General features: G+C 45.3%; 56 protein-coding genes, 1 pseudogene and 1 riboswitch (1 of these 58 running past the window's edge). Of the genes and pseudogenes, 14 read left to right on the forward strand and 43 right to left on the reverse strand.

Annotated features, from left to right (window positions below):
- Positions 1-26 precede the first annotated feature (26 nt).
- From ACEN8J_RS16370 to ACEN8J_RS16490, 25 genes are all read right to left on the reverse strand, one after another.
- Positions 27-416 carry a hypothetical protein gene (locus ACEN8J_RS16370; RefSeq protein WP_185156333.1) on the reverse strand — a complete coding sequence of 130 codons (390 nt, stop codon included), beginning with the start codon at positions 414-416 and terminating at the stop codon, positions 27-29.
- A 13-nt stretch (positions 417-429) separates the two neighbouring features.
- Positions 430-1,572 (reverse strand): hypothetical protein, encoded by a 1,143-nt coding sequence (locus ACEN8J_RS16375; RefSeq protein ID WP_165144627.1) that lies wholly within the window; start codon positions 1,570-1,572, stop codon positions 430-432.
- A 233-nt stretch (positions 1,573-1,805) separates the two neighbouring features.
- Positions 1,806-2,717, reverse strand: a complete 912-nt coding sequence (gene nikC / locus ACEN8J_RS16380) for a nickel transporter permease (protein ID WP_209949669.1) — start codon at positions 2,715-2,717, stop codon at positions 1,806-1,808.
- A 35-nt stretch (positions 2,718-2,752) separates the two neighbouring features.
- Entirely contained in the window at positions 2,753-3,757 is a 1,005-nt protein-coding gene (locus ACEN8J_RS16385; RefSeq protein WP_318626986.1) for an ABC transporter permease, read from the reverse strand.
- Positions 3,758-3,786: 29 nt separating this feature from the next.
- Positions 3,787-5,442, reverse strand: a complete 1,656-nt coding sequence (locus tag ACEN8J_RS16390; protein WP_165144621.1) for an ABC transporter substrate-binding protein — start codon at positions 5,440-5,442, stop codon at positions 3,787-3,789.
- Between the two features lie 754 nt (positions 5,443-6,196).
- Complete coding sequence (locus ACEN8J_RS16395; RefSeq protein WP_069011560.1) at positions 6,197-7,162, reverse strand: glycoside hydrolase family 25 protein; 966 nt, start codon at positions 7,160-7,162, stop codon at positions 6,197-6,199.
- Between the two features lie 153 nt (positions 7,163-7,315).
- Positions 7,316-7,762, reverse strand: a complete 447-nt coding sequence (locus tag ACEN8J_RS16400; RefSeq protein ID WP_039269501.1) for a phage holin family protein — start codon at positions 7,760-7,762, stop codon at positions 7,316-7,318.
- Between the two features lie 86 nt (positions 7,763-7,848).
- Complete coding sequence (locus ACEN8J_RS16405) at positions 7,849-8,115, reverse strand: hypothetical protein (protein WP_449291547.1); 267 nt, start codon at positions 8,113-8,115, stop codon at positions 7,849-7,851.
- 57 nt (positions 8,116-8,172) lie between these two features.
- A complete protein-coding gene (locus ACEN8J_RS16410) occupies positions 8,173-8,784 on the reverse strand; it encodes a hypothetical protein (RefSeq protein ID WP_318626989.1) in 612 nt (203 codons plus the stop codon).
- Positions 8,785-8,794: 10 nt separating this feature from the next.
- Positions 8,795-11,326: a hypothetical protein gene (locus ACEN8J_RS16415; RefSeq protein WP_495593726.1), complete on the reverse strand. Its 2,532-nt coding sequence runs from the start codon at positions 11,324-11,326 to the stop codon at positions 8,795-8,797.
- A gap of 1 nt (position 11,327) precedes the next feature.
- Positions 11,328-12,002, reverse strand: a complete 675-nt coding sequence (locus ACEN8J_RS16420) for a YmfQ family protein (RefSeq protein ID WP_029516167.1) — start codon at positions 12,000-12,002, stop codon at positions 11,328-11,330.
- Positions 11,995-13,146, reverse strand: coding sequence for a baseplate J/gp47 family protein (locus ACEN8J_RS16425; protein ID WP_495593727.1), 1,152 nt, complete (start codon positions 13,144-13,146; stop codon positions 11,995-11,997). The genes ACEN8J_RS16420 and ACEN8J_RS16425 overlap by 8 nt, the downstream gene beginning before the upstream one ends.
- Positions 13,146-13,610: a DUF2634 domain-containing protein gene (locus tag ACEN8J_RS16430; RefSeq protein WP_029516165.1), complete on the reverse strand. Its 465-nt coding sequence runs from the start codon at positions 13,608-13,610 to the stop codon at positions 13,146-13,148. Before ACEN8J_RS16430 ends, ACEN8J_RS16425 begins: the two co-directional genes overlap by 1 nt.
- A complete protein-coding gene (locus ACEN8J_RS16435) occupies positions 13,603-14,010 on the reverse strand; it encodes a hypothetical protein (RefSeq protein WP_318626992.1) in 408 nt (135 codons plus the stop codon). Before ACEN8J_RS16435 ends, ACEN8J_RS16430 begins: the two co-directional genes overlap by 8 nt.
- Positions 14,003-14,980, reverse strand: a complete 978-nt coding sequence (locus tag ACEN8J_RS16440) for an XkdQ/YqbQ family protein (RefSeq protein WP_029516164.1) — start codon at positions 14,978-14,980, stop codon at positions 14,003-14,005. The genes ACEN8J_RS16435 and ACEN8J_RS16440 overlap by 8 nt, the downstream gene beginning before the upstream one ends.
- Positions 14,977-15,621 carry a LysM peptidoglycan-binding domain-containing protein gene (locus ACEN8J_RS16445; protein ID WP_029516163.1) on the reverse strand — a complete coding sequence of 215 codons (645 nt, stop codon included), beginning with the start codon at positions 15,619-15,621 and terminating at the stop codon, positions 14,977-14,979. The genes ACEN8J_RS16440 and ACEN8J_RS16445 overlap by 4 nt, the downstream gene beginning before the upstream one ends.
- A 36-nt stretch (positions 15,622-15,657) precedes the next feature.
- Positions 15,658-17,676, reverse strand: a complete 2,019-nt coding sequence (locus ACEN8J_RS16450) for a glycine zipper domain-containing protein (protein WP_495593728.1) — start codon at positions 17,674-17,676, stop codon at positions 15,658-15,660.
- A gap of 21 nt (positions 17,677-17,697) precedes the next feature.
- Positions 17,698-17,829 (reverse strand): hypothetical protein, encoded by a 132-nt coding sequence (locus ACEN8J_RS16455; RefSeq protein ID WP_019686368.1) that lies wholly within the window; start codon positions 17,827-17,829, stop codon positions 17,698-17,700.
- Between the two features lie 23 nt (positions 17,830-17,852).
- Positions 17,853-18,287 (reverse strand): phage tail assembly chaperone, encoded by a 435-nt coding sequence (locus ACEN8J_RS16460; protein WP_007429164.1) that lies wholly within the window; start codon positions 18,285-18,287, stop codon positions 17,853-17,855.
- A gap of 76 nt (positions 18,288-18,363) precedes the next feature.
- Complete coding sequence (locus ACEN8J_RS16465) at positions 18,364-18,771, reverse strand: phage tail tube protein (protein WP_069011551.1); 408 nt, start codon at positions 18,769-18,771, stop codon at positions 18,364-18,366.
- A 122-nt stretch (positions 18,772-18,893) separates the two neighbouring features.
- Entirely contained in the window at positions 18,894-20,360 is a 1,467-nt protein-coding gene (locus ACEN8J_RS16470; protein ID WP_029516160.1) for a phage tail sheath family protein, read from the reverse strand.
- Between the two features lie 2 nt (positions 20,361-20,362).
- Complete coding sequence (locus tag ACEN8J_RS16475; RefSeq protein ID WP_029516159.1) at positions 20,363-20,581, reverse strand: YqzN/YkzM domain-containing protein; 219 nt, start codon at positions 20,579-20,581, stop codon at positions 20,363-20,365.
- Positions 20,582-20,591: 10 nt separating this feature from the next.
- Positions 20,592-21,452, reverse strand: a complete 861-nt coding sequence (locus tag ACEN8J_RS16480) for a hypothetical protein (protein ID WP_029516158.1) — start codon at positions 21,450-21,452, stop codon at positions 20,592-20,594.
- Positions 21,449-21,583 (reverse strand): hypothetical protein, encoded by a 135-nt coding sequence (locus ACEN8J_RS16485; RefSeq protein ID WP_256026078.1) that lies wholly within the window; start codon positions 21,581-21,583, stop codon positions 21,449-21,451. The genes ACEN8J_RS16480 and ACEN8J_RS16485 overlap by 4 nt, the downstream gene beginning before the upstream one ends.
- A 337-nt stretch (positions 21,584-21,920) precedes the next feature.
- Complete coding sequence (locus ACEN8J_RS16490; RefSeq protein ID WP_165144578.1) at positions 21,921-22,397, reverse strand: ArpU family phage packaging/lysis transcriptional regulator; 477 nt, start codon at positions 22,395-22,397, stop codon at positions 21,921-21,923.
- 302 nt (positions 22,398-22,699) lie between these two features.
- On the opposite strand from ACEN8J_RS16490, the gene ACEN8J_RS16495 reads away from it, so the two are divergent.
- From ACEN8J_RS16495 to ACEN8J_RS16510, 4 genes are all read left to right on the forward strand, one after another.
- Entirely contained in the window at positions 22,700-23,173 is a 474-nt protein-coding gene (locus ACEN8J_RS16495) for a helix-turn-helix domain-containing protein (protein ID WP_039269479.1), read from the forward strand.
- Positions 23,174-23,184: 11 nt separating this feature from the next.
- The gene (locus tag ACEN8J_RS16500; protein WP_029516155.1) at positions 23,185-23,610 is read left to right on the forward strand and encodes an ImmA/IrrE family metallo-endopeptidase; all 426 of its coding nucleotides are present in this window, start codon (positions 23,185-23,187) and stop codon (positions 23,608-23,610) included.
- A gap of 194 nt (positions 23,611-23,804) precedes the next feature.
- Complete coding sequence (locus ACEN8J_RS16505) at positions 23,805-25,706, forward strand: 5'-nucleotidase C-terminal domain-containing protein (RefSeq protein WP_495593730.1); 1,902 nt, start codon at positions 23,805-23,807, stop codon at positions 25,704-25,706.
- A 235-nt stretch (positions 25,707-25,941) separates the two neighbouring features.
- Entirely contained in the window at positions 25,942-26,613 is a 672-nt protein-coding gene (locus tag ACEN8J_RS16510) for a 3'-5' exonuclease (protein ID WP_029516153.1), read from the forward strand.
- Positions 26,614-26,659: 46 nt separating this feature from the next.
- Here the strand turns inward: ACEN8J_RS16510 and ACEN8J_RS16515 are convergent, their stop codons facing one another.
- From ACEN8J_RS16515 to ACEN8J_RS16525, 3 genes are all read right to left on the reverse strand, one after another.
- The gene (locus tag ACEN8J_RS16515) at positions 26,660-27,637 is read right to left on the reverse strand and encodes a helix-turn-helix transcriptional regulator (protein WP_029516152.1); all 978 of its coding nucleotides are present in this window, start codon (positions 27,635-27,637) and stop codon (positions 26,660-26,662) included.
- Between the two features lie 71 nt (positions 27,638-27,708).
- The gene (locus ACEN8J_RS16520) at positions 27,709-28,476 is read right to left on the reverse strand and encodes a hypothetical protein (protein WP_029516151.1); all 768 of its coding nucleotides are present in this window, start codon (positions 28,474-28,476) and stop codon (positions 27,709-27,711) included.
- Positions 28,477-28,699: 223 nt separating this feature from the next.
- On the reverse strand, positions 28,700-28,855 hold the full coding sequence (locus tag ACEN8J_RS16525) for a hypothetical protein (protein WP_165144572.1): 156 nt from the start codon (positions 28,853-28,855) through the stop codon (positions 28,700-28,702).
- 314 nt (positions 28,856-29,169) lie between these two features.
- Between ACEN8J_RS16525 and ACEN8J_RS16530 the strand changes: the two genes are divergently transcribed.
- The 6 genes from ACEN8J_RS16530 (at position 29,170) to queF (ending at position 33,337) form a co-directional block, all read left to right on the forward strand.
- On the forward strand, positions 29,170-29,610 hold the full coding sequence (locus tag ACEN8J_RS16530; protein WP_069011543.1) for a hypothetical protein: 441 nt from the start codon (positions 29,170-29,172) through the stop codon (positions 29,608-29,610).
- 25 nt (positions 29,611-29,635) lie between these two features.
- Positions 29,636-30,340 (forward strand): AIM24 family protein, encoded by a 705-nt coding sequence (locus ACEN8J_RS16535; RefSeq protein WP_069011542.1) that lies wholly within the window; start codon positions 29,636-29,638, stop codon positions 30,338-30,340.
- A gap of 79 nt (positions 30,341-30,419) precedes the next feature.
- A riboswitch (PreQ1 riboswitch) is annotated at positions 30,420-30,463 on the forward strand.
- A 133-nt stretch (positions 30,464-30,596) separates the two neighbouring features.
- A complete protein-coding gene (queC, locus tag ACEN8J_RS16540; RefSeq protein ID WP_025720578.1) occupies positions 30,597-31,280 on the forward strand; it encodes a 7-cyano-7-deazaguanine synthase QueC in 684 nt (227 codons plus the stop codon).
- Complete coding sequence (gene queD / locus ACEN8J_RS16545) at positions 31,273-31,764, forward strand: 6-carboxytetrahydropterin synthase QueD (RefSeq protein WP_318627003.1); 492 nt, start codon at positions 31,273-31,275, stop codon at positions 31,762-31,764. Before queC ends, queD begins: the two co-directional genes overlap by 8 nt.
- Complete coding sequence (gene queE / locus ACEN8J_RS16550; protein ID WP_459760065.1) at positions 31,757-32,620, forward strand: 7-carboxy-7-deazaguanine synthase QueE; 864 nt, start codon at positions 31,757-31,759, stop codon at positions 32,618-32,620. The genes queD and queE overlap by 8 nt, the downstream gene beginning before the upstream one ends.
- A 219-nt stretch (positions 32,621-32,839) precedes the next feature.
- Entirely contained in the window at positions 32,840-33,337 is a 498-nt protein-coding gene (gene queF, locus ACEN8J_RS16555) for a preQ(1) synthase (protein WP_029516147.1), read from the forward strand.
- A 113-nt stretch (positions 33,338-33,450) separates the two neighbouring features.
- Here queF and ACEN8J_RS16560 read toward each other — a convergent pair whose 3' ends face one another.
- The 6 genes from ACEN8J_RS16560 to ACEN8J_RS16585 all read right to left on the reverse strand — a co-directional run bounded on the left by ACEN8J_RS16560 (position 33,451) and on the right by ACEN8J_RS16585 (position 43,815).
- The gene (locus ACEN8J_RS16560) at positions 33,451-34,284 is read right to left on the reverse strand and encodes an AraC family transcriptional regulator (RefSeq protein WP_029516146.1); all 834 of its coding nucleotides are present in this window, start codon (positions 34,282-34,284) and stop codon (positions 33,451-33,453) included.
- Positions 34,285-34,500: 216 nt separating this feature from the next.
- A complete protein-coding gene (locus tag ACEN8J_RS16565; RefSeq protein WP_495593731.1) occupies positions 34,501-35,880 on the reverse strand; it encodes a glycoside hydrolase family 32 protein in 1,380 nt (459 codons plus the stop codon).
- Positions 35,873-38,128 (reverse strand): beta-glucosidase BglX, encoded by a 2,256-nt coding sequence (gene bglX, locus ACEN8J_RS16570; RefSeq protein WP_495593732.1) that lies wholly within the window; start codon positions 38,126-38,128, stop codon positions 35,873-35,875. The genes ACEN8J_RS16565 and bglX overlap by 8 nt, the downstream gene beginning before the upstream one ends.
- Before the next feature lie 18 nt (positions 38,129-38,146).
- Positions 38,147-39,553, reverse strand: a complete 1,407-nt coding sequence (locus ACEN8J_RS16575) for a sucrose-specific PTS transporter subunit IIBC (protein WP_322251256.1) — start codon at positions 39,551-39,553, stop codon at positions 38,147-38,149.
- 291 nt (positions 39,554-39,844) lie between these two features.
- Positions 39,845-41,614 (reverse strand): acid phosphatase, encoded by a 1,770-nt coding sequence (locus ACEN8J_RS16580; RefSeq protein WP_495594553.1) that lies wholly within the window; start codon positions 41,612-41,614, stop codon positions 39,845-39,847.
- A 209-nt stretch (positions 41,615-41,823) separates the two neighbouring features.
- Entirely contained in the window at positions 41,824-43,815 is a 1,992-nt protein-coding gene (locus ACEN8J_RS16585; RefSeq protein WP_341038948.1) for a stalk domain-containing protein, read from the reverse strand.
- A 356-nt stretch (positions 43,816-44,171) separates the two neighbouring features.
- On the opposite strand from ACEN8J_RS16585, the gene ACEN8J_RS16590 reads away from it, so the two are divergent.
- Complete coding sequence (locus tag ACEN8J_RS16590) at positions 44,172-45,440, forward strand: MFS transporter (protein WP_029516140.1); 1,269 nt, start codon at positions 44,172-44,174, stop codon at positions 45,438-45,440.
- Between the two features lie 50 nt (positions 45,441-45,490).
- Here ACEN8J_RS16590 and ACEN8J_RS16595 read toward each other — a convergent pair whose 3' ends face one another.
- A complete protein-coding gene (locus ACEN8J_RS16595) occupies positions 45,491-46,417 on the reverse strand; it encodes an EcsC family protein (RefSeq protein ID WP_495593734.1) in 927 nt (308 codons plus the stop codon).
- Between the two features lie 133 nt (positions 46,418-46,550).
- On the opposite strand from ACEN8J_RS16595, the gene ACEN8J_RS16600 reads away from it, so the two are divergent.
- Complete coding sequence (locus tag ACEN8J_RS16600) at positions 46,551-47,027, forward strand: GNAT family N-acetyltransferase (protein WP_340887069.1); 477 nt, start codon at positions 46,551-46,553, stop codon at positions 47,025-47,027.
- Between the two features lie 249 nt (positions 47,028-47,276).
- On the opposite strand, the gene ACEN8J_RS16605 is transcribed toward ACEN8J_RS16600, so the two are convergent.
- A complete protein-coding gene (locus tag ACEN8J_RS16605) occupies positions 47,277-47,702 on the reverse strand; it encodes an Lrp/AsnC family transcriptional regulator (protein WP_039269466.1) in 426 nt (141 codons plus the stop codon).
- A gap of 162 nt (positions 47,703-47,864) precedes the next feature.
- Here ACEN8J_RS16605 and ACEN8J_RS16610 point away from each other — a divergent pair, with 162 nt between their 5' ends.
- Both ACEN8J_RS16610 and ACEN8J_RS16615 read left to right on the forward strand, forming a co-directional pair.
- Complete coding sequence (locus tag ACEN8J_RS16610) at positions 47,865-48,617, forward strand: MBL fold metallo-hydrolase (protein WP_495593735.1); 753 nt, start codon at positions 47,865-47,867, stop codon at positions 48,615-48,617.
- A 76-nt stretch (positions 48,618-48,693) separates the two neighbouring features.
- Positions 48,694-49,593, forward strand: coding sequence for an SDR family oxidoreductase (locus ACEN8J_RS16615; RefSeq protein ID WP_069011529.1), 900 nt, complete (start codon positions 48,694-48,696; stop codon positions 49,591-49,593).
- Positions 49,594-49,698: 105 nt separating this feature from the next.
- Here the strand turns inward: ACEN8J_RS16615 and mmsB are convergent, their stop codons facing one another.
- The 7 genes and pseudogenes from mmsB to ACEN8J_RS16650 form a co-directional block, all read right to left on the reverse strand.
- A complete protein-coding gene (mmsB, locus tag ACEN8J_RS16620) occupies positions 49,699-50,862 on the reverse strand; it encodes a multiple monosaccharide ABC transporter permease (RefSeq protein ID WP_039269462.1) in 1,164 nt (387 codons plus the stop codon).
- A complete protein-coding gene (gene mmsA, locus ACEN8J_RS16625; RefSeq protein ID WP_495593736.1) occupies positions 50,846-52,396 on the reverse strand; it encodes a multiple monosaccharide ABC transporter ATP-binding protein in 1,551 nt (516 codons plus the stop codon). The genes mmsB and mmsA overlap by 17 nt, the downstream gene beginning before the upstream one ends.
- Positions 52,397-52,428: 32 nt before the next feature.
- The gene (gene chvE, locus ACEN8J_RS16630; RefSeq protein WP_495593737.1) at positions 52,429-53,514 is read right to left on the reverse strand and encodes a multiple monosaccharide ABC transporter substrate-binding protein; all 1,086 of its coding nucleotides are present in this window, start codon (positions 53,512-53,514) and stop codon (positions 52,429-52,431) included.
- A 358-nt stretch (positions 53,515-53,872) separates the two neighbouring features.
- A pseudogene (locus ACEN8J_RS16635) lies at positions 53,873-53,979 on the reverse strand (DUF255 domain-containing protein); the annotation flags it as partial.
- A gap of 166 nt (positions 53,980-54,145) precedes the next feature.
- A complete protein-coding gene (locus tag ACEN8J_RS16640; RefSeq protein WP_495593738.1) occupies positions 54,146-55,768 on the reverse strand; it encodes a GTPase in 1,623 nt (540 codons plus the stop codon).
- Positions 55,769-55,821: 53 nt separating this feature from the next.
- Positions 55,822-56,646: a hypothetical protein gene (locus ACEN8J_RS16645; protein ID WP_495593739.1), complete on the reverse strand. Its 825-nt coding sequence runs from the start codon at positions 56,644-56,646 to the stop codon at positions 55,822-55,824.
- A protein-coding gene (locus tag ACEN8J_RS16650) for a DUF2326 domain-containing protein (RefSeq protein ID WP_495593740.1) crosses the window boundary here: on the reverse strand, positions 56,630-57,671 show its 3' portion. 851 nt of this gene lie beyond the right edge of the window; only the last 1,042 of its 1,893 coding nucleotides appear in the window; the start codon falls outside the window, past its right edge — the gene reads right to left on this strand; it ends in the stop codon at positions 56,630-56,632. Before ACEN8J_RS16650 ends, ACEN8J_RS16645 begins: the two co-directional genes overlap by 17 nt.

A 57,671-nucleotide genomic window follows, 5' to 3' on the forward strand; every position in this document is an offset into this window, starting at 1 on the left:
AGACTTGTTTTTGCTTATGATAACTTCTATTTTTCCATTAATTTATTGAATATTTCTCTATCTTCGGAAGTAAAATCGGAAATCCGTTTCTTTTGCTTGTATGTGTTGGTACTTGAATCCAGCTTAATGAAGCTATTTTCACCAACCACATATACGATATTGTTTTTTATCTTATATGACACAATATTATCAACAGTATTTTCCGTTGGATCAGCAAGATGATTATAAAGTATTAAAGGGTCGTCCGGCCCCCCTCTAAAAATTTGAAAAGTCCCGTCACCAAAATATTCTACGGTATCTTTGCCTGATGGGTATTTATACTTCGTATCATCCCCAGAATTCACCAGGAAAATTAGAGTAGTAATTATAACTAGTAGAGAGATCAAGATCAAAATAAAGATATATCTACGCTTCATCTACAATTCACACTCACTTCCAAGCTTTTCTTGTATCAGTTACTGTTACATAAGACGTATACTCATTTAATGTTCCCCATGATTCCATTAAATTTGTTAGGTTTGCTGCAGCCCAACCAAGTTTGTTGTTCCCAGTAAACATTTGTTTAAAATTATACTCAAAATTATATTTATCATAATATATTGTAGTAATTTTCCATTGCCCGTCAACGTAGTTTCCATTTATTTTATAATACATCTTGTGAAAAGCATTATATAAATCTTTATCACTTTCTAATCCCTTAGATTCATTATTCGAAAAACTTTTAGCTTTATTAGCATTAGCTTTTTTGACTTCGTCATTAACTATTGCGATGTGTTCTTTAGATTTTTTAATTTGCTGCGCCTCATATGACCATTCGTTAAAGTGTAAATTTCCTGGGTTGTAATCAAGTGAATGTTGAAGTAAATTGGCTGTGATGTCCCCGTACTTCTTTCGAGCTATAGGAACAGCTACTAATGTAAAAGCTTTACGATCAGGATAATGTAGTACAGTATCTGAAGAATTCTTTACCTTCTCTACGCCTCGCACCCAAGTCTTTTCTAGTTCTACCATAGGATTTTCAAACGGAAAAGTATTACTTCCTGCATACACTAACATATTCTTACTATATGCATCTTCTAGTACTTTTTCCGAGACATCAGACTGTTCCTTTTCTCTTGTTTCCTTAAGTTCTAACTGAGGACTATATTGAATTTTTCCCAATTGATCTTCTTTTTGTTTTAAAACAAGTTCAAACTCAAGAATCTCTTTGCTGGTATCAATCTGTTCTTGATACTCATGTACGTAAGCGTGTGTAAACGTAATATCTCGAATTGTGTTTTCATTTCTAACGATTTGGATATTACATTTTCGATAGTAATCCTCAGTATCAGGTTCATATTCTGTGTTTGCCCATGTGTACAGCATGTTGGAATTATCCGCATTGTCTATAACTGAAGGAAGCGAATGAAGCGGAATTTTGCTTAGAATATGTAGCGAATGAACCAAGTTTGTAGACTTAGCTGAAAGGTTTAGGGAACTATTATTTTTATAAGTAAAGCCAGTGATCTCACCTTTTACAAACTCGATTGGTTCACCACCGGATTTACGTTCTATTCTTAATGAAATGCTCATTGAAATAATCTCCTCTGTTAATTCAATCTAGTTTTGTAGGAAATATTTGTGAAAAAATAATTTCCAAATATTAATATATACGAAAGATATTAAATAGTAAACATATTTTTAACTTGTACTTTTTCAGTTCGAATCGAATTTGAAAATCTAATATAAAAAAGGTGTTCCCCAGCCATTGGATTCAGGCCAGAGAACACCTTTTACTCAACTTTATATCCCTCACCACTTTTGCTCTAACGCTTTGCCCTCGGGTCCAATACATCCCGCAGCCCATCACCCATCAGATTAAAGCCTAATACGGTCAGCATGATAGATATCCCCGGAAAAATAACTGTCCACGGCGCGTTCTGGATATATTGCCGCGAATCGGACAACATTTTACCCCACTCTGGCTCAGGAGGTTGTGCACCCAAGCCTAGAAATCCAAGCGCTGCCGCTTCAATGATAGCCGTTCCGATCCCCAACGTTCCCTGTACGATGATTGGTGTCAGGCTGTTAGGCAAAATATAACGGAGGATGATTCGTGTATTATTGGCTCCAAGCGCTCTAGCAGAAGTGATATACTCCTCTGTTTTGACACTCAGCACCTTAGAGCGAACTAACCTTCCATACGTTGGCACATTGACAATGGCAATGGCGTACAACGCATTTTCCAATGAAGGCCCTAGAATGGCCACAATTGCAATGGCCAGCAAAATCCCCGGAAATGCCAGTAAAATGTCGAATAGCCGCGAGATGGCCATATCTGCCCATTTTCCGTAAAATCCTGCGATTAAACCTAAGGCGGTTCCTACAATCATTGAACCAATAACAGACAAGAAACCGACCCACAACGAGATTCTGGCTCCATACAGCGTGCGAGTCAGTAAATCTCGACCGAGATCATCCGTACCGAACCAATGCTCCGCAGAAGGAGGCTGCAAACGGCTCACCAAATTTTGCTCTTTATAGTCAAAAGGAGCAATCCACGGCGCGATCAAAGCAATGATGACAAAGAAGATAATAATGCTCAGGCCGACGAGCGCCATTTTATTGTGACGGAAAGCCCTCCATGCGTCTCTCCAAGGACCAGTCACGACAGGCAAATGCGCCAATGTACTGCGTGTCGTCGGTATGTTGTTGGGTTCCATTGAAAATTGTGACATCGGACAAGCTCCCCCTTGAACAATTGGCGACTTGATTACTGATAACGGATACGCCGATCGAGAACCGCGTACAGCAAATCGACAATCAGATTAATGATGACGAACAGGAACGCTATGATCAGAATTCCGCTTTGAATAACCGGATAGTCACGCGAACTGATCGCTTCAAAAATGTACCGTCCGATGCCGGGCCAGGCAAAAATGGTTTCTGTCAGTACCGCGCCTCCCAGTAGTGAGCCAGTCTGAAGACCGATGACAGTAAGTACGGGGATCGCAGCATTTTTAAGCGCATGTTTGTACACGACTTGAAAAGATGCCAGCCCCTTCGCCCGAGCCGTACGGATATAGTCCGCATCCATAACCTCCAGCATACTGGAACGGGTAATGCGCGCAATGACCGCCATTGGAATCGTTCCCAGTGCGATACTGGGTAGGATCAAATGCTTGATAACGGTCCACACCTGATCCATACGTCCACCTATGAGCGCATCAATAACAGCTAAATGTGTCACAGCTTCCACAGGATCACGGGAATTCATGCGTCCGATGGAAGGGAGCCAATGCAGCTTATTTGCAAAAATCCACTGCTCCATCAAGCCCAGCCAAAAAATGGGCATCGATACTCCGACCAGGGCAATGACCATGCTGACATAGTCAAACCAGGAATTTCGCTTCCAGGCACTCACGATGCCAGCGTTCATTCCAACTACTATGGCAAAAAACATGCTCGCTACTGTCAACTCCAGCGTAGCCGCCAGATAAGGAAGCATTTCCCGGGCAATCGGCTGTCTGGTGCGAATGGAATCACCCAAGTCTCCATGTGCCAGTTCACTCAAATAGGTTCCATATTGCTGAAACCACGGCTTATCCAGTCCCAATTGCTCACGTAGCGCCTGCTTGGACTGTTCCGTAGCTTTATCTCCTAGTATGGTTTCCGCCGGATCACCCGGAATAGCATGAATAATCGAAAATACGATAAGCGTCATGCCTAGTAATACAGGAATCAATATGGCCAGTCTTTTTACAATATATGAGTTCATATCCTATTCACCGCCTGCTTGCGTTTGGGCTATTCAAAATAAATATTTCCGTACGCTTCCATACCTGCCGGAGAAGGTACAAAACCCTTGAGGTTCGCTTTACCTGCCATCAACGGTGTGCTGTGAACCAAGGGAATCCACGGTGCATCCTGTTTAATAATCACTTGTGCTTGTTTATACAGTTCCCCACGCTTGTCCTGATCGACCTCAACCTGCGCCTTCACCAATACTTTATGGAGTTCCTCATTCACATAAAAACTACGGTTATTGCCTGGAATCGTATCCTTGTCCAGCAATGTATAAAGGAAATTATCCGGGTCACCATTGTCCCCGTTCCATCCCAGCATGTACAGATCATCCTTCTCTCCTGCTTTAAGATCATCCAGATACGTAGCCCATTCTGGAGATTGGATGTTGACTTTGACGCCTATTTTTTCAAAATCGGCTTGAATGGCCTCGGCCACCTTTTTGCCGTCAGGCATATAAGGACGAGATACGGGCATTGCATAGAAGGTTAACGGCTCGGGAAGCCCGTTAGGAAAGCCTGCTTCCGCCAGTAAAGATTTAGCCTTATCCAGATCATAGGCGTAGTCCTGAATACTATCGTTGTACCCCCATAACGTAGGTGGCATCGGATTGACCGCAGGCTTAGCCTGCCCTGCAAACAATGCATCAATAATGGCCTGTTTGTTCACTGCGTGATTCAGCGCCTGGCGCACCTTGGGATTATTGAATGTTTTTTTCTTTAAATTAAATCCAATGTACGCCACATTAAAGGAGGGACGTTCAATTTTCACCAATTCGCTATTACCGTCTAGCTGCTTTGCATCATCCGGATTCAAATCCTCCATCAGGTCAATTTCTCCATTTTGCAGAGCATTAAATCGCGCGGTATTGTCGGGTATGGAACGAACAATGATCTTTGCCAACTTCGGCTGGCCCTCTTTCCAATAGTTTGGATTCTTCTCCAGCGTGATGGTATCGTTCCGTTTCCATTCCTTAAATACAAAAGGCCCCGTGCCGACCGGATTACTCTTGAAATCAGCCTTTTTCTCCTGAATTGCCTTGGGACTTGCAATACTAAAGGATGGCATAGCGATATTTTGTAAAAACGGCGCCTGCGGCTTGTTTAGTGTAAACTGGACACTGTTCGCATCTACCGCTTTAACCTCCTTAATCACCCTACTTCCTTCAGGACCGAACATAGAATCATAATAGTCAAACGAGTCACCTTCAAATTTGTATGGACTTTTTGGATCAGCCCAGCGGTCAAAGTTAAACACAACCGCTTCAGCGTTAAAGTCACTTCCATCATGGAATTTTACACCCTGGCGCAGCTTGAACGTATAGACCAGTCCATCCGGTGATACTTCCCAGCTCTCTGCAAGTCCCGGTTGGATCTCCGTTGTGTTTTCCTTATATTCCAGCAGTGTGTCGAACACTTGCATTCCAATTTTTAGCGACTCGCTTTCAGTCACAATGGCAGGATCTAGCGCCACGGAATCTCCGCCGCGTCCATAAATAAGCGTGTCCTGCACGCCCTCTCCTGCTCCGCTTGGTGTTTTCCCTGCCTCTGGCTTTGCTCCTTCACCTGATCCCCCACAACCGGAAAGCGCCAAAACAGCTCCTAGCGCAAGCACCAGCAGAACGGTCCAGATTTTGTGTTTTGCATACTTTTTGCTCATGCAGCAAACCCCTTTCACACCTTATATATTGTTAATTCGTTGATACCGGATGAATGTCAATTCTTGAATTGACATGACAAGCTTGTCCTCAAGCTGTAATCCCAGGTTCCGAGTTCATCAAATAGGTGTAGTAGGACAGAAGTGTTCATAATCTAGTGGTGTAAGAGATGCTGTAGGGTAATAAATAAATGTGATGTGATAAAGAGAAAGAGGAGTATGTCAGGTCGTGGTGAAAGTGTGACATATACTCACAAACAGTGAATATTATGCTCAAACAAAGTTGATTATTGGATACTTTACTATAAAATCTGGAAGACGACAAGGGGGTTTTTCATACATTACGATATGTTTTTATACATCATGTCAATTAATATTACAAACCAACTTACACGATCATACCAAACATATATTCCTGCTGGGGGTCTTTAACCTCCAAGCAGGAGCATGATCTTACCTCAAAAATGTATTCAGCACCAAACCTACATCCTTAATATCCTAATTCCCAGGTATGTTCTGAAATAAACAAACATACAAGAGCTTTTACCGCTTGATTTGGCTGGTAGACATGCTGCATTTCCACCCAATGATTCACACTTTTAAAACGTTCTAGTTCAGCTTATGTAGAAATCATGAAGAACATCACTTTACAATAAGTGCAGGCGGTTGCCTTTGAACCGCCTGTCTATTTACGTTTCAGGCGTATGGATTAGTTTTCATGAAAATAATCCCTTTTTCGCATAAAATTTATAAAAGATCATTTGGTCGTTTTAAACACACCCAGACGGTTCAGTACGACCAGTAAGCGATAAAAATCGTAACTGCTTGGCAGTTTCGCATCCACAATCGGGCTTGCTGGATGAAATGCAACAGCGGCAGCCATTGCTTCCTTCGCCCAGGTCGGTACAGGCATAGTCTGATGCGCCTCCAGCTCAGCTACCCGCTGATCCACTTTTTTAATATAAGCGCTTTGTTCATTCAACGTCTGCTTGAGCACATCTTTGCTGTTTTCAAGAGCGGCGACCTGCTGCTGCAGGGCCTTAAATGCCGCTTTTTCCTCTGCTGTCATTGACTCATCCCCCTCTTCTCCTGCAAATGCTTGGCGTAGCTCGGCCTCTGTTCCGGCGTATACATTCAGGTCAACCGGCCCTTGAATTCCATCAACCCGTCCACTATCGCTGTATTGCCAAAAGTCCCAGTTCTTCCATGCTGTGGTGTCGCCGGGCACCCGTGTACTATAACGTGCAATCCACAGCTTATAACTGCCCAATGGCGCTTTGAAATGGGCAGCAAAAGCATTCCCTGTGTATACCATCGGCTTACAGCCGCTTACCCGTTCAAATTCCGTTACAAATGCCAACGCAACCTCATGAATCGTGGCCGAGCTAAGCCCTCCCGGATTATTTTCGTAATCCATCACCGCTGGCAAGTCCAGCGCTTTCGCCCCACCCACCTGCTCCAACACCTCGGCGAAATGCCTGGCTTCTGCTTTTGCTGCATTTACATCGGTCGCATCTACAAAATGGTACGCTCCCAGTAAGAGCCCGGCTGCCTTGATCCCTTTTGCATTCGTGATAAATGTCGGATCGACGTAACGCTGTCCTTGACTCGCTTTAATAAAGGCAAACGATTTACCATCGGCTCGTACACGCTTCCAATCAATCGTTCCCTGATATCGGGACACGTCAATGCCTTCGGTAGCATTAGGGCTACGACTTTGCATAAGGCGCTCCCTCCCTGTCATTATAATGTTGTAGCACTCTGTCTCTGTTATATATGCTTGGACCATCCATACGGTCTGGGCTTTTCCACTTTTACACCGAAAAAAGGGCAAAAAGGTAGTCAGCCTATTTGGGTGGTGGTCACTGGTGGCACTTTATGAAACTTTATTCTCTTTGTCGGAAGGGTCGGTTGACTTTATTTTTTCTCCACTTGACTTGGACTCAAAAATAGCTACCGCATTCCGTAAAATATCCGGCATCGGCACTCCCATTCTGCCCACATTTTCAATAATGGACAACAGCTCGTTCGCTAAATAAAAGAAAACGACGGCATCCCGGAAGTAATGTGCATCCCCGAGAATACCGTCGATTAGGTGAGCTACCGTAATGAGCAAAAACACGGTAACCTTGCGAAAAATACCGTAATACCCCTGGCGGCTTTTTAGCTCCCCATTAATCCAGGCCGCTGCCCATCCGGTGAAAAAGTCGATCACGACCATCCACCACAGCAACGTCAACATAGTGGTCCACCCCCCGAAAAAATAACCGATCAAGGTCCCCGTGGAAAGCCCCAGCCAAATCTGATCGATCTTTTCATGCATATTTGTTCCCCCTTTTGAACCAAGGTGTAAAGTGAATGCCCTTGGACTGATCCAAGGGCATTTAAACAATTTTTTTGTTTTGTTCTCTATACTGTTTTCTTACGGAAAATAGAGTTATACCATTTAACCGTTTCTTCCTGTCCATTCAGAGCAGCGGTTAATGATGAATTATCTACGTTGCCCGTTACCAGATCAGAACTCTTGGATAAAATAATCTTCATTACTTGTTCACGCTGTTCTTCATTTAAAGCGTAGCTTCCCATGATCGTTGCTATATCGCCCTCACCCCGCTCATAGCGAGTGATGCAAGCATGAGCACAAATACGCATTTGAGCCTCTGTTAAAGCGGTCATAGTTATGACTTCACCTCTTTTTATAAAGATGCTGTTACATATAATCCTCAGTACACGTTATTTTCCTGTGTTACCAAGCATGAGCTGGGTCAACGTCTCTTCGAGATCTGCAATACGCTGCTTCAATTGATCTGTCTCACTCGGCTGTTGCTCTGCTTTTTGTGTCAGTTCCTTAATTGCTTCCTCACTCAATCCTTCACTCCAGAACGTCATTGGGTCTCTTCGTTCTGGAGCCGTGAATGTCTGAGCAGAATATACAGATTCGTCTCCACGTTCGTTTTCAGGTTTGTTTTGCCATTCATCATGCAGCTTCTGAAATAAAGCTTGGGATTCGTTGTTCAACTCCTCGTAGGCTTTTTGCGCTTCTATCAGCTTTTGATTATATTCCGCTTCGTAGGCCAGCCAGCCTTTGATATCAAAACGAGGATGGTATAGACCAGCTGGTACTGGAATCCCTACTGTATAACCAGTAAGGATTCTTTCTGAATTGGTTGCATCTGTGGTATTAGAGCTACTGTCAGCAAGCCGATGGGTGTCTAGGTGCTGGCTTGTATCAGATAGCGTGAGTGAAGATGCTGTATAAAAAGGGACGACACCCGAAAAGGCATCGTCCACCAACTCGTCCTCCAGATAGAGGCCCTTTGTATTTACTTTAGGTACTACTTTCATGTGTCAACTCCTACCTTTCTGCTATGAACTGAATGCCATCTAATCTCACCCATATGAGAGGCACTGAATTTCCTATTTGCACCTGTCCGCCAGACAACACTACTCCCCTTACCATAATGTCGGATGTCCCTGTATTCCCTGCGAGTGCAACGGCTACAGTTTGTTTAGGTCTATATCCAGCAGGTAGCATAAAAGCTACAATATCCCCAGTGGAAGATGGCTTAACTGAACCTTGAATTGTTACAAGACCATCCGATGATTTACGATACTCTACAGGTGAAGTTGGGTACTCCAAAGTTACACCATTAAGCAGAGTAGGCGTAAGAACTGCGGGATTGTCTTTGTCAGCCTTCTTGTTCTCCAGCACCGACACACGCGCCGTATTCTGTTGTACACTATCCACCAAGTCCGCAAGTAGCGTTTTTTCGTTGGCTGCGTAGCTACCTGTGAATGGTACGACTGGCGAAGGATCAAGCATAAGGTACGTAACACTGTACGGCTCTGTTGTTATCTGGCTACTTGACTTACGCAGTCTCTCAAGCCCATAGCTTTGATTATCTGGCGGATTTAAAGCTTCCCATCCGCTATCCTTGCGATTTCCCACATACACCGCTAAGAATTTGCTCACCCGATATTTAACGGCGGTACCGTAGTCGATACGGTTAATTTGTAAGTATGCATCCCCAACCAGAGAACTTGTGGGCTTAGTTGCTTCGCGTAACACGATCCCCGTGCCTACTTCAACCTGATTATCACCCTCGGTAAAGGAAAGTTTCCCCTCTGAAACGATAGGCTCCACGGTAGGCGTTGCAAGTTGGTATACGAGTTGGTACGGTGTGTACCCTGCATATGACTGTTGTGGTGCCGACGCTACAGGGTTTGCAGGCCCAACACGCGGAACGTAATACTTAGCACCAGTTCCGTTCCATGTCGCCGTTGTAGCGGCTTGGGCTTGTGTTGGCGTGAACGTGCCAGCATCATACACCTTGTATCCGAAAAAGTAGGCTTTGATGTCATTTTGGTCTGGCTGGTACCCATCTCCCCATCCGCTGTCCGCAACCGATATAGACAGACCCACAACACCAGCGGACGCACTTAAATGAGATTGATCCGCGGCAGAAGTAGGAAAAACATGCTGTACCAGTTTCCCATCAAACTTGGTGATTCGTTCTGTATCAGTTAATCCATTTGCGACAGGTAGCCTCACAACCTTATAATCTGTGCCCTTATCAAAGTACGTCCATGCTAAACTACCGTCTAGCGTAAGCCCTTGCCACTTTTTGGACTTGAAGTATTGCCCATCACGTTCATAGACTGTATCAGCATTAGCCCCTGTAACCGGATCGGCGTATAGGTCTGTTTGCAACGCTAACATTGAGTCTTCGCGCGGTTTGAATGGTTTGGCTGTGCTGCCGATGTTGAGCATAGGGTTTTCGAGCGTGTACGTACCAGCCTCTGTGTTCGTGGCGTAAATACGCACCCTCTTAGTCGTCGTCTTGGTCGTAAACGTAACTGTGACATCCCTATTTTCATTGTTTGTCGTGCTGTACACATTAGATTCAGTACCCAAATCATCTACCTCAACCACAGTTACGCGCCCGTTAACTTTAACACTAAAGGTGTAGGTCACTCCTGGACTAACAGCCACGTACGTATTTGATTGATCAACAGACACGGTAGCCGCCGTTTCCAACTTATACGGGTTCATCACTTTAGCTCTTTCGCCTAGCGTCCACTCGTAAAACGGTGGAATCAAGTTCTCTCCGTACCGTATCGCATATGGATTACGTACAGGCATTACACTATCGACATACGGATATTTAGCTGTGGCCTGTACTGGCGTAAGGCTTGCGGCTGCTGTATAATCTGCATCGCTGATCTCGTACACACGCACACTATCCATATTGAATATATTACCAACCGCGCCTGTGCCTGTGATGGTAACAACGTGAAAATAGTCCTTCGCCGTGAACCGTACAACAGACGGCGCAAAAACAGAGCCAGAAGTTACCTCGTTACCCACAGCACCAGCAATACCATTTATAGATATAGCCACCTTGCTGGTATTACCACTTTTCACGTCCGCTATTGCGATATATTTTCGTCCAGGTGTGGTCAAAAAACTTGCAGACGCAGTTGCAGACGCACTACCCAGCGTAATTTTAAATGAACTGCTGCCGTTGGTTTTGCTGTTAGAGTCTATTGCAATAGCTACGTTTGAGGACCATTCGCTCACTGTCTCGCAGCTACCCATCCGTCCCAACAAATTCACCAACGTACGCCCGCTCAGCCCCGTCAGCGAAAATGGCGCAGCCTTTTCCGCATGAACCATCTGCACCCCGGGTTCGAGAGTTACCGTCTTACGCTCTGTCGTATCCAAACGCTTCTTGATCTCATTTACACCGTCATTCACGTCACCCGCAAATTCATCTACAGAGCGCCAGTTTTCATCCAAATACTTCTCCAGATCAAAATACGTTGTTTTGGGCGATGTGCGGTCAATTTGATTTAAACCAAGATTCGGTGTTTTTTCACTTGCCATGTTATGCGCCACCTCCTAAATATCTATCCTGTGTTGTATGTTCATTTTCATAGAGGGTCATAGACTCCACTTCGGCAATGGTCAGGTAGCGTAATTTATACTCCACTGCCATGTGGGCGGGCTTGATCTCCTCAATGGTTGCTTTCAGGTCCTCCACGTTGGGCGGAATCCCGATGGTATCTATAAATTTGACCGTAAATCCCCATTCGGCAGGGTGAAAAATAACATCTACCGTACCTCCGTCATACGCCTCTGCTACATTTTTGACAAGCCGACCGGAAAAAGTTCCTGCCCCTCGCAGCTTCGACTCCACCACCGCACGCCGTTGGTCCAATGGCTTCGCCAGATCGGTTTCAATCCCCAACTCCATTTCCCAGCGTTCCAACCCCCATGTGGCGGTACGTACAAAAAACTGTCCCACCGTTGCATCCATTGCAAGATACAAGGCGTCCAATTCGCTTCCTTTAGCATCCATATCGGAACGCATCACGCGTGAGGTTTCGTAATAGGAAGGCAAATAGGAAAGCAGCTCACGTCCTCGCTCGCTGCTCATTTGGCCCACTGTATCTTCCGCTATCGTTACTCGATTAACCAAAGTGCCACTACGGTTTGCATGTTTTCCCTGGTCTGGGTTATTCAATAAATCGCCAAAACTGTTCGTTCCATTGTTACTCACTGACGCTCACCGTCCCCAGCACGGCTACCTGGCCTGAGCCAATCTCAATATTCTGATTGCTCTGTCCATTGATTTTCAGTTCAGAGAAATCAATAATAATCGGAATATCGAGCAAAACAGCAGAAATCCGGGTATACCGTACCAACGGGTCAACCTTGTAAAAGGCAAGCTGCTTCAAATACGTCCGCACACCGCTCTCGATGAGCTTTTTGATTTCATCCAGTGTGGACGGCTTCTCTTTGGTACGCTGTACCTTGACTGAGATGTTAATCTCCACTTCTGCTGCTGGCATGATCGTCACCACAGGGCCCGCTGGCGCCAGTCCTTCTCCTTGTCCATCCTGCGTCGGATCGATGTACTTCTGCACCGCAGCGACGATATCTGGGCTGGCTGCGCGTTTATCCGTATCCAGCACATATAACCCTACTGTTCCCGGTCCTTTCCAGAGCGGAACTACTTCCACGCCACCCACTCCAGCAATCTCATTCGCCCACTGAGTATACTGCGCCTTGTTGCCGCTTGTGCCCTGGTTCCGCACCTTGGCATAAAAACGCTCCAGCAACAGCTGGTCGCTCTCAACGTCTGTACCGCTTTTGGTTTGCTCCGTATTGATCACAGAGGCAACCCCGCTAATCGGAGTGGCCATCACCTGGATGACGCCCGCAGGTACATTACCGCTGCGCCCGGGGTTGACCGCCCGAATAGCCGCTTCCCCGGCACCTTGTTCATCCAGCGTGACCGAAGCCGTGGTCGCATACTCAATAGAAGCTTCCCCGGATACATCATCTGCCGGGGTCGCCACCAAGGTCCCCGCCGGGACAGTCGTTCCCGCTGTGCCCGTGAACGTAACCATACCTGAGGCCGCAACCGCTTCTCGCCGTGTCACCCCATGCTCTGCTGTCCGCAAATCCAGCTCCGGCGAACGAAAATCCGGGTTGTCGCTGGCTGCTGTGCTGGCAAAGCCCCGACGCAGCAGCTCCTGCGCCCAGATCGCCGCTTCCGAGAGCATGAATGCCACCGGCGCCTGCGCATCCCAAATAAAAGAGCCCTCGGACTTATCAATATCCGAAGGCACTTTTTCCAGCATTCGATTTAAAATTTCCTCTTCCGTCTGGTCTACCAAATATTCCGGCAAGTCTGCCATTAGATCACCACACTTTCCACAATTTCCGTTTCATCCCGCACGTTCGTAATCTGGCAGCTAAAATGGCACGCCTCGCCTTCCCAGCGAAACGTGAACTGATCCACACTAGCCGTACGTGCATCTGCTAGTAGCACCTCTGTGACCATGCGTTTAATTTCACTTTCCTGCACACCGTGCCCATAGCTGCTGCCAATGAGCTCCTCCAGCTCACTCCCATAGTCAGGTGAATAGATCACATGCCGGTAGCGAGGAGTGCGAATCGCTTTTTCACACCACTGTACCCACGCTTCCTTCTCCCCTGTAGTCACGATTTTACGACTAGGGCTCATAACAAACTCACCGGCTTCAAAATCAAACCGCCAGCTTCGCCCAAATACTGCGCGGTTATCCTCCAGTACATCCGGGTCGGTCATATCCGTGTCTGTCCAGATCACATCATCTGTTTCAGGAAATAAATTAGCCACGTCCACTCACCACCTTGCACACGACCACCACATCATTGCCGCTATTCACCCGAACCGCAAGTACACGATCTCCGGGCTTGAGTCCTTCGTTCAAACTGAGATTCACATCCTCCAGCTCGTCTTCCCCGATATAAAAGGAAGTTTTCAGCTCTTTGCCTTCCCAATTTTCCGGTTCCACTGCGGTTGAGGTGCCTTTATACATATGACGTGGTATAGATAGCTGCCCCGGTAGCTCGGCGACCAGATAATCCTGAAGCTCATGTTTAAAATCGTCCAGCTTGAGTCCCGTGGAGGTGATCGTGCCTAGTACCGCGCCCACTCCACTCAGCGCTTGCTTGGTGTGCTTATGAAATGAAGATTGCAGCGCAGTAGCCAAATGCCCGTAGGGGTCCTTATTCAAGGTAAAACCTCCTTTTTACATCGTCATACGTTCCGAGCTCCAGCGACATACTGCCGGGGTTGCCCAATTCCCTGCTCACTGAAATGACCAGTAGCTTTATGGAACCTAGCATCACTGCGTCTCCTGCTCGAATCGTGTTCATATCTGGTGCATTTACCGATATCGTTTGCTGTATGCCTCTCAGCTTACTTTTAGCCAGCTCACGGGCTGCTGCACCGGACTTGACCTCGTCATCCTGCACGATCACCTGAAGTGTCCCATATTTGGCAATGTCCTTTTCCTCAAGCGCCATCACCTTGGAAGGAACCTCATTACCTGTTTCACTAGCCGCCGTAGCCAGCACTTTCACCCTCGTAGCTGCACCTTCCAGCGTGCGGGACTGTGTCGTATCAGTCACTCTCTCCAAAACATACACGTCTTTGTTCGTTCCTAGCTCGTACAGCTCCAACCCGGAAGAAATCATCCGCGGATGATACAGCTTTCCCCCCGCCTTTGCCGTTTCGCGCAGATCTCCCAGCATCATAGAATAGATGGACTGTGTGCGGTATACGGCGCGTCCCAGCGTTTTTTTCGTATCTGGCAATGAAGCGATTTTCAACTTCCAGTCCCTAGCATACTTCTGAAAACGCTGAGTAGCCGTCTGCTTGGCAGGGAGTAAATATTCATCCTCTGACTTGTCCAAATACACTGTACGGTCATACAACGTCAGCGTCATACGTTTGAGCCCGTTGTTAGAGGTTTCCACTTCCCAAATCACGGCAGGGGACAACAAGGGAACATAATCTTTTTTACCATAAGGAATCCCGCTAACCCGAATGGACATCCCAGGGGAAATAGCGGGCATATCCGACGTAACGACTAGATTGACGGTTCCCTGATAGGCGATTTGTTCCAGCGAGTCCCTCAAATTAATGTTCTCCACAAGCGGCGACAAATCATATTTATCCTGTAAAATGACTTTATAGCTCATGACAACACCAGCTTTTGCCCCGGTTTAATTGCATTCGGATTTTGCCCAATAACCTTTTTGTTAAGCTGATAAATACGACTCCATTGCGAGCTATCCCCCAATTCGAGCTTGGCAATTTTGGACAAGGAATCCCCGGACTTAACCGTATATATTTTTTTCTTTTCTTTCATATCTGTGCGGGGCTTTTTGTTAACCGTAGCCGCCTTACTTCCTGTGCCACCAGCTTTTTTGGCAACTTTCATATCACTCCAGGTCCGCAGTGACAGATCAAAATTCACATCTCCATACTCGCCGCCGCGAAAGATCGAATTATGAGATGCCACAATTACTGGCACATTCACGGCTGTCTCCGTAATAATAAAACGTAGCGGGTTCTTAGATAACAAAAAGCCATTCAACGTGTTCATGGCCTCCTGCGGATCAGGAATATCTTTGTATGTGCAATACGCTGGATTGTATTCTTTCGGAAAAAAAGAAGAGAAGGAAATTTCCTTCACCTTCTCCCCTTGCGGGAAGTCAAACTCCCCATAGGATAAAATCGTCGTTGTATCAAACCCTTTTTGCCGTGAGATCGTCACTTCCTCAGGATTTACCGGAAACTGAAACTTTTTTCCTTTACCATCCGTCAAACTAAATTCCATCTCTTTCCTCCCTCCCCATTACTCCCATCTACCGTATTACTTAGCTACAGCGCCTACAGGCTTGGTGTTCTGCGTTGCACGCAGAATTTCAGCTTTGAGACGGTAGCCAATTTGCATAATAAGCCCATCCACATCCAGCTTGTTCTCATGTACAGTGACCTGTACAGCCCCCGCAGGAAGATTGAATTGGTTGGTGGTTTCCGTTTTAAAATCCTTCAAAAAGCCAGACAGTGTTCCCATTTGTTCAGGACTGATCTGTACTACTTGAGGTGTCGGATTACCATTACCATTACCTTTGCCTTTAGCTTTGGCTCCATTATTCGCATGAGCCGCAGTATTCAGTAGTGGGTTGGGATTGACTCCCTGGTTAGCTATAGCCATCGGTCCATAAGGATTAGGGACACCTTTTGCACCTGGTTGCTGAGGTCCATACATCACTTGAGAGCCGGGTGGTAACCCCGGAAATGGTGGCATAGGTGTTAACGGTTTGGTAGCCACAGCTACAGCAGGTTGAGGTGGTATAGCAGGTTTAGGTACTTCAGGCGGCTTCGCTGGGGCTTTCTTAGGTTCATCTTTTTTACCAAAAGAGAAGAAGTTAGAGATGCTATCACCAAAGGCTTCGCTCTTCTCAGAAAGCCATCCGGTTACTTTGGATGCCTTTTCCTTTATTTCAGAGCCATGGTCTGAAATCCAACCGCCCACTTTGCCCCCTAAAAAGTCACCTGCTAAACCGCCCACATATGAGCCAACAGCAGTGCCGACACCTGGAAGCAAAAATGTTCCAATTGCTCCGCCTACCGTACTCCCAACCGCCCCACCTACGGTGGAACCAATCGCTTGTGCGCGTTCCTTGCCCGGAGCTGCTGTAGCTATGCTTGCTGCATCTGCCAGAACCCCCAAAGGCCCACTAATGAACTTTTTGCTTACGCCCAGGCCCTTACTCACTTTTTCAACTAATCCGCTATCGCTCACCATATCTAGGACAGAAGAAGCATCTATATCTGTTCCACCCGTTAGCAAGTCGCCTGCAAAGCTAAGAATACCACCCGACTTGGAAGAGCGGCGATTACCAGGATTTCTCGGATGATTTCTTGGGCTTGGAACCCTTCGGGCAGGGTTAATCCGAGGATTGGATTCTGCTGAACCTCCAGCGTTTTGTCGTCCGCTTCTGTTTCCTTGTATCGAGTTCCGATCTCTAATATTAATTCTTGCTATCTCTCCGGCTCTTGAATTAAAATCTCTTTGACTACTCGAAGACCGACGACTACCGCCTCTATTACCAGATCTTCTACCCCCTGAACGTTTGTTCCTTCTTCCCGGGCTACTTGCGCCGCCACCGCCAAACCCGCCAGTAGATTTATCTGAGGTAACTTGAATTAATTTCTGAATTAATTCTTTAATCTCCGAAAGGTCTTTATTGCCTGAAGCGCCTTCAGCATTTCCTTCTGCAGCATCTTCTTTCTTATCTGGAAAAAAGAATTTTTTAAGTACTCCTTTTGCTCCGCCTTCCTTCCACGTTTGTCTGGTTTCCATAAAAGCGGCGGGCATCTTTTTAAACGTTTGAAGACTTAAATCTTCACCTGTAACCCCTTTGTACACTTCCTGGACAACCTTAGCAGGTTCATTATACTTTTGCAGTGCCTCAGCCCAAGCAGGAAGTTTACTTTCCTCTTCTGCTTTAGGTTTTGTACTATTTAGTATGTTTGAACCAGTGTTGCCTCTAACTGCCTTCGTGTTGTTCTCCAACGCTGTTATAAGACCACTAATGCCGTCGATGGACACACTACTGCTACTGCTTACCTTCAAATTCACACTGCCCGAGGCATTAATAATCTGGGATTTAACCCGGTTAATCTTGTTTAACAGATTATCCAAGCCTTTGGAAGCCATATCGTTCAGCACAATTTCCGGGGCCATGCGAGTGCGGCCGATTTTCAACACACGTCCTTGAATCCGCTCAAAATAACGTTCCATTGCGCGCAATTCTCTGTTCGCCTTAATGACGTTTTTAGGATCAATCACAAGGTTCATGCGGTAATTTAATGCTTCTGCCATCTATCATGTTCACCTCCTTGTTTATGCTTTTGAAGCTGCTATGCTATCCATTTCCTGTTCGGCAAACGCCAGCAGCAGCATACGCTCACCGCGGGGAAGCCGCCAAAAGTCTCCGGGGCGGAGGTGGTGCCGGACCCACAAGTGGTACAGCATCGTCGTCATTCCCCCGGAGCCGATTAGTTTTTTAAGTCGGCAATCTCAACGCCAAAACCGGACAGCTCCAGCACCTTATCTCCTACTGCATCCAATTCACCCGCCAGCAGCATACGGCGGACGGACTGTTCGCCACCGGACAGCTTCAAGCGGCTTGTAATCCGAGGATCGCCCCAACCGTTAAGGGACAAGCCCTTCACTTCCAGCTTTCCGGTAGCTTCTGAGATCAACAAGGCGTTGAACGTTTCAGTATCTACTTTTTCATCTACAGCCCCCTTCACGGTTCGGCGAATCGTGCAACGTTCACGAATGCTGTCCACTTTACTGGAGGTCAGGCCATGCAGCACAATTTTCATATCGAGGCGCTTGATACGAACCGTTTCTTCCGGTAGTTTTTCAGCGGCTTCAAACAGGCTGTCCAAAATTTGTTCTTCTGTCATATTCTCATTCAAGCTCATAAGTCATTCTCCCTTATTGTTTATTTGTATTTAGGGAACGGAACGCCTGACAGCATTCCATCCCCCGTTTTTCAATTTAGTTCGCTACAATCGGGTCCAGCAGCTCATAGCCTTCAAAGGTAAAGGTCGTTTCTTCCTGTACCTCTTCACCTGCTGTCCAGTTGGCCAGTTGGATTTTGTCAGGAGTGCAACGAATAAGACGAATACTTTCATGTCCGAAGGCTTCTGGATCATCCAATTTAGTAATAATCTCAAAACGGTTAAAACCGCGACGAATCATATCGGATGTGACCTTGTAGCCACTCATCGTTCCCGTTCCTTTTTTGATACCGCGCTTGTGCACCTTCCATTCGTTGCCCACGAGATTCAGCTCGCGTTTTTCCATCTCCACGCTGGCTTCCAGCTTATTGATATTCGTCTGCCACACCCCGTCCACATGCGCCTGACCAAACGTACCTAAAATAACTCTTGAAGCATCCAACATTTCTTTTTCCTCCTCAAAATAATCCTTAATATAGTTCGGGATTTCATAAAATCCTCGTTGTTAACAAGCTACTTCATTTCTGCCGATTGCCTACGAAATGCTTATACACGTAAAATGCTTATTTATTGCACGTAAAATGTGCCGAACAGCTGCTCCATCACGTCGGTGAGCTTCACGTTCCATTGCAGGAACACTTGATCCGGCTCCGGTTTGATGACTGGCGCATCGCCGTAGTAAGCCGGGTCGAGAATGACATCGTAGCCATCTGCTTCGATGACATTGCTCAGCGACAGCTGTGCCAAGTATTCTTTGATTGCACCGATAAGTGCCAGACGGCCTTCCACCGTATTGTTGATTTTGCCAATGTAAGTCTCTTCAGCTGCACGCTGCAAGTCAGCGTTAATAGCGTCCATGACACGGATGGAACGAATTTTCTTCCATGCGTTGTTTTGCCCGGCAGACGGGTTCACCAAGCTGTTGATCCCACGTAGCGCTTTGACCTGACGGCCGTCGAAGAACAGCAGGAAGACACCATTACGAACAGCCTGCTCCTGCTCAGAGCGTGTCCAGCGGCGGGTCACGTCCTCAAAAGGCGTAACCGCATATGTTGCCGATTGATTCAGACGTTGGCCTGCAATCAGTCCAGCTACATAAGCAGCCGTTTGAGCGGAACTGTAGTCCGTACCTGCCAGACGTACGCCTGTACCGACGTTCACGATGCCTTCATGGTTCAGCGCCAGGGAACGTGCAGAGGCCAAGCTAACAGCCGTTTTGGACACATCATCTGCCGCAGAACCGCCGAATACAGCGATTACGCCTTTACCTTCGCCCCGGACACGCTTGATCCAGGCAGCGAAGCTTTGCAGCAATGCCAGATCAGCTGCATAATCCAGAGCCAAGACATTAAATTCCTGCCCTTCAAGTGCCTCCTGCATCGCGATGTAATCGGCATTAACCAGCTTGCTATTGCCGCTGTTGCCGCCAGTGAGGTGTACGCCGCTGACATCCACCGGAATGCCGCCGTCGCCGACAACTTCGGCCTTCACCCATACATTTTCGCTGTTCTCGTTCATCGCCTTGGCGATAGAGGCAGCCGTACCGTCACTGCCTTTGTACGTGCCGAGCAGCTTGGTTCCTTCATAGAGGCGCACCTCACGAGCTTGCTCATCACCCAAAGTTGGCTGTACAGTTACAGCAAAACCATTACCGCGGCTACCTGTGTACAAAGCCTTCAGACGCAGCACATCCGCCGGGGTCGCACCGCCGCTTTTCAGCGTCACAGATGCTTCAGCAGCTGTATCATCTGCCAAACGGTAGGCTAAGAGCTTTTTCGGACCGCCCAGCAAAGCCAGATACAGCGTCGAATACGCGGTCGCACCGTCCAGACTGTCACCCGAAAAGATTTGGCTGATTGCCGTTTCACTGCCGATCTCTACAAACTCACGTACAGGGCCCCAATTCGCCTTAACGGGCACAACGACCGTACCACGCGACCCACCTTGAATCGCTGAAGCTGCTGCTGCCTGAAAATTCATATACAAACCCGGCAATACCGGTTTATTCGTGTTTTCCCATGTTCCGCCTGCCATAATTAGTCCACCTTCGCTTTCATAAATTGTTCGATTTTAGTGTGTGCTTCTGCTACCGTAAACAGCTTGTCCTGTGTGCCAAAAAAGGCGCCTGCCAGCACTTCTTCTTTCACGGAAAACAATGGTTCTGCGTGCTCCTTTAGCTCCTCCAGCGTATAGCGGGGGCCACTTGCTTTCTGCTCGGCATATACCAGGGTCTTCTCATGGTTTTCCAAGGTCACTCGGACCACCTCATTTCAAAATAGGATGAATTTCCACTCTGCGAATCAACGCCGCTTCCTCAGCCGGACGCATACGCCGCTGTACTAACATCAGCCGAAGCTGACCATCTAAAATGGCATCTGCCTGCAAATCGGCTGAAGCTTCAGCTGTAGACATATAACGGCCTTTGTCCTGATCCAGAGGAAGCTGGATTTGAGCGGCAAAGCCCTCGATCAGTGCGAAAGCTGCGCGGTTTTCCTCGGTGGTGTCCGGGGCGGTAATATGCCCGATGAACCGTTTGCGCAGCTCATACATGGAGGCTCCCGCCATCCTAGTTTCGCAGCCGCTCATCCGCCATAGTACCGCTTGCCGCCCCGGCTGTGCGGGCCATGCGTCGGCGTATACCGACCACGTTTCACCCAGTTGCTTCTGCGTCCAGCGGACCAGCGCGGCCAGCCACTCTTCCGGCTGTGTAGCACCGCTTGCTGGAACGGCCAAACCACCTTCCGTCTCAGGCACATACACGCCAAAACGAAGCGTTCTATAGGCCTTGCCCGTAACGGTGTCCAGCTTTTCTGCATCCCGCACGCCCAAATAGTGCGCGGTAAAAGCCGATGTATCCTCACCTGCACCTGTCACGGGTTCCCGGTGCAGCCCGGCAATCAGGGCATTCGCCCATACGTCAGCCTGCGCCAGTCCGGCTTGTCCTGCGTACAGCATGATGCGGACAACCTGCCGATAGCCGGCCCAGGAAGACTTCCAGATTTCCTCGCCCAGCGCCATAACAGCATACGGCTCCTCTGCCGTCTGCGACGGTGGCTGAACATCGTATACACGCCCTTGCAGCGCTGGAATAATTTCAATAAGCTTTTGCTTAAAGGCTTGTCTCATTCTGCGGCATGCCACCTTTGCGTACCCTGCGTTCGCATGTTGTGGCTATTCAGCCAGGCTTTTTTCCACTTCCGTGTTCTCATCCGGCGCAGCTCCATACTCATGCATTGCAGCATCCCTTGCTTAGGCAACACGACTCCTCCTTTCTATTCAACGAATTCCCGGGAACCGACAGAGACGATCACCGCATGAAAAAACCGGCCCTAATGGCCGGCTAACGTTTGACTGTGTGTGTCTTCGGTATGTCCTCTTGTCTTGATTCCCGATGATATAATCTTACACCCTAATAACGAATGCGTTGCCGGGGAAATGGACGATAAAAGCAGAGACTAGGGATGATGTTGGGAGGTTTTTAGAGAACGTGTGTTCCTATTATAAAAAAGGCCTTGATCCCTGTTATTACAGGAAATCAAAGCCTTTAGGAAATGATATTAAATTATAAACGAGAACAAATGGATAATTATTACATCACCCCGATTTTCGATCCGCGCCCTTCTGCAAGCCTGCCAAATTTAAAACGCCTTGGTCCGCCAGCGCAAGCGCCATTTTGTAAAAAGCACGTGTGCGAAGCTTCGTATACGTATCCTTGCTGACTGGCGGGTCTAACACGTAATTGTAAACCTTGTAATCAAACACATCGTCATCCTTTAAATAACGTTCACGGATGAGCAGCTGTTCGCGTTCATTCAAGCGACTCACTACGGCATCCACCATTTCGCAGTAGGCCAAGCGGGCGGCAGGAGCATCTACATTATATACGGCTGTCCGGGCCGTTGGATCGCTTGTCACATTTGTTGGGCCGTTCGGTCGATCCGTATAGCCAGCAGTAATAAAGCTCTCCCGATCCATAAAAGTAATCGTTTTATAAATCCGGTATTTCTCAAACACACCCTCCAATGCATTCTGCGTTTTGCGACGGTCCAATTCGGGTAAGTTATTTCTCATGTAAAGCAACACTCCTTATCTTATGCCTTTTGACAATGATGTATTTTTAAATGAAGATTTTGCAAAATCCTCAAATAGAAAACGTTCATGTTTACATTTTGTTCCCCTTTTGTTCGTATCTTGAGTATAACATAACATTATTTAGGATAGGTATCCATCGTCAAAAAAAGCAGTATAGCTCCAAAAACAGGATATTCGCTTTATTTTCCTATGCCTTTTGGCATATTACGTGCTTTTACTATTTACCTAATGGTATAATAAAACCAATATCTATGATTCTCTTGCAGAAAGGAGCCTCCATTGTGGAACAGCCAGCATTCGGAACTTACTTAAAGCAGCAGCGTGAGCACAAACAATGGAGCATCAACCAATTGGCAGATGCTGCAGGTATTAGCAATTCACAAATTTCCCGCATTGAAAATGGACTGCGCGGAATCCCCAAACCTTCCACTCTCCGCAAAATAGCGGATGCGCTTAGCGTATCCTATACCGAAATGATGAAGGCCGCCGGATATTGGGGAGACGATGATTCAATGGAGCAAAATCAACATGAACTTTATCGTTCTACTGTGCCAGAATGGGCAACCTCCAAAGACCGCCGGGATTTTAAAAAAATGCTGGAGGAAGACGACGAATTAATGTTCGATGGTATTCCGCTGGATGAAAAAGATCGTCAACGGATCAAGGACGTGCTGACAGGTCTGTTCTGGGAAGCCAAGCAGATGAACAAACATAAAAAGCCCAAAGAGCCCCGAACGGGCAAAGATCAGGGATAGCAGGTGATCGTATGAACGAGCTTATTCACAAACTTGTCCGAAAATACCGTACCAACTGTCCCTTTGATATTGCGAAAGCTCTGGGTATCCATATCCGATACTGCGATCTAGGCCCCACAACCAAAGGGCTGTATTACCACAAGTTGCGTAGAAGATTTATCGTTATCCACAATGGCCTCACACCCGAATGGGAACGGTTCGTCTGTGCGCATGAATTGGGACATGACCGACTGCATAAAGGCATTAGCCGCTTTTTTATGGAGGAGCACTCCTACTTTTCCCCAGGAAAATTTGAACAGCAGGCCAATCGGTTTGCCGTGCTTTTGTTGAGTGAAGGAAAACCGCCACTAGCTGACGAAACGTTGGATCACTATTTACCCCGGATCGGGCTGCCCAAAGAGACTGCCCTTTTTTTTGATCACAAAACAGAACGCTAGTTCCCCACCCGTAGGTTACTGTTTATTACTTCCTCTATAATATAGGTAACTAGACGATGGGTTTAACAACCGATATATCAAAAAATTTTAGTGCTTTGATATAAAATAGAAGTTATTTTTACAATCATCTGATAAAATGTGGTCGTAAGCGGTTTCTCTAATTCATTCATTTTATGGGAGGTTGAAGGAACAACATGAACTCATGGAAAAAACTCTCGTCGATCCTGACGACTGCCGCGCTTTTACTTGGGTGTCTCGGTACAGCAGCAGCAGACCCAGCAACCCATGTGGGAACAGCGGGAACGGCAACGACTCCAGTCAGCGGTAAACACATCACCATCCTACATACGAACGATACCCATGCCCACGTGGTCGCGAATGACAAGGAAATGGGATTCGCCAAGCTGGCGGGTATCATTGATCAGTACCGGGCTTCTAATCCCAATACACTGCTGCTAGATGACGGGGATACCGTTCATGGAACGACCTTCGCTACTTTGGTTAAAGGTGAGAGCATTGTGAAAGTGATTAACAAGCTGCGCTATGATGCTATGGTTCCGGGTAACCACGAGTTTAATTATGGTTGGAAGCATCTTGTCGAGCTAAGTAAGGAAATTCAGTTCCCTGTGCTCAGCGCCAATATTAAACAAACAGACGGAACACGTTTGTTCAAACCCTATGTTATTAAAGAAGTGGACGGCGTTAAAATCGGTATTATCGGTCTGACTACGCCAGAAACAGCATATAAGACGAATCCCAAAAATGTGGAGGGTATTCAATTCACCGATCCTGCGGCTGAGGCCAAAGCGGCTGTTGATGAAATCCGCAGCAAAGTAGATGTCGTTGTTGTTCTTGGTCACCTGGGGCAGGATGCGTCTAGTAAGGACACCAGCCTTAAGGTTGTTAAGGAAGTGCCTGGCATTGATATTTTCATCGATGGACACAGCCATACCGTACTGGAAAAAGGCTTGGTTAGTGACAATGGTACATTGATCGCTAGCGCAGGTGAATACACCAAGTATTTGGGTGTTGTGGACTTATGGGTTGACGGCGGTAAGGTTACGCAAAAGCAAGCCAAGCTGATTGATTCGACTCAAGCAGTGGACGTTCAGCCCAACGCTGAAATTGCTGCATTGATCGCCTCCATTCAGAAGGACCAGGAACCTATTCTAAAAGAGGTTGTAACGCAAACAAGTGTGGATCTGGAAGGAGCACGCGAAAAGGTGCGTGCAAGTGAAACCAATCTCGGTGACCTGCTCACCGATGCTATGCGTGACGTTTCGGGAGCAGATGTGGCTTTAACGAATGGTGGCGGCATCCGTGCTTCCATCAAGACGGGAACGGTAACCAAGGGAGACGTCATCACAGTGCTACCTTTCGGCAACCAGATCGTTACCCTGAAAGTGAAAGGCTCTGACATTCAGGCCGCACTGGAAAATGGTACAGCCTCCTATCCAGAGCCAAGCGGAGGTTTCCCACAGGTATCAGGTATTTCGTTCAAAATAGACACATCAGCAGCCAAAGGGAGCCGCGTTCATTCCATTCTGATCGGCGGCAAGACACTTGATCCTGAGGCAATATATACACTGGCCACCAATGATTTTACTGCCGTAGGTGGTGACCAATATACGATGTTCGCTAAATATCCACAGGCAGGTATGTTCGGCTCGCTTGATGAGGCGTTAATCCGCTACATGCAAAAGGTGGGCTCCGCTAGCCTGCAAGTACAAGCAGACGGTCGCATTCAAGAAGCCAAGACTGATGGTAAAATGTCTGTCCCTGCCGCACAAGCTGTGCCATCTGCTACAACCGCAACACCCGCACCTGTGCAGGAAAAGCCGCAATCCGTCTCTACACCGGCTGCAAAACCAGCGCCCGCAAAACCGGCACCGGCAAAGTCTCAAACAGCTAAGCCACAGCAGACATCCGATTCTGCACAAGTTACAAATAGCCATGTATATGTTGTGAAATCCGGGGATACGCTGTATGACATTTCCCGCAAACATGGTACCACCTGGCAGCAGCTTCAACAGTTGAATAAGTTGAAGAATCCTCACCGTATTTATCCCGGACAAAAGTTAGATCTCCCGGCCTAATTCGATAGCTAGCAAAGGCAGCATCCTAGTAGTTCCGGATGCTGCCGTAGGTCAGGCGTTTATAGATATGCGATAGTCCAAGCTCATTTGGACATCGCATATTTTTTTTAAAAGCAAACCTTTTAACCGCTGACAAGTTGTGAACCGAGAGGTATGATGGAGAAGAGTCACTCGGGCAAGAACATTCGTCCCGATCCCCATCGGGATCAGTTATATGTGTGGAAGGAGTCCAGAAATGCAATACATTATTTACGATCTTGAATTTACCGTTAGTCGTAACGCCAGATATTCCTCCGAAATCATTGATATCGGTGCCGTCAAAGTTGTTCAGGGAGACGATGGCCTATACGTTGCGGATACGTTTCACAGTTTTGTAAGACCCTCGAATCGACCTGTACTCTCTACTGATACCGTTCAGTTCACGGGTATTACTCAACGAGACATTGATGCCGCTCCACTATTTCCTGAAGCTGTGAAGGAGTTCATAGCCTGGCTCGGTACGGATTCCCCTTATTATTTATGCGCATGGGGCCCGGATGACCGTCAGAAGCTGGTATCCCATTGTCGTACCCATCATGTAGATCTCGGATGGATTCATAATACAAATGATATACAGAAGCAGATTTCCCGTCTGCTTGGTTCCAATGGAAAGTACCGTCAGTTGAGCCTGTCTCAGGCGCTGGAATTGTGCAACATTGACTTTGACGGTCAACAACACCGGGCACTGGATGATGCCGTGAACACCGCTCAGGTTTTCATGTACCATTTTGATCGTATTACATTAGTTCATAATGCTGCTGACGATGAGGAAAGCCGTGGATCGAAGCTCGTCTACTCCTCACCTGAAGAAGAGCAGGAACAGTACAGTCCTTTTGGCAATCTCGCCAACCTGTTTAAGGACCGTTAAGCGGATAGCTCCCCGGCCCGTTCCGGGGGATCTCCCCCTGTTATTCTTAATTTCCTGCCTTTTTATCGAAATAGAATGCCCCCCAGGTCCGCAGCATTTCTTGCATTCGTTTGCGGTACCGTAAAGGCTCCAGGATCTCGGCCTCAGCTCCATAGGAAGTGAGCCAATCCAAAAATTCACGGTCATGATTGACCGTCACCTCAAACAACAAACTTCCATCCGGCAAATCCTTAAGAAAAGGCTTGATGAACAGTTCCTCTTCTTTGACCCGATATACAGACTCGGCAGAAAAACGTACCACAAACCGGATATTCTGATTTCCTTTGGTCACCGACCAGGTCCCTTTAAAAAACATTTCCATTTCAGTTGTATTTTTTTGAAACGTATACGGCAAAATTCTCATGTTCCGAAATCGGCTGATCCGAAAGGTTCTCATCGCGGATTGCTTGTGACAAAAACCAAGCATATAGAATCGCCGATCCTGCGGAACCAAACAATAAGGATCCACCTGAACGAGTGAAACATCTTCATTTTGAGGCGAACTGTATTCCGCTTCAATGGTCTGCTGCGTAAGACTCGCTAAAACAATCAGCCTGAGCAGATAGGGCTGGTTTTCCCGATCAAGTGTCGAGCCGAGCCGGACAATATTTTTCATTTCCTGCGCGAAGCTCGTCTGTTCCATCTTTTTTTTCTGACTAGAGGCCATCACTTTCTCATAAGCACTTTCAAAAGCTGGCGGTAAAAGAGGCTTTACCGTTTCCATAATCTCTCCCAGCTTAGTAAAAGCCTCTGCCTCTTCTTCCGTCCAATTCAGAGGATACAAAGCGAAATTGCTAATAAAAATGTACCCCTTGCCATGCCCCATATTCGCAATCGGTATATGCATAGCGCTTAGCGCCTCCATATCTCGGTATATGGTACGTTCTGATGTTTCACAACGTTCGGCAAGCTCTCTTGCCAATATCCCTGGATTTGCCTGAACAATAGTAATAATCCGCATTAAACGTATCAACCGATCAGTCAAGGAAGTCTCTCCTTTACAAAAAGATAGTAAATTAGACTCACTATATTACACAAATAAACTAGCATAATTGCCTATCTCAAAGTATCATTTTCAGTAAAATGAACATCTTCTAGCGATATTGCCTTATTGAAAAAGACTTTAGAACTATACGCTGTAAATGATACAAAAGTACCACTCCATTTATTACGTATAGCCAGAAGCAACTCGGCTTCCTGCAGGTAGTCCATATCATCGCTTCTTGCTGCACGTATAAGTAATTCATCTGCTTGTCTGGTAAGGATGAACGCCCCTTGCTCATATTCCCCTTTCTCGTACATACGCAATGCCTTTTTTACAATAGGGGACGTCTCATTCAGCTTTATGTATTTTTCCACCTTCGGGTTGGATGGAATGCTCAGCAGACCAAGATGATGCGTAAAATGGATGTAGAGCTGGTCTGTCCGGATCATCGTTCGCTTTTCCTGCGATGGCTTGCGCCAGCTCCACTCCATCATTCCAATCGTATGTCTTCCGGACGAGTGAGCCGGTATAGAAAACGTCAAAATAGCCTGTCTATATTTTCCCCGCCGTACATCACCACAGTGAACAAACATGCTATCTCCGTTTTCCGAGCGTTTAAAACCGAGCCTTACCCCTTCAGCTTTTAATAGACTTACCCCGTTTTCTGGAATGAACTGGAGTTGAAGGTCACATCCCGCTGCTTTCGGTATTAGATTTCCTTTTCTTTTACGTTTAGCTCCATAGCCCCATTCTATCAGTAGATTTACTTGTTTGGACCCATTCGCAGATATAGACTCTTTGTCCCATGTGTACGTTACATTGAGCATTGACTTCACCACTGGTAAATTCCCCCTAAAAGAACATGTAACTCTAAATTAACAGTGTTATCTGACACTATATTGTCAGGGAACGTATGTTTGATTGTGAAAATTATACATGGGAATCTTTATGAAGGGGGACCTAGTTTGGTAAATAACATTTTAAACCATTTGAATTACATGAACGCGCAAAAATAGCCCGGCGTATGCCGGGCTATTTTATAGTCTACTTCTATACTTAAACTTATGAGATTGTAGTTTCTGTTAAAGAAACATTCGTTTTTGTGCAAATATCAGATATAGGGGCAAAAGTAGTACTATCTACGACGAGATCCTTTGATAACGGCTTTCCATTTACAGTGATTTTTAAAGTTTTATAGTTTTGTTCTTTCTCATTCATCTTGCAAAATCTCCTTCTATATTAATTTTTAATATATTTCAGTTTATATATTCATATTTAAGACCTGATCAGGTGCGGATCGTTCTTTACTCGTATGCTAGAAAAAATGCCGGAATGTTGCCGCTTCCTTGATATACCCGTTTTTTGGTACACTTAAACTCATATATCGACTTTTTTTGAGATCATTTTCTCCGTATTTATCGTCCGTTTCTTCAAAAATCTGCATCCGTATCGTTATATTATACGTAACCATGTCATATGGGTAATGATCTATATCATCTAACATCTTGGTTTATCAAAAGGGGGAACATCTCTTGGCACGACCAACTTGTCGCTTTGCTTTGTATCGCCGCATTGTCTGCGCTGCTATAGCACTTTTGTTTATTTTTGGGATAACTCGTGTACCCGAAGTACATGCTGCTTATTGGGATGATGTATATCAGGGCTTCGAGCAATTTTCGCGGTTACCTGGTGATGTATATCAGCTCAAGGAAAGCTATCGACAAACCCAGGAGGATCTGGAAAAGGCCCGTAACAGCTTAGAAGCCTATCAAGAGCAAAACGCCCAATTGCTGGAGCAAAACCGCAAGCTGACTGACACAGTCACAGAATTAAAAAATCTTCAAACCCAGCGCGATCAGGCTTCACATCGAAATAAATTGCTCATTATCACAGCTATAATTCTGCTGGCCGGTTATTTTATGGGTATCCGACTGTTGCGTTACGGGATGCGTCGACGTTCGGGAAGATACTAACTGTCTGAAAGGATGAAAGGTCTGAATGGACATACAAGCAGGACAACACCATGATGAAAGCGTCGGTTCGGTCGTAACGCTCGATCTGGCGGAAGGAGAAAAGCTGCACGTTCTGCATCCGCAGCAAATCATCGCATACCGCGGACCCAGCTCAGGCCGCAGTGATAAACTGATGAATATTAAGGGCATGTATCGCAAACACAAACTGATTCAGGCCGATTTCACAGGAGCTTGTCGCCTAATTGCTGCACTTCCACCTGGCTTTAGTCTAAAAATGATTAAGCTTGAAGGAAGCGATGATCTGTTATACGATTTTCGCAACCTGTTCTGGTACAGCTCCGGTATCCAAATGCGTACTAAGCTGCTAAGCATGAAAAACATGTTGTTTAGCCGTGATGTTATAAAAATGAAATTTGATGGTGTGGGTCAAATCGGTCTTTTGACGCAGGGATTGGTGTGTCAGGAACAGCTTCATCCGACAGAACCGATATATGTGGATGCGAGCAGCGTCATTGCCTACCCCGAAAACGCCCATCTGGAGTTGACCGTGTACGGCAACCATCTGGCCAGCCAGCATATGAACTATCATTTTAAAATGACCGGACAGGGTACCGTACTATTCCATGCCGGGGAGCATCATCGGCGGCTCCAACAGGATATGAACGACGATGGCGTGATCAAGCGATTTTTAAGGGAAGTCATTCCATTTGGTGGAGTGTTTATCAAATAGCCCTGCCATGCTATAATGACAATGCTAAAGCCGTCTGTCCTCGTGGCAGATACTAATGAAGAAAATCCATGCGTCATGCATGGGAGAGGTTCGCGAACTCCCTCTATAAAAAACTAACGATGCTTTGTCCTCCGCAAGAAAAATGATTTCTCGGGGCAAGGCCTGTTTTTTGTTGAAGTCGGTTCAAGAACTCTCCTTCTTCCAAGTGACAAGACTTGTGTCTTGCACCATTCCAAGAAGATCGAGAGGTTTTTTTATGTTTGCAAACGAAAAAGCAGTCGTCGTATTCAGCGGCGGCCAAGACAGCACAACCTGTTTATTTTGGGCAAAAAAACATTTTGCTGAAGTAGAAACTGTGACGTTCGATTACGGTCAACGCCACAAGCAGGAAATCGAAGTAGCCGCTGGAATCGCCCGCGAACTGGGTGTTCCGCAAACGGTACTGGATATGAGCCTGCTTAATCAACTAGCCCCTAATGCCCTCACACGCACAGACATTGACATTACTCAACAGGAAGGCGAACTGCCTAGCACCTTTGTAGACGGTCGCAACCTACTGTTTCTGAGCTTCGCGGGAGTTCTCGCCAAGCAAAAAGGAGCGCGCCACATCATTACAGGCGTATGTGAGACGGATTTCAGCGGCTATCCTGATTGCCGGGATTCCTTTATCAAATCGCTGAACGTCACACTGAATCTTTCGATGGACTATCCCTTTGTGATTCATACCCCGCTTATGTGGTTGAACAAGGCCGAAACTTGGCACATGGCCGATGAGCTGAAAGCTTTTGAATTTGTAAGAACACGTACACTAACGTGCTATAACGGCGTCATTGGCGATGGCTGTGGCGAATGCCCTGCTTGCAAACTTCGCCGTGCTGGACTGGAGCAATATCTCGCGGTGCGCGGAGCTTCATCCCAAGGAGTTGAAGGTCATGCGTGAGCCAGGTACCTTTCGCATTGTCGATAAGCTCCAAGAGTTCGGGACAGACATTGAGCGCTCTCAGCTGCGTTATCACCGCAAACGTGTACTCGTCAGCAAACAATTTACATTCGATGCAGCACATCATTTGCACTGCTACGAAGGCAAATGCAAAAATCTGCACGGACATACCTATATCGTCGTATTTGGCATAAGCGGCATACCGGGCGAAACGGGTCTAACGCTAGATTTTGGTGACATCAAAACGATCTGGAAAGAGCGGATTGAGCCTTTTCTGGACCACCGTTACTTGAATGAGACGCTTCCTCCAATGAATACAACGGCGGAAAATATGGTCGTCTGGATCTTTGAACAAATGGAGTCAGCCTTGACCTCGGAGGCATACTGCAACCGTGTCGAAGGTGGACGTACCGAGTTTGTACGGTTGTTCGAGACACCTACCAGCTACGCCGAGTTCCGACGGGAGTGGATGCTCGATGAGTAATACCGTGACTACTCACCAACCCATGACAGCCTCCCACGGCACCCAAATAGCCCCTATTCCCGTACTGGAGGTGTTTGGTCCCACTGTTCAGGGCGAAGGTATGGTCATTGGTCGTAAAACGATGTTTGTTCGTACCGCAGGCTGCGATTACCATTGCTCGTGGTGCGACTCCGCCTTTACCTGGGACGGCAGCGCCAAGGATCAGATCCGTCGTCTGAGTGCCACGGACATTTGGCAGGAGCTGAAGGCCATCGGCGGCGAACGCTTTTCGCATGTGACCCTTTCTGGAGGCAATCCTGCCCTGCTACCGCAGCTTGGGGAGCTAATCACCCTGCTGCGCAGTCAAGGCATTGCCACCGCTGTCGAAACACAAGGCTCCCGTTGGCAGGAATGGCTGTACGATATCGATGAGGTAACCCTATCCCCGAAACCGCCCAGCTCGGGTATGATGACCAACTGGGATGTGCTGGATGATATTGTCGCCCGTCTGTCAAACCGGAAGAGGGCTAGTGAGTCCCAAGCGACGTCCCACGTCGCAATCGCAACAGACTTGAAGGAACCCGCTAATGAATCTGCGCGGCTCTATACCGGAGCTTGCAGCTTGAAGGTCGTCATCTTCGATGACACCGATCTTGCCTATGCCCGCACTGTTCACGAGCGCTATCCACACGTACCGCTGTTCCTTCAGACGGGTAATCCAGATGTAAACACGGAGAATACCGGACAGATAGCGGAGTCTCTACTCCATCGTTATGAATGGCTTATCGACCGTGTCATGGACGATTCCCTACTAAACCATGTAAGAGTACTCCCGCAGCTCCACACCCTCGTATGGGGCAACAAACGCGGCGTATAACACTTATATGTAATATATTCCGTATGCGCTGTATGTGATACACAAAGGAGAGCATTACTCACTTCTATCCCAACCTACACGTTAAACGAGTAGGACTTTATGGTGATGACGGCGGTCGGCAGCGAAGCGGAGACTCAAATCATTCGCGGAGCGACCTCCCACCACCATAACTCCCTCTCTCTTTTACCAAACCAACTTACTTTAAGGAGCCTTATCCATATGACCGGAAGAACACCCGAAGAAATGACCGATGTTACCCTGCTTGGCAATCAAGGCACACAATACACTTTTGCCTATGATCCCGCCATTCTCGAAAGCTTTGATAATAAACATCCCTATCGGGATTATTTTGTAAAGTTCAATTGCCCGGAGTTCACCAGCCTGTGTCCGATTACAGGACAACCTGATTTTGCAACCATCTACATCAGCTACATTCCCGATATTAAAATGGTAGAAAGCAAATCCCTTAAGCTGTACCTGTTCAGCTTCCGTAACCACGGCGATTTCCATGAAGACTGCGTCAACATCATCATGAATGACTTAATTAAGCTGATGGACCCTCGATACATTGAAGTATGGGGCAAATTCACGCCACGCGGCGGTATCTCTATCGACCCGTACACCAACTACGGCAAGCCAGGAACAAAGTATGAACAGATAGCGGAGCACCGCATGATGAATCATGATATGTACCCAGAAAAGGTTGATAACCGTTAAGCTAATAACTCTTCTGACATAGCGTAAATATCAAGGGGTTGTCCTAAAGTCATCAAATGACTCAGGGACAACCCCTTCGTTTTACTGAAAGGAGACTGTGCACGCTTGTGGCATTACACATCCAGATCAAATCTTGATTTTTTATATTCATACGGTGTTTTACCCATAACTTCTCTAAAAGCTTTTCTGAAAGATTTCTCGTTTGGAAACCCGACCTCGTAAGAAATTTCTGTAAGTGACTTATTAGTTGAATCCAGTAAATCGATCGCCTTCTCCAAACAAAGAATTTGCTTGTATTCGGTAAACGTCTGGCCTGTATATTTATGAAACATTCGCGACAAATAAGCCTCCGAATAACCGCAGATACGGGCCGTTTTGGCCAAGCTAATATTTTCAGTATAATGCTCTTTAATAAAGTCCATGATTGTCTTTATCTTTTGTTGCTTTTCACTGAATACTTCCGGTGGAATGTCTGTCGTCTGACTAAAATGATTGACAAGCAAATATTTCAGTTCAATAATTCGGCTTTGCTCTAAAATGTAGTCGTATTTGCTTTTGGAAATATGTAGATCATATATATCCATAAACAATCCTCTTAATTTAGAGATTATAGGTTCTTCAACTTGTTTCTCTTGCGTGTTTAAATGGATGATTACTTGTTCATTGGCAAAGAAAGTGTCTGGAAATTGCAGCACTATGACCTGGTTCTCCGTAATGCTCTGCGTGGAATGCGGAACATTGCTGTTAATGAATAGCGCATCCTTTTCCATCAAAATAGTTATTTTTCCTTCATGCCACACCTTTAGACTTCCACTTGTACAGTAGATCAACTCCATATTGCTGTGAAAATGCATAGGAATGACTCTTTCTGTATCTCTGGATTGGAACATAAAAAGGTTAATCATTTTTTTTCTGTCTATTTCGATATGTTCATATATTTTTTTCATCACCACACCTCATCAGCCAGCCATGAGTAATTCATCTGTATTCTATATTAAGGCATAAACTCTTATACTAATACTCATACTATACCGATAGTAAAATGCCCGGACAAGCAGAATCTATTCAACGGACCAAAAATAAAAAAGAAGGCAGTTCTTCCCGCAAACGGGATAATGAACAGCCTTCCTTAACCTGCTTGCAACCCGGCAAGCAAAAAAATGTTACCCTACACATTCCTGCAACTGATACATTCTAACTTCTCCTACATTGTCTCCTGCCTCAAGTAATACATTGCTTTGGTCTGCATCTTCTATGAAATAACGCAGGGAAAACACTTCTTCACCCTCATTCACAAAGATCTCCAGGCTTGAGCTTTCAATGAATATTTGCATTTCTGCAAGCTTATTATTTAATGTTGCTCTTCTGTACTCTCTCTCGCCAGTCAACCAGTTTGTTCTCCAAACGGTCAGACTGTTTTGTTCCTGATCATAGTCAATTTGCACAGCATCCCTTATGATCATCTTAAAATTTTCTGTCAGTAAGGAAAAATCAACAATTAGCTCCGCTTGTGTAGAAGGCAGCACCCACTCACTACTACTTTGAATTTCCCCTTTGTAATGCATGCCATCCAGTCTTAACAATTGTAATTCCGGCAATGGTTTCTGGTACAACACACCGTTCATCAGCACAACTTCTCTAGGAAGTGTTAATGCATGAATCCAGCCCTCTTGAATGGTCGGGACAGCCCTCTCCGCTTCCTCATTCATGGCGCTCATCCATCCGAACATAATGGTTCTGTCATTAACTTTGAATGATTGTGGAGCGTAAAAATCAAATCCTCGATCAAGCTCTTTAAAATCGGAAAGGTCCCCGTTGAATTTGCCTGTATTCGATAATTTGCCAACCATATATCCCGATTGATTAGGATTTTTATAATATTCGCCTCTCTCCGGTAAGCCCTGAGGAGAGAAAACAAAAACATCGTTTTCGGCAAATTGAAGTACATCCGGACATTCCCACATATATCCAAATTGATGATCATGATCAACAAATGATCCTTGGCATTCCCAATCGGACAAATTTTCAGATTTGTAGATAAGCGTATCTCCAGTCAAATCTTCTCTCTGAGCACCAACAATCAACCACCAGTTCCCGTGTTGGTCTCTCCATACTTTCGGATCTCGAACATGCCTAGTGTAACCTTGGGGATGCTCAAACAAAGGGCCGATTTTTTGAAAATACTCTCCATCCTCCGAAATCGCGGCGCATTGATAGCTTTCTTTTACTCCATCATCTCGGATTACATTTCCTGTATAAAACAGATACAGCTTTTCATTATGAACAATGCCCCCGCCCGAATAAATGCCATCCTTGTCATACCATTCCGAAGGCTCCAGCGCGACACTTTTCCTTTGCCAGTGCACCAGATCGCTGGAAACAACATGGCCCCAACATTTATTTTTATGCTCAGTTCCTTTTGGATTCCACTGATAAAACACATGATATTGATGATTGAAATAAGCAAGTCCATTAGGATCATTGAGCAAACCGTAAGGAGGGGTGATATGATATTTCAGGTTATACGCGTCGCTTTTATTCATGCTCATCCTCCGGTAAAAAAACAAAACTAAAACTCAGCAAAATTTCCTGCGAGCTTGACCCGATATAAACATCAAATTCACCGGGTTCACTTTTGTATTGCATTTCACGGTCATAAAATTTAAGCATTTCTTCATGAATTGAAAATTCAACATTTTGGGTCTCGCCACTTTGCAAAAACATTTTTTTAAAGTCTTTTAATTCTTTCACTGGTCTTGCAACACTTGCAAATTTATCGCGAATATATAATTGGATCGTTTCCTTTCCATCATAAATTCCAGTGTTGGTGACAGAAATACAGATATCAACTGACTCATTTTTCTTCATTTCTTTTTGGCTAATTGTTAATAGGCTGTATTCAAATGAGGTATAGGATTTGCCATAGCCAAATGGATACAAGGGTTCATTCACTTCATCTATATATCGGGATGCAAACCGATAAGAGCCATTTTCCTTTAAATTCGGTCTGCCTGTATTCAACTCATTGTAGGACATCGGAATTTGTCCCACGCTCCGTGGAAAGGTCATGGCTAATTTCCCCGATGGATTGACTTCCCCATACAGTATATTGGCCAGTGCTTCTCCGCCCATCGTTCCTGGATACCAGGCTTGAACAATAGCGTCCACTTTTCCGGCTACTTCGGTAAGAATCAAAGGTCTTCCACTATAAACGATCAGAACCGTCTTTTTGCCCAGTAAACTTAATTCATGGAGTAGTTTCATTTGCGGCTTAGGAAGCGTCGGGTTCGTTCGCGATCCCCCTTCTCCGCTCTGATAAATACTTTCTCCCAAGGCGAGGACAATGACATCCGCTTCGTTAGCATTTCGGATTGCTTCGCGCAGCAGGGCCTCCTCATCGACTGTTTCAGCAGCCAGCTTGTCCGCATATTTGCCAAGGGCTTCTCTTGCATTAGCAGGAAGCATGTGCGCCCCTTTGCAAACCGAGAGATTGTCGGGATCAACATGCTTTAATAATCCCATTTTCAAATTGACGGTATCCGCCTCATCCCCCTTAATGGCCCACATACCCAGGGTGGAGTTTTCATCTGCGTAAGGACCGATTAAAGCTACTTTGGTATGTTTAGACAATGGCAGCAGTTGATTCTCATTTTTCAGCAAGACGACGGATTCTTCAGCCAAGGACAGCGCGGCTTTTTTATGTTCATCTGACAGAATGCTGTTTCTCGACCGCTGAACGGTTTCCTGTAATCCGCGGAACGGGTCCTCAAACAGCCCCAAATCATTTTTCAGCTTTAGAATACGGTATACCGCTTCATTCAACAGCCCCAGCATATGCTCGTTATCAGATACTACTTTCTCCAATTGATTGGCGTATACTGCTGTCTTCATATCCACATCAACACCAGCCAACAATGCCAGCCTTGCGGCGGAAGCCTCATCTTCGGCATAACCGTGCATGATCAGTTCTTCTATAGTGGCGTAATCCGAGATCAACACACCATTAAAATTCATCTCTCGTCTTAGCACGTCGCGGTTAAGCCACTCGTTTCCTGTTGCAGGAACGCCATTCAGGGTATTAAAGGCCGTCATAACAAGCTTTGCCCCCGCCTCGATTGCAGCTTGATATCCTGGCAAATAATATTCTCGCAGCGTGTGCTCCGACATATCCACGGCGTTATACTCACGTCCAGCGACAGGTGCCCCATAAGCGGCAAAATGTTTGACGCAAGCGGCAATTTTATTGGCTGGTATGATATCCTCCGAGTTTCTCCCTTGGATCCCCTGAACCATGCTTTCAGCATATTTCTTCGCTAGCAAAGTATCCTCTCCAGGCGATTCCATCACCCGCCCCCAACGAGGATCTCTAACGATATCTACCATGGGGGAAAAGGTCACGTGAACACCTTCGTCATAACATTCCTGGGCAGCAATCGAACCTGCATGTTCTATACTCTCATAATTCCAACTACATGCTTGTGCAATCGGAATCGGGAAGATGGTTCGATACCCATAGATAATATCTGCCATGAACAGCAGCGGAATTTTATGAATCGATTTTTCCAAATAATCCGTTTGCAGTTGGATAATTTTTTCTGGATTAGTGATGTTCAATATGGAGCCTGTGTTATATATATTGTAGCCGGCGTTTAACCCTAATTTTTTTAAAGGACCCGTCACAACAGTGTCTATATCCCCTTCAAAAAAATCACCGGTCAGTTGGATGAGCTGGCCTATTTTCTCTTCTATTGAAAGGCTGTCCAATTTCTTAAGCAATGTGTTGTTGTCCATGATTCTCCCCACATCATTTTATTTGTGATCTGTTTTTTCTTTAAACCCAAAGATCCACGTTAGTGCAAATGCCACAGCAAAGCCGATTACACAAACTAAGATATATATGAATATCTGATTGTTCAGGTACAATAACATTCCCGGTAGGGCTGTGATTGACATGCCCGTTGCTTGAACATTAAATATACGTGCGAAGAAACCGCCAACCGCTCCGCCAATCAAGCCCATCAAGAACGGTTTGCCATATCGAATGTTCACCCCAAAGATAGCGGGTTCTGTAATACCCAATAACGCAGACAAGGTAGAAGGATACGCAATGGATTTGGTTTTTACATTTTTAGATTTTAGACCAACAGCCAATGCAGCACCCGCTTGTGCGCAAATCGACGCTGAACTGATCGGGTTCACCATATTCCAACCATTGCCTACTAACATCTGTATTTCAATCAGGTTTAAGGCATGGTGCAGTCCGGTAACTACAATAATCTGATTGATGCCACCGTAAATAAATCCGCCGATGCCGTATGGTAATTTTAAAATGGCGGTAACACCCATTAATATTAAAGTTTCCACCTCGTGAAAAATGGGACCAATCACGAACAATCCTAATACCAGTGTTATTAATAATGTCAGAAACGGTGTCAGAATTAAGTCCAATGCATCCGGGACTGATTTTCTGATTTTCTTCTCCAGCATCGCCCCCACGACACCTATTATGAAAGCAGGCAGAACCGAGCCCTGATAGCCTGCAATTTTAATGAATCCGAAAAACACTAGTGGTTCCTGAACTTTTTGAGCGACATCCCAAGATGTAGGCAACGAAGGACTTACTAACATTAATCCAATCAATATCCCCAATAGTGGTGATCCACCAAACACCCGGAAGGCCGACCAACATACCAACACGGGTAAAAATGCAAAAGCCGTATCGGTCAATATTTGCGTAAACAATATGAAATTCGCAGAAATATGATCAGGTGTAAGTCCAAATAACTGGAGCAGTGCAGGCTGAGTTACTAAGCCTCTAACTCCCATGAATAATCCTGTAGCTACCAATGCAGGCATAATCGGAACAAATACATCCCCGAAAACACGGATCATTCTTTTGAAGCGATTATCACCTTGAGTGGAGGCCATCTCTTTCAAATCAGCCTTTGATGTAGCAGATATGCTTTGGCCAACCATGGCATCGTATACTTTATTTACAGTACCGGTTCCAAAAATAATTTGATATTGCCCAGAGGTAAAGAAAACGCCCTTGGCCTTATCAATATTTTCAATAAATTCATCATCAATAATTTCTCTATCTTTTACAATCAGCCTCAGCCGTGTGGCACAATGTGCCATGGAAATAATATTGTCTTCTCCGCCAAGCCCTTTAATGACATCTTGGGCTATTTTAACGTATTCTTTTTCAAGACTCATCAGTCTCTTCCTTTCCTCTGTTCCTCTTAGTTAGTCTGAATCATTTAAAACTTTTGATCAAATATGCTTCTTAAGAATATCATGACTGCGCTTTCAAACAGCGGGATTATTTTACTACATTAAGGTCAAATTTTGACCTTTTTATATCCTTAATTATAAATGCATACTAGCAACTGGTGCCTGATGAAACAATAAAGTGCACCCTAGAATACACAATGGAATAACCTTCTGGTTTATTCCCATGTATTTTAAAGGTGCACTTCAATTGTTGTATAGAGAGTTACTTACGTTTTACTTAGTGAATTTCAACTGAGCACTGTCAGCTGTATAGATAACCTTCACTTTATAATTGCTTGGTAAACCTACCGTTTCAATGGAAGAAAATGCTCCATTTCGTTTAGCATAAGTTAAGATCGTAGCACCATTAGCCGGCACATATTTGTTAGAAAAGTTCAGGCGTAATTTTCCGTTGAGTATGGCTGTTCCCTTTATTTTGAGCACATCATTTTTAGTGCGTAGGTTAAGCTCAAGTGTTCCCTTGGCAGATTGTCTGTAATTTCCGCCAATAATCAGCTTCCCAGAAGCATTTTTAAGAAGAGTTCCCCCGTAATTCGTAATTCCGCCACTTCCGAAAGCCGTGTCCGAAGTTCCCTCCAAAGTACCTTGGTCGATCTGTGTACCGCCGGAATACGTATTGTTGCCCATTAGTTTCAACGTACCTGTTCCCTTTTTAGTCAGCTTTCCAACACCAGATATATTATTGCGCCAGCGATCCAATGCATTGAAACCACCTTTGGAAGCGTCCATATTCACCGTCACATTATTGGCGAAAGCACCGTAGCCATCCGCAGCGGAAAACAAGTTCAATCGTCCCCATCCCTCAGCATTATCAAGTACAGGATATCCGGAAGGAATTCCCGTGGTAGCCAAAACCCAACGACGTTGTGTGCTATCCAGGTAAGGCAAGCGTGTCTCCAATAGTACCTCAGCTCCCTTAGGCACTATCATAGGCGTCGCGGTTGGATTAACCTGACTGAATCCGTATGTTAATCGTTGATTATAATTTTTTTTGTTTGTGGCATAATTGCTGAACCGATCTGGAGCTGTACCTTTTTGAGACAGCAGTTGTTTACGAGCATCCTGATAAGCCGCTTTCTTCAAACTGCTATTGGCTGGATCAGACAGGATAGCAGCAGCCATCGCTGTTGCCATGACACGCCCTCCCATAACATCAAGCGGGGAATGCATACCGGCAACAACACGGTTATTGTCCAGCTCCGAAGCTCGCGTCAGCAGTTCTTGATAACGCTCCGGCACGGCGTAGGCCATAGCAATAGAACTGAGATACGCAGCATTGGTATGACCGCTAGGAAAGCCGCCATCGCTAGTAGCATCAGCTTTGAGAGCGGGAATAAGGCTCGGAACAACTACAGAGTTATCGCTCCAGCGAAACGGGCGAGGATAGCTAAAATAAGACTTAGCCGGGTTCGTCGTAGAGTATTCTCCACGCAAGGTATTTACCAGATTTACGATGTTGCCGAGATTGGAGCTTGTACTCCCAGCATTCGTTCCCTCATCTTCGTATTTCTTAGTCAGGGCATCTGCCGGAATGTCGTTGATTGTTGTCGTGGCACCTGCATTCTTACGATATACATCAGTGAGCGAACCCAGCCCGTCGATCACACTGTAGCTCTGGTTTCTGCGATCATCCAAATAAGCCGCATTGGCCTCACTGGAAGTGCGACGGGCAGCGATATCAATCACTTTTTGAATATTGGCGTCCAGCACGCTGCTGTTTAGCTTGGTACCTGTATCCCAGGTAGCGCCGGGAGTCCAAAGCTTATTAAATTCGGAGAGCAACCCGAGGGTCGGATTAGAGCTTTCCGTCTTATTTGCAGAACTATTATTTTTATAATGATCTACGAAATATCCCCACGACGGTTCTGTTGGAGTTACCGCTGTTGGTAGGGTTGCTGCACTCGCATAACTTCCACCCAGGGAACCTAGAAGTAAGGGTAAAGATAGTAATGCAACTGATAATGGTTTCCTTAGCGATTTCATTCTCAAATCAGATCCTCTCTTCTCTTGTGCTCTTCATACTTTCTCTACGGAGCTATTATCTATATAACAAGATATATGACATAAAGAATCATATCTTAAGTTTGTTAAATTAAGAGCTTAGTTTTGTTAAATGAAAAAAAGGCATCTCAAGATTCGTATATACGAATCTGGAGATACCTCTTTCAAACCGTTATAGAAAATCAGCTACCCTACAGCCATACTTCTATGACTTTGCCATTTACGAAGGCTACTGCCTTGAAATAAAGACTACGATTGCCGTATACCCAGGCTTCGACTTGAGTTCCGTTTGAAGCAGCCCCCTTTTCTCTGACTGTTGGGCTTCCCCATGCGAACTGCACCTGCGTCGTATTCATGCCCAAGCTTACCTCGTTATTTTTAATCTTGTTCCAGATGGCTTGCGACCATTGGTATTTCTTGTACGGATCGTAAGTTAGAAATTGATCGGAATCAGACAGCATTTGTGGAATGCGTGAAGCTCCGATAATGGAAAATGTGTCATAAGTTTCGCCATTAGCCCCCTGGAAAATAACTTCGTAGGATTTAACACCGTTCGGGTCTGTGCTGACTTCGATGTCTTTAACTGTTACCTTGCCAAATCGCTCTCCAGCGTTATAGAAGTTATTGACCCAATAGGTTTTGCCAATTAATTTGGACAGACTACCCAGATCAATGGCTTTGATAATTTTAGCCGTTTCCGGCGTCTCAATGACCAGCTTGGTAGCGCCCACAGATAATTCGCCTTGCTGACGGTCACGATTCCATTTGAATCCGCCCAACTTCAGATCGGTCAGTAATGTTCCCGGGAATACAACCTGTCCGTTAACCGTTTGAACCTTGCCCTTCAGTGCAACAGGTTTACCATTCACTATCGCGGTGGAACTCCCTTTTTGGAGTACGATATTGTTTTTACCCAGCTTGATCGTAAATGCCTGGTTTGCCACGGTAACAGATCCACCCAGCGTCTTGAACACAGACTGCACAGGCAAATACACACTGCCGTTTAGTATAGCCGCCCCAGTCAAGGTTTGGTCAGACGATACCTTTAGTGTAAAAGAAGAGGGTATACCTTCGTTCCGCAGAGATACGGCTGTGCTGCCAATGCCCCTTACTTTGAGTGTACCGGAACCATTCTGCTGTAGCTCAGCAACCTGCGGTTTCTCCACTTCAATCTCACTAGCTTCGGGATGACGTGTTAGTCGATAACCGTTCGAATACGTCTCTTGTACATTTAATTGAATCGTATCGCCGATGGCAGCCTCTTTGGAGGTCGTCAACAAGGACATACCCGTTAATGTAGGCAAACTTAGCGCAGTCGTGGTTCCGTCCTTATAGCCGACCCAAGAGCCATCCTTTAATTGTGCAAAAAGTTCGTCAGGCGAATCAACCAACCTTGCAACATTAGATAACCCGCTAAGTTGCACCGCAGGATATTTTTTCAGCCGATCATAGCTCCATACCGTCCCGTCGCGATGTACAGTAATCAAGACATGTGTACCTTTTTTCCACAATATCGAAGTAATATCACTTCCCACTTCACGTGGCGGTTCATTGGTCAGCATATCCAGCATCGTGACATGACCATCTTCCTTAAGTATTGCAGCATACGCCGTACTCATTTTGATATCAAGCGCACCATCTACATGACCTATCTTGCGGGGCTTAGATTCTGCGTACCCTGTGGAATACCATACATCACCGGATCGAGTAAGAACCGTAAAGTAGGTACTTACCTTATCACCGTCTATAGCATCCGATATTCCCTCGACCTGTTCTCTTCCCCAGGAGATCGTCCCATCGGTTTTAATAGCCAGACCCTCTCCGGTAATCTCCTTTACTCCTGAAGATTGGGCCGTCACTTTTGGGTCGGAGTTATCATCCCAGATGGCTACCTTCCCGTCCTCAGTCCAGCCATAATAACCTTGACTCTTGTCTTTGCTGCCTGTAATGCCCTTCAAATTCAATTTCTCAATAGCCGGGCCATCTATACTCTTTCTCCATAAAGAACCATCATCCAGTATGTAGTTATTCCGGTCGATCACGTCTATAATTTTAGCATTTTTCCAAGTGTTGTTCGTCGTTACATTTGCCGCTACTGCTGTTTCTCCAGTGTTTAACGTAGTTCCCACCACCGCTCCACATACCACGGATACTGCCAGCAAAATCATCCCTGCTTTTCTCATCGTGATTCCCCTTTTCTATCTCTATTTCCATATCAGTAACTTGCATAATTCCATTCCCAACGCTCAAAAATACAATATATAAACGAACTAGATCGCTTCGATCTCTATATTACTGATTTGAAAGCCTTTTTGGGATTGATACAAAATACTCACATATATATCGGTTTTGAGGATGGTAAATGTTTGAATTTCGATATGCCATTTTAGAAATTCTAACTAAATGGAGCAATGAAGAGTATCCAGCAGGATGGGCAAGCAGTAATGAGTAAAGGTGGCCTTCATCCCACTTTCAGCCATTTGCTGCAAACGGATCGCTTCCTATATCTTAAAATATACATACATATTCGGAGGTTGCCATGACTAGTAAATCCGCTACAAAAAATGAAACGGGCCAATCGCTCCCCCTCCCAGGGCCGCAAGTGAAAGGCACCGTTTTTGCGATTCTGATTGCGATCAGTTTCGTCCATCTGTTCAATGACTCGATTCAATCGGTCATTCCAGCGATCTTTCCGATCTTAAAGGAATCTATGAGCCTGAACTACACGCAGATCGGCTGGATTTCATTCGCGATCAATTTTACAGCTTCGATCATGCAGCCTGTGATTGGCTTGTTTTCAGACAAACGGCCTACGCCCGCTATCCTTCCCATCGGCATGGGCTTTACGCTGACTGGCATGCTGTTGCTCGCCTATGCTGCCGATTATAAAGCGGTGCTGATCGCAGTCATCTTTGTGGGTCTGGGCTCGGCTGCCTTTCACCCTGAAGGCTCGCGCGTATCCCATATGGCGGCCGGGCCGCGTCGGGGATTGGCACAATCCATTTTTCAAGTTGGCGGTAATGCGGGCCAATCGCTGGCGCCGATGCTCACGAGCTGGATTTTTATCCCGTTGGGACAATTTGGTGCGATCTGGTTCACAGGTATTGCGGCAGCGGGAATTGTGGTGCAATCGTTCATCGCACGCTGGTACGGTAACGTCCTACGTACAGAAGGCATTGCACGCAAAAAAGCGGTGGCACGCCGCATGAAGCCCGAAGTGCGTAACCGCGTTATGTTTGCCATGATTGTCCTCATTCTACTGGTATTCGTCCGTTCGTGGTACTCGACCTCGGTCGGAAGCTACTATTCGTTTTACCTGATGGAAGTATTTAAAATGCCATTGGCTGATGCACAGCTTTACATTTTCCTGTTCCTCGGAGCTGGAGCGCTGGGCACCTTCTTTGGCGGTCCGCTCGCGGACCGTTTTGGTAAACGCAATATGATTTTTCTGTCCATGGTATTAGCTGCACCACTCGCGCTGGCACTACCTTATGCTAACCAATTCTGGACGGCAATCCTGCTGGCAATTATCGGATTTATTATGCTGTCTAGCTTTTCGGTCACAGTCGTATATGCACAAATGCTTGTGCCTGGTAAAATCGGGACCGTGTCTGGTCTAATTACGGGCCTGGCTTTTGGCCTTGGTGGTGTGGGCGCACTCGTACTCGGCAACTGGATCGACAAAGTAGGCATCACCCACATCATGTTCCTATGCGGCTTTTTGCCACTGCTCGGCATCTTAACCTTCCTGCTTCCTACAGATAAAACCCTGAACCGCTGGGCGGAAGAAAATGGAGCCGAAGTGTAACAGGCTAACGTGTGGCGGCCATCCTGGCCGCTGCACACCTTTATAGCCAACTAACGTGATTCCTCACTCTCTACTTCTGCCAAACGCATCACAATCCGACGCTTCCGATACAGCATTTTCCCTGCTTCAGCTACATCACTAATAGCACTTCGATTCGCGATAGACCCGAACAAAATGCCCGCAATCGGGACCATTTGAAGCAGCTTTTTCCATCCAAACTGGTCACGATAGGTGTTAATAACCTCTCTCCATCCCTGCATCTGGGAAAACACCTGTGCCTGACGTGAAGGATCATCGAACAAAGCCAGCTCCTCTAATACGGCCTTCTTCCCCACAATATCGGATGAAGCAAATTGCATACATTTAATAATAAAAATGCGTTCCTGCTTATCATAGGGATTAAAGCCATAGCACAAGGCTATTTCCTGAAGCACTTTGAGCGACAAGCCGAGCAAAAGAGGAATATCCGCCGCAATCGTAAACACACCGCCAATCCCCGTTGTTGCTCCCTGAGCGGTGGCAAAGGTAATGCGAGCCGATGTCATATCGTCGGCAGTCCGATTCATGATGGTTAGCGGGAGCTCAGCCGCCTGCTTCAACTCCCACATAGGTTCGACACTATGTTCTGAATCAACGTTTTCCCCGGCACGAGGCAGGTCCTGCGTATCCGAAGCGGAATCTGCACCATTTTGCTGAATGACATGTTCATAGGCCGTCTTTTTCAGCCTGTTCAGAACCATTTCTTCCTTCACCAAATATTTGCCGCCGTTCTGAATGAAGCTACCCAACTCGTTAAGGAGTTGCTCCAGCTTGTCTTTAATGATTTTGGGCGTCAGCCGATCCAGCAACATAAAAGGCCATCTGCCGATTTTTTCCCAGAAAAAAATGTCCTTCTGTTCCTTCTCCCATTTTTCAATATTCTTCAACTCATGACGCAATACGTCCTGGCTTTCCCGATATTCTGTAAGCTGCTTCATAAGCGTAGACGTCTCCTTTTGACTATGCTAGTTTATGTATGGGTAATACGTAAGCAAGGCGAGTTCAGGTTTCTTTTTTTAGCAAACTAGATGATAAAGAAAGTTAAAAATCCATACAGATCGGAGTGTAATGATGAATAATGTAGAGCTTGTCCCTTACCATTGTGGGCATGATGCCATTTTACATACCTTCTACTTACCTGAGGAGCAGAAGCAGTTTACTGGAATGCCGGATGAAATGCTCATACTGGCCAAGGAAGATCCGCACCGCCATCCTGTCGTGATTACGGCTACTAGAAGACCCGTTGGATTTTTCATTTTATACAATGGGGATGAATTAGCGGACTATACGAATACTTCTGAGGCACTGCTGCTACGCGCGTTCTCTATTCATTACGCAGATCAGGGACAAGGATTCGCCAAAAAAGGGCTGCTTCTACTACCACAGTTCATCGCCAGACACTTCCCACATATTCGCGAGATTGTACTGGGCGTCAATGCCCGTAATCTGTCTGCCCAAAGTCTGTATCGCAAATGCGGCTTTATAGATGAAGGTGACACTAAAATGGGTCAACACGGCTTGCAGCATATTTTTAAAATGAGCCTATAAGAGGTTGTTCAAAAAGTCGTCTTTCCATAACGAAGCTATTCAAGAAGCGGATTCGACGTCGAATCTTGAATTCAGCCGGGCCTTCCGTTGCTCACGTAGATCTGTCTACGCTCCGCTACTCTGTCCCTAGCTTCATCCAACCTTCTCGGTCCTGAAAAGCCGTTTTTTTGAACACACACTATAAGTTAACCTCGATAGCCCTCGCCCAAATAGAAAAGCTTTCGGCACCAACGCCGAAAGCTTTTATCGTTAAATCTCACCAATTGAAAAACTCAATTTGTAATTACCAAACTTCGTAAGCTCATCCAGCATGGTATTTAACTCTGTCTGTGAGGACATGCGCACCCGCATCCAATAACAGCCCTCCCCACTCACCCGGTGGATTTCAACAATATAGGGATGCTCTCGTGCAAAAGCCTGGAAAGCACTGTGAGTCGTTCCTGAATTCAAAAAAACCGTAATAAAGGCATGAATCGTCTGTCCAATTTTTTCAGGGTTCCAGCGCAGCGTATAGCCTTCGATAATGCCCGCATCCTGCATTTTTCGAACACGCGCCCCTACGGCTTGGCCTGTCAAATGAACAAGCTGGCCGATCTCCTTGTGCGATAAAGAGCTGTCTTCAATTAAATGATGAAGAATGCGCAGATCGGTGTCATCAGGTACGAATAGTTCCATAGTTATTATTTTTCCTTTCATGATGAAACGAGAATGCTAGTTTTCCTTTCAGCAGGCCGTAGCCTGTAGCTCCTTGCGTCAGATATGATTGTAACAGAAACAAAGAACCACCGAAAATATACTCGGTCCAAAAACATTCACTACCAAAAGGAGCTTCCATATATGAAGATCACACTAATCCGCAACGCAACCTTATGGCTGGAATACGCTGGAGTAAAATTTTTGATCGATCCTATGTTGAGCGATGCTGGCGCAAATCCGCCGGTTCCCAATACGGAAAATGCCCGCCGTAATCCGCTGGTTCCCTTGCCGCCACAATGGCAGGCACTCGGACAGCCTGACGTTGTCATCGTCACACATTTACATCCCGATCATTGGGACCCGGCAGCAGTACGCTGGTTGGACAAACAAATTCCTGTCTTCTGCCAGCCCGGAAATGAAGAACAAATCACTGCTGATGGTTTTACACAGGTTACCCCGATTCCGTTGGCTGGTTCTGTGGGAGAAATTGAGATTATCCGTACAACCGGGCATCACGGCACCGGAGAAATCGGGGAGCAGATGGGACCCGTATCCGGCTTTGTTTTTCAGGCACCAGGTGAACCTGTCGTCTATTTGGCCGGGGATACGATCTGGTGCAGTGAAATCGCGGAAACACTGGATAAATACCGTCCTGACTGGACAATTGTGAACGCTGGAGGAGCACGGTTTACGGTAGGTGATCCCATTATTATGACTGCCCAAGATGTAACGGCGGTAGCACAACATGCCCCTTATACACAAATCGTGGCTGTCCACATGGAAGCAATCAATCATTGTCTACTAACTCGCTCAGAGCTTACGGAACATATCAACCGTGAAGGTTTAAAGGGGCGCGTCCATATTCCGGCAGATGGAGCGACGGTTTCGGAGTAAGGCAATCGTCCTGAGTCACCGTTTGCGCCTATTTTGAATATATTGGATTTCAAAACGTATAAAGAAGGGATTATCGATGAATTGGCAATATCCTAATTACGGTACAGAAACCCAATGTAAAGAAGTTCCGATTACTTTTCCTCCCCAGCATCAATATAGACAGCCGGGGTTGGAATACCTAATGGTTCCACGCCCTATTTATGATAATCCAAAGTATATCGGCACTGGAAAGCTTCAGGATCGGGTGGCGATTATTAGCGGTGGGGACAGTGGTATTGGTCGCGCGGTTGCAGTGGCATTTGCCAAGGAAGGGGCCGATGTGGTCATTGCCTATCTCGATGAGCATCGAGATGCTATGGAAACCCGTGATGTCATTCACAGGCTTGGCCGACGTTGTTTGTTAATTCCGGGGGATCTAAGGCTAAAAAGCAACTGCTGTCTGGTTGTTCAACAAACGATGGAAACCTTTGGTCGTATTGACATCCTGATTAACAACCTAGGTATTCAGTTTGTGCGCGAATCGTATCTGGATATCAGTGAGCAGCAGCTTCGTGATACGTTTGATACGAATATTATTTCCTTCTTCCATATGACTACAGAAGCATTGCCGTATATGCGGGCTGGGGCTAGCATCGTCAATACGGCATCGGTGACAGCCTATGTGGGTCAAAAGAATATGATCGACTATTCAGCTACCAAAGGAGCTATCGTCAGCTTCACCCGCGCTTTGGCTAATAATCTGGTCGATCAGGGTATTCGCGTGAATGCCATTGCGCCCGGTCCGATCTGGACTCCGCTGAATCCGGCCACACAGTCGCCTGAAGTCATTCGCACCTTCGGCAGCAATACACCAATGAAGCGTGCCGGGCAGCCTTATGAATTGGCTCCTGCCTATGTGCTGCTGGCTTCGGATGACGGTTCCTACATTACAGGCCAAACGCTGCATATAAACGGCGGCCAAATGGTCACCACTTAGTTTCGTTGGCTGATAGCCACAAGACCCAACAAGCAAGAAAACCTCCAGCATCCACATTTCTAGTGGAACTGGAGGTTTTCTTGTTTTACGATACCGAATCTGAGCTTAAGCAGATCTTTTGTTTTTGTTGTAAATATCGAAGGCAACCGCCAGCAGCAGCACCAAGCCCTTGATTCCTTGCTGCCAGTCAATACCCAGACCGATCAGAGACATACCGTTATTCAGTACGCCCATGACCAAACCACCGATAATGGCTCCAAAAACGGTTCCGATCCCGCCGGATGCGGAAGCTCCACCGATAAAGCAGGCTGCGATGGCATCTAGCTCGAAGTTCGTACCCGCTCTCGGCGTAGCCGCGTTCAGACGTGCAGCAAAGATCAGACCGGAAATGGCGGCCAGCACCCCCATGTTGACGAATACCCAGAACGTTACTTTTTTCGTTTTGACACCGGACAGACCCGCTGCCTTTTCATTTCCACCCAACGCATACACATGACGTCCCATAATCGTGCGGTTCATGACGAAGGAGTACACAACGATCAGTATGAACAGCAGCACGAGAATGTTAGGTATCCCCGCGTAGCTCGCGAGCATGAAGGTGAACAGATTGATGACCGCAGCTACCACAATCAACTTGAGTACAAATAAAGCTTGTGACGGAACCTCGAATCCATATTTAAGCTGAGAACGACGTTCGCGAAGTTCGTTCACGATAAACCATACCGTGAGTGCAATGCCGACAATGATGGATACCAGGTTATAACCGGTAGATGAAAAATCCGGCAGGAAGCCTGAACTGATTTTCTGGAAGCCCCCCGGAAATGGAGAGATCGATTGACCTTCCAGCACAATCATGGTCAATCCACGGAAGAGCAGCATTCCCGCCAATGTAACGATAAATGCCGGAATCCGTACATAAGCGACCCAGAACCCTTGCCATGCGCCGATTAACGCTCCGACCAGCAAAGATGCAATCACAGCGATCCATGCTGGAAGCTGCCAATCGACCATCATTATGGCGGCAACCGCACCGACAAAAGCGGCTATGGAGCCGACGGACAAATCAATATGCCCAGTGATGATGACCAGCACCATCCCGATCGCCAGCACGAGAATATAGCTGTTTTGCAGAATCAGATTGGTAATATTAATCGGCTTCAACAGCAGGCCGCCCGTCAGCACCTCGAACAAAATCATAATGACGACCAGCGCAATCATCATGCCATATTGGCGGATGTTATTTTTAAATAGTTTAGTTATGGTTTCCATGCTTCACGCCTCCTGACTTGGTCATATATCTCATCAACGTTTCCTGCGACGCGCCCTCACGGCTAACCTCTCCAGTGATCCGCCCAGCATTCATGACATAAATCCGGTCACACAAACCTAGTACCTCTGGCAGCTCGGACGAAATGACCAGCACTCCCTTGCCTTCAGCGGCAAGTCGATGAATAATGGTATAAATTTCATATTTGGCACCCACATCAATGCCGCGTGTCGGCTCATCCAGAATCAGAATATCCGGCCCGGCGAAAATCCATTTGCTCAGCACCACCTTCTGCTGATTGCCACCACTCAGGTTACCCGTTTTCTGTAAAATGCTCGGTGCTTTTATGTTCATGCTTTTTTTCATTTCCTCTGCAACAACGACTTCCTCCTGCTCATTGACGACAGCACCCTTCGTCAGCTTGTTCAGGCCAGTCAGCGAAATATTACGCTTGATATCATCCATCAAAATGAGGCCATACTCCTTGCGATCCTCTGTCACATAGGCAAAGCCGTTGTTGATCGCGTCTGTAACCGTGTTGTTCTGGATCGGCTTGCCGTCTTTAATCAGCTGACCGGAAATGTTGCGTCCGTATGACTTGCCAAACACGCTCATCGCCAGCTCGGTCCGTCCCGCTCCCATCAGCCCGGCAATACCGACAATTTCACCGCGACGGATGTTCAAATTCACCTGATCCAGCACCTTGCGGTCTGCATGATGCTCGTGATACACCGTCCAATCCTTCACTTCCAGAACGACTTTGCCAATCTCGGCATGACGCTCTGGATAACGGCTGGTCAGATCACGTCCAACCATCCCGCTAATGATCCGATCCTCCGTGACCTCATCCTTTTTCATATCCAGTGTCTCAATCGTCTTCCCGTCCCGCAAAATCGTAATCGAATCCGACACCTTTGCGACTTCATTCAGCTTGTGGGAGATGAGAATGCAGGAAATGCCCTGTCTTTTAAATTCCAGCATCAAATTAAGCAGATTTTCACTATCATCCTCATTCAACGCCGCTGTCGGTTCATCGAGAATAAGCAGCTTTACCTTTTTAGAGAGCGCTTTCGCAATTTCGACCAGTTGTTGCTTCCCGACCCCGATGTTCGTAACTAATGTATTGGGATTCTCACTCAAACCGACCTTGGACAGCAGATCGCGTGTACCCACAAAAGTCTCTTTCCAATCAATCACACCGCCGTTGGCGCGTTCGTTGCCCAGATAAATATTTTCCGCAATTGAGAGATACGGGATCAGCGCCAGCTCCTGATGGATAATGACAATGCCTAGTTCCTCGCTCTGCTTGATATCCTTGAACTCACACGTTTTGCCCTGGAAAACAATATCCCCTTCATAGGTTCCATGCGGATATACACCGCTTAGTACCTTCATCAGCGTCGACTTGCCCGCACCATTCTCACCGCACAAGGAATGGATTTCGCCTTCCTTGACCTTGAGATTTACATTTTCCAATGCCTTCACACCGGGAAAGGTTTTGGTAATTCCCTTCATTTCCAAAATGATTCCAGTCATGGGATACGCTCCTTTCGGTTGGATTCCTACTCTTATTTCAGTCCAATTTGCTCTTTGGTGTAATAGTGACTGCCGACAATATCCTTCTCCACATTCGTCCGATCTACCGAGATCGGATCAAGCAAGTAGGCAGGAATGACCTTTTTACCGTTGTTATAGGATTTGACGTCATTCACTTCCGCTTGTTTGCCCTGTAAAATGCTGTTGGCCATTACGACCGTTTGCTCAGCCAGCTTGCGGGTATCCTTAAATACAGTTTGCGTCTGCTCCCCAGCCACAATGGACTTGATGGAAGCCAGCTCCGCATCCTGCCCTGTAATGATCGGCAGCGGCTTGTTCGCTGATCCATATCCGACCCCTTTCAGGGATGAAATGATACCGATGCTAATGCCGTCATACGGGGATAGTACCGCGTCCAGATTGGCCCCTGAATAGTAGGCACTCAGCAGATTATCCATCCGCGACTGCGCTAATGCTCCATCCCATCGCAGTGTAGCGATCTGCGCCATCGTCATCTGCTTGCTGCGCACGACCAGTTTGCCGGAATCCACGTACGGTTTAAGAACGGACATCGCGCCATTAAAGAAGAAATAAGCGTTATTGTCATCCGGTGAACCACCGAATAGCTCGATATTGAATGGGCCTTTGCCTTCCTTAAGTCCTAACTTTTTCTCAATATACGCCGCCTGTAGCACGCCCACCTTGAAGTTATCGAAAGTCGCATAATACGTTAAATACGGTGTGTTGCGAATCAGACGGTCATAAGAAATGACCTGAATGCCTCGGTCATGTGCCTTCTGAATCACATCCGTCAGCGTGTTTCCGTCGACCGAAGCGATCACCATAACATTGACGCCCTTGGTGATCATATTTTCGATTTGGGAGATTTGGTTTTCCACCACGTCCTCGGCGTACTGTAAATCCGTTTTATAGCCTTGCTCCTGAAACAACCGAACCATATTTTCTCCGTCCCCTACCCAACGCTCGGACGATTTAGTCGGCATGGAAATGCCCACATAGCCTTTTTCCTTGCTGCCCGTTCCACTCTCCGCCAAATTACAGGCCGAAAGCATCAGGGCCAAAACCAGAAGCCAAACGACAACAGCTCCTTTTTTCATATGAAGTTCCCCTTTCCTCATGTAATGCAGGTCATTTGAAGGTAAGGATTTTGCAAAATCCTCAGGTCAGTGCTAATTAGAGTTGAAATGAGATAGCGCTTACATAAGTGAGGCAGGAAGTGCCTCTCCTTTTTTTATGTGCAAACACATGGTATCATTCCAGGCCGGGAAAGGTCTTTGCTGGTTTTGAACTTTTTTTATAAAATTTTAACCTTTGTGTGTGGGGGGGAGGGTATTTGGATTTGAGGGAAATGGAGATTGTCGGGAGAGCGGTCATATATTTTGAAAACGAAAAAAAAGACTTTAGCGCCTGCTCACGATTGGCAAAGTCTCAATTTGTATAATCATTAAAATGTCAGCTGTACCTATCCGAAAAAAAGATAGGTTTATTCTCATGTTTAGCTTTGTCTAAAGCTTCTTCCGGCCAAGGGACCAATTCACAGGATTTTGAGCGTATTGCAGCAAGTACGGTGACTTTTCCTTGGTATTCTATTTGCATATGATTCGTTGTCATGAAGCATCACATTCTAGATTTTAGGATTTCTTTATTATTTATCCAGTTTATTTTGTCCGGAAAAAGAAAAACCCTGCTGAGACATCAAAATGTCTAGAGGATTCTTCGTTTTCTTCACTATTTTCCGATAAATTCTCTTGTTCTATTTAAAATTGCATCTGATGCCATATTATACATTTTATTATTAATACACATGCATAGATAAACTAATTTAGTAATTAAAGGTTCAGTGTCTCCAACATATTTATCACAAGTCTCTATTATAGATTTTTTATTAAAACGATCTACATCAAACTTGTCATAATCTTTATACACGATTTTATCAACTGGAATATCTCCGATCCAGCGTTTCAACTCCTCCATGCAATAAAGGAATGTTTTTTCATTTAAAATAGGTATATCATATCCTGTATCTCTACACATATAATCATTTGAAACTGACTGCGACAAAAATACTTGAACTGCTTTAGATAATTTATTGCCAGCAACAGAAATTCTTGCTAAATACCCCTTATACAAATCAAGTAATAACTGCATGCAATCTAAAACATCTTGATTCTCATAAGTTTCATACAGGGAGTAATATCCATAAGAAGTGTATATTTCATATTTTGTTTTTGTTAAATCGGTATTAAATAACTTTCCGTTTTGCAATGAAAGTAGCGCTTTTTCAAATCGCATCCAATCACGTCTAGCATATCGCAGCACTTCCGCACTGGAATTATAATCAATTCTTTGAAATTGTTTAATGAAAATATCATTTAACAAACCATAACTAGTACTAAATGCAGTAGGGTACTCGAACTGACCTTTGGCTTTATCAAATTCGCTCTGTAACGATTGTTTAATCCCGGCTAATCTCTTAAAAACCCCTTGCATAGTATGAGCTGAACAAATTCTAACACACTCGTCGAAAAACTTTTCTTTTTCTTCTATTCGAAGCTTGACCTCGTGAAAATTCACAGAAGACTCTAATTCACTAAGAATTGATGTAAGAATAAATGTAGCATTATTGTTATACTCATCATTACCAGTTAGAATACTATACCGTTCTCTAATTTCATCCGCAGATATATAATATCCATTATCCAGATCATTCAAACGTTCTTTAGCATCATCCAGACATGATTCAATATCTTCCTTAGATACTTGCCATTGAGTATCTGTCTCTAAAAAAATGAGAGGCTTATCAGAAATTGCGTTTAGAAAACTGCGATAATTATTTATATAGTCGCCTCTGCTGCCTTGATCGCGTGCATTATAAAGATATAACAAAACAGCACATTCTTTGATTTCTGGAGGAACACCAGCTTCTTCCTCAAGTGAATCGAGTAAACCTTGAGTATCAATAAACTCTAGTTCTGTCAAATCAAATTCATCCATTATCTTTTCAAACTCTTTTGAGGGACCCACTTCAATAGTTACTGTGCATTTTTCTAATGATTTAGCATGCTCAGCTACATCAGATAGATTAATTTCATAATTTTCAACTTTACCTTCTTTTAATTTACTAACCTTAGAAGAACAATTTTCTGAATCACGGTTAATATTATACCTAACAGGATTCTTAGTTTGACCAGACATTTCTGCTTCTTTATTTTTGGAGCCTATAAGGCCTCCTAATTGAGAAGCAACATCTTTCTCAACTAAGTGATTTAATAATGTAGACTTTCCTTTCCCTGAAATACCTATAACCCCAATTTTCATTTTGTTTTTTAAATACACATTTTTAACTTCCATTAATTATTCTCCTCTATATCTGATTCCAGCAAAAGAATAGAGAACTGCTCTCCTTAATTTCTCCAAGGATATTTCAGATCAAGATATTCCTCTTTTTCCTTGAGAAATTCCTCCATCCACTTTATAGCAATATATATTATATCTGAGTGATTACTCGCGTTGTATGCAAAAGATTTAATAAATTTAAAGTCTACCTCATAGTCACCTTGCATCCATGTGTCACCAGTTCCTTCTTGATGAATCCAAATAGATGGGATTCGATTAAAAGCACAAATCTTTGCTTCATCAATTTGACCTGCAGGAAATGATTTTTCTATAATTACAAATCTTGAAATAGACGCATATGCCAACATCTTCTCTTCGTTTGATATTGTACGAATTTCAGGTTGTTTTTTTATCAGTATAGGATGATATCCTAATTCTTTAACAGTTTCAGATATGCCGATTAGTTGTTGCATGTATTCATCTGGGCTATCTTTGCCCAGAATTAAAACTGTTTTTTCCTTAGACTCTTGCAACCAGTCTGCATAATTAAAAGTTTGATCATTTTTTTCAAACGCTGATAATCTAATCTGATTAATTCTGGTGTTATCAACAACTATAGTATAAAACTCTGGAAATACTTCGCTAAACCGTTCTCTATGAAATTGCTTAGTTTGCAACACGGAAAACAAATTACTGTATAGCCCATGTTGGCGAACACTATCAACAAAATTGCTACAATTATCTTTATGTGGTAAAAACTTATTCAAAATATCATCTTTATCTAAATTAAGTGATCGACAAATTCCAGCTAGTTCGATTGCAGAATATGAAAGTTTAAGAAAATCTACTAATCTACTTTCATCTTTGAACTCTAAGCTAATATGTGAAGCCAAATAACTTCCCCTTCTCTCCTGTATTGTCAAGTGTCAGTCGTACAAACTTAGATTCCTCCAATTCCTCCGGTATATCAATAGTAGTAATAATATACTGAAAGTCTACAATATCATTTTTTTCCATTAAATCATTCTCTAACTGTATAATAAAGCTAAAAATCCGTCTATACACCTTGGGATCAATGTCTCGTACATTAGGTGAATCATGAATTAAAAATTTAGGATGGTTAGTATCTTGTAGTGCGGCTAGTTTTAGTAATGCTAGATCAAAAGCTATAACTCTTATTGTAAACGAAGCCGCTCCGTCATCTATTCCCTCGGTTAATTCTTTATGTTTGATATCTAAAGAAAAATTTCCTTTTCTTTCACTTCTTTTTAGCATTCCAACACGACTATTACTGTACAAAAATCCCACTACTTCGTTTACTAACTCTTTGAAATAAGTTAGTCTTTTATCAACTTCCTTTTGAATTGTTGCTATGGACTTATTTATACCACTGAGTCTATCTTTCGCACTCTGCCAATCTAAATAATAGGAATCAACATCACTATTTATTTTGAATAGATTATTTAAGTTATTAAGCTCTCTTTGTAAAATCTTTATTTCACTTTCCTTATTATCTATCATTTCTAATATTTCATTAACATCCTTTTTCAACTCATGATCAATTATATTAATCATTTGTTGCAATTCCTGTTTACTGTTTTCAAGTCTATCAATTTCGAAACGATGTAAACTAGTTGCATCAATAAGTTCTAATCTTTCATTGGAAAGTACTGTTTTTATTAATCGAACAGATTGATCAGAAACTTGGCTGATAGTATGAGCACATTCTTTAGCATCTTCAGGTAAAAAAGGTCGCAGACATGTAGGACACTGTTTGTATCCATAACGATTAAAAATATGAGTTGCGGATTGTGCGATATCTATTTTTTGCAATTCACCTTGAATTTCATTAATTGTTGCACCATAATTTTTAATACGGTGAGAGTGAATATTTATATCTTGATTTAACTGCATCATT

It is taken from the genome of Paenibacillus sp. Paensp38, from assembly GCF_059491915.1.

Bases quoted from the DNA above. Each gene is read 5' to 3' on its own strand.
- ACEN8J_RS16370 (WP_185156333.1), bottom strand. From the start codon at position 416: ATGAAGCGTAGATATATCTTTATTTTGATCTTGATCTCTCTACTAGTT.
- ACEN8J_RS16375 (WP_165144627.1), bottom strand. From the start codon at position 1,572: ATGAGCATTTCATTAAGAATAGAACGTAAATCCGGTGGTGAACCAATC.
- nikC (WP_209949669.1), bottom strand. From the start codon at position 2,717: ATGTCACAATTTTCAATGGAACCCAACAACATACCGACGACACGCAGT.
- ACEN8J_RS16385 (WP_318626986.1), bottom strand. From the start codon at position 3,757: ATGAACTCATATATTGTAAAAAGACTGGCCATATTGATTCCTGTATTA.
- ACEN8J_RS16390 (WP_165144621.1), bottom strand. From the start codon at position 5,442: ATGAGCAAAAAGTATGCAAAACACAAAATCTGGACCGTTCTGCTGGTG.
- ACEN8J_RS16395 (WP_069011560.1), bottom strand. From the start codon at position 7,162: ATGCAAAGTCGTAGCCCTAATGCTACCGAAGGCATTGACGTGTCCCGA.
- ACEN8J_RS16400 (WP_039269501.1), bottom strand. From the start codon at position 7,762: ATGCATGAAAAGATCGATCAGATTTGGCTGGGGCTTTCCACGGGGACC.
- ACEN8J_RS16405 (WP_449291547.1), bottom strand. From the start codon at position 8,115: ATGACCGCTTTAACAGAGGCTCAAATGCGTATTTGTGCTCATGCTTGC.
- ACEN8J_RS16410 (WP_318626989.1), bottom strand. From the start codon at position 8,784: ATGAAAGTAGTACCTAAAGTAAATACAAAGGGCCTCTATCTGGAGGAC.
- ACEN8J_RS16415 (WP_495593726.1), bottom strand. From the start codon at position 11,326: ATGGCAAGTGAAAAAACACCGAATCTTGGTTTAAATCAAATTGACCGC.
- ACEN8J_RS16425 (WP_495593727.1), bottom strand. From the start codon at position 13,146: ATGGCAGACTTGCCGGAATATTTGGTAGACCAGACGGAAGAGGAAATT.
- ACEN8J_RS16440 (WP_029516164.1), bottom strand. From the start codon at position 14,980: ATGAGCTATAAAGTCATTTTACAGGATAAATATGATTTGTCGCCGCTT.
- ACEN8J_RS16445 (WP_029516163.1), bottom strand. From the start codon at position 15,621: ATGGAATTTAGTTTGACGGATGGTAAAGGAAAAAAGTTTCAGTTTCCG.
- ACEN8J_RS16450 (WP_495593728.1), bottom strand. From the start codon at position 17,676: ATGGCAGAAGCATTAAATTACCGCATGAACCTTGTGATTGATCCTAAA.
- ACEN8J_RS16455 (WP_019686368.1), bottom strand. From the start codon at position 17,829: ATGCTGTACCACTTGTGGGTCCGGCACCACCTCCGCCCCGGAGACTTT.
- ACEN8J_RS16460 (WP_007429164.1), bottom strand. From the start codon at position 18,287: ATGAGCTTGAATGAGAATATGACAGAAGAACAAATTTTGGACAGCCTG.
- ACEN8J_RS16465 (WP_069011551.1), bottom strand. From the start codon at position 18,771: ATGTTGGATGCTTCAAGAGTTATTTTAGGTACGTTTGGTCAGGCGCAT.
- ACEN8J_RS16470 (WP_029516160.1), bottom strand. From the start codon at position 20,360: ATGGCAGGCGGAACATGGGAAAACACGAATAAACCGGTATTGCCGGGT.
- ACEN8J_RS16480 (WP_029516158.1), bottom strand. From the start codon at position 21,452: ATGAGACAAGCCTTTAAGCAAAAGCTTATTGAAATTATTCCAGCGCTG.
- ACEN8J_RS16490 (WP_165144578.1), bottom strand. From the start codon at position 22,397: ATGAGAAATAACTTACCCGAATTGGACCGTCGCAAAACGCAGAATGCA.
- ACEN8J_RS16500 (WP_029516155.1), top strand. From the start codon at position 23,185: ATGAACGAGCTTATTCACAAACTTGTCCGAAAATACCGTACCAACTGT.
- ACEN8J_RS16505 (WP_495593730.1), top strand. From the start codon at position 23,805: ATGAACTCATGGAAAAAACTCTCGTCGATCCTGACGACTGCCGCGCTT.
- ACEN8J_RS16510 (WP_029516153.1), top strand. From the start codon at position 25,942: ATGCAATACATTATTTACGATCTTGAATTTACCGTTAGTCGTAACGCC.
- ACEN8J_RS16525 (WP_165144572.1), bottom strand. From the start codon at position 28,855: ATGAATGAGAAAGAACAAAACTATAAAACTTTAAAAATCACTGTAAAT.
- ACEN8J_RS16535 (WP_069011542.1), top strand. From the start codon at position 29,636: ATGGACATACAAGCAGGACAACACCATGATGAAAGCGTCGGTTCGGTC.
- queC (WP_025720578.1), top strand. From the start codon at position 30,597: ATGTTTGCAAACGAAAAAGCAGTCGTCGTATTCAGCGGCGGCCAAGAC.
- queD (WP_318627003.1), top strand. From the start codon at position 31,273: ATGCGTGAGCCAGGTACCTTTCGCATTGTCGATAAGCTCCAAGAGTTC.
- queE (WP_459760065.1), top strand. From the start codon at position 31,757: ATGAGTAATACCGTGACTACTCACCAACCCATGACAGCCTCCCACGGC.
- queF (WP_029516147.1), top strand. From the start codon at position 32,840: ATGACCGGAAGAACACCCGAAGAAATGACCGATGTTACCCTGCTTGGC.
- ACEN8J_RS16560 (WP_029516146.1), bottom strand. From the start codon at position 34,284: ATGAAAAAAATATATGAACATATCGAAATAGACAGAAAAAAAATGATT.
- ACEN8J_RS16565 (WP_495593731.1), bottom strand. From the start codon at position 35,880: ATGAATAAAAGCGACGCGTATAACCTGAAATATCATATCACCCCTCCT.
- bglX (WP_495593732.1), bottom strand. From the start codon at position 38,128: ATGGACAACAACACATTGCTTAAGAAATTGGACAGCCTTTCAATAGAA.
- ACEN8J_RS16575 (WP_322251256.1), bottom strand. From the start codon at position 39,553: ATGAGTCTTGAAAAAGAATACGTTAAAATAGCCCAAGATGTCATTAAA.
- ACEN8J_RS16580 (WP_495594553.1), bottom strand. From the start codon at position 41,614: ATGAAATCGCTAAGGAAACCATTATCAGTTGCATTACTATCTTTACCC.
- ACEN8J_RS16585 (WP_341038948.1), bottom strand. From the start codon at position 43,815: ATGAGAAAAGCAGGGATGATTTTGCTGGCAGTATCCGTGGTATGTGGA.
- ACEN8J_RS16590 (WP_029516140.1), top strand. From the start codon at position 44,172: ATGACTAGTAAATCCGCTACAAAAAATGAAACGGGCCAATCGCTCCCC.
- ACEN8J_RS16595 (WP_495593734.1), bottom strand. From the start codon at position 46,417: ATGAAGCAGCTTACAGAATATCGGGAAAGCCAGGACGTATTGCGTCAT.
- ACEN8J_RS16600 (WP_340887069.1), top strand. From the start codon at position 46,551: ATGAATAATGTAGAGCTTGTCCCTTACCATTGTGGGCATGATGCCATT.
- ACEN8J_RS16605 (WP_039269466.1), bottom strand. From the start codon at position 47,702: ATGGAACTATTCGTACCTGATGACACCGATCTGCGCATTCTTCATCAT.
- ACEN8J_RS16610 (WP_495593735.1), top strand. From the start codon at position 47,865: ATGAAGATCACACTAATCCGCAACGCAACCTTATGGCTGGAATACGCT.
- ACEN8J_RS16615 (WP_069011529.1), top strand. From the start codon at position 48,694: ATGAATTGGCAATATCCTAATTACGGTACAGAAACCCAATGTAAAGAA.
- mmsB (WP_039269462.1), bottom strand. From the start codon at position 50,862: ATGGAAACCATAACTAAACTATTTAAAAATAACATCCGCCAATATGGC.
- mmsA (WP_495593736.1), bottom strand. From the start codon at position 52,396: ATGACTGGAATCATTTTGGAAATGAAGGGAATTACCAAAACCTTTCCC.
- chvE (WP_495593737.1), bottom strand. From the start codon at position 53,514: ATGAAAAAAGGAGCTGTTGTCGTTTGGCTTCTGGTTTTGGCCCTGATG.
- ACEN8J_RS16640 (WP_495593738.1), bottom strand. From the start codon at position 55,768: ATGGAAGTTAAAAATGTGTATTTAAAAAACAAAATGAAAATTGGGGTT.